We start from the raw sequence: 57,671 nt of genomic DNA on the forward strand, positions 1-57,671 counted from the left end.
TGTTTGGAAACCGATTAGACCACGAGATGGCATTTCGAAGTCCATACGTACACGGCCTTTACCATCTGGAGACATATCTTTCAGCTCACCTTTACGCAGGCCGATGTTCTCCATGATGCCACCTTGGTGCTCTTCCATCACGTCGATCGTTACCGTCTCAAACGGTTCCATTAGCTGACCATCTTCTTCTTTGATGATTACTTCCGGACGAGATACAGCAAGCTCGAAGCCTTCACGGCGCATGTTTTCGATCAGGATAGATAGGTGAAGTTCACCACGGCCTGATACGCGGAATTTATCTGGATCGTCTGTTTGCTCAACGCGTAGTGCAACGTTGTGTACCAGTTCCTTCTCCAGACGCTCAAGGATGTTACGTGAAGTTACGAACTTACCTTCTTTACCCGCGAATGGCGACGTGTTTACCTGGAACGTCATGGTTACGGTTGGTTCATCAACAGACAGTGGTGGTAGCGCTTCTACTGCGTTTTGTGCACAGATAGTGTCAGAGATTTTTAGCTCACCAAGGCCCGTGATTGCGATGATATCACCGGCGTTAGCTTGCTCAACTTCGTGACGCTCCAGACCCAGGTAGCCCATTACTGTGCCCACTTTACCGTTGCGAGTTTTACCGTCAGCACCGATAACGGTGACTTGTTGGTTTGCTTTCACGCTACCACGCGTGACACGAGCAACACCGATAACACCAACGTAAGAGCTGTAGTCTAGCTGAGAAACTTGCATCTGTAGTGGACCATCGAGGTCAACTTCTGGAGCCGCTACTTCTTCAACGATAGTTTCGAATAGTGGTTCCATGTTTTCGCCAGTTTCGCCCTCTTCTAGAGTAGCCCAACCGTTTAGTGCTGAAGCGTAAACCACTTTAAAGTCTAGCTGTTCGTCAGTGGCACCCAGGTTGTCGAATAGGTCGAATACTTGGTCCATAACCCAATCAGGACGAGCGCCTGGGCGGTCAATCTTGTTGATTACCACGATTGGCTTAAGGCCGTGAGCAAATGCTTTTTGGGTTACAAAACGCGTTTGTGGCATCGGGCCGTCAACGGCGTCAACGATAAGTAGTACTGAATCTACCATCGACATGATACGTTCTACTTCACCACCGAAGTCCGCGTGTCCCGGAGTATCTACGATGTTGATGCGGTAATCATTCCAGTTAATTGCTGTGTTTTTAGCAAGAATGGTAATACCACGCTCTTTCTCAATGTCGTTCGAGTCCATGACTCGCTCTTCAGCTTCACCGCGAGACTCTAGCGTGCCTGATTGTTGTAGCAGCTTGTCAACCAGCGTTGTTTTGCCGTGGTCAACGTGCGCGATAATCGCGATATTTCTTAATTTATCAATCTGTGGAGTAGCCATGGATATTGATTCACTTAATAGATGAAATGCCCCCTGACGAGAACGGATGTTCTCTGGCGACATTTGCTGATTAAAAAAACGGCCATAATGTACCAGATTTTAGCAAAAAGCCTAGAAATATGTGATCCAGACGCAACTAATTCTAAGCAAACTTCTCCTTAGCGACTCCGCTTAAGGGGAAAATTGATGCAAAACAACCCAGCCCGCATCGGTTCCGATTACCGATTGACTCCTGGTGAAAAACTAGGCTGAATAGGTAACGCGTATGTTTCACAATGGTGCAAACACACGCCGATGCACAAATATGGTGCATTAAGTGATCATTTTGGTGCAAAGCTTTGCACCAATTTAGGCTCACAAAACATAATTCCTTGAAAATAATGGAATAATTTTTTTGGCACGGTTTTGGCTTTGTATAATTCAGCATAGATTAATACCCATAGTAAGCAAATTAATCGATGCTGGATTTCACCAACTAATCGTAAATCGAGCTGTTACCGCTTTATAAACACCGGAGGTTATCCAAGATGTCAGTAGAAAACGTTCTATCGCTGATCCAAGAAAACGAAGTTAAGTTTGTTGACCTACGCTTCACTGATACAAAAGGTAAAGAGCAGCACATCTCTGTCCCTGCTCACCAAATCGACGCAGACTTCTTCGAAGAAGGTAAAATGTTCGATGGTTCATCAGTTGCTGGCTGGAAAGGCATTAACGAATCAGACATGGTGATGATGCCAGATGCATCTTCAGCTGTACTTGACCCATTCACGGAAGATGCCACGCTGAACATCCGTTGTGACATCCTAGAACCTGCGACAATGCAAGGTTACGACCGCGACCCGCGTTCTATCGCTAAACGTGCAGAAGACTTCATGCGTTCTACTGGCGTTGCAGATACTGTGCTTGTTGGTCCTGAGCCAGAGTTCTTCCTGTTTGACGATGTGAAGTTTGCCACTGACATGTCAGGTTCATTCTTCAAGATCGACGACGTGGAAGCAGCTTGGAATACCGGCTCTGACTACGAAGAAGGTAACAAAGGTCACCGCCCAGGCGTGAAAGGTGGCTACTTCCCGGTTGCACCGGTTGATTCTTCTCAAGACATCCGCTCTGCAATGTGTCTGATCATGGAAGAGATGGGCCTGGTTGTTGAAGCACACCACCACGAAGTAGCGACAGCAGGTCAGAACGAAATCGCAACCCGCTTCAACACGCTAACGACGAAAGCGGACGAAATCCAAATCTATAAGTACGTGGTACACAACGTTGCACACGCATTTGGTAAAACGGCAACCTTTATGCCTAAACCACTGGTTGGTGATAACGGCTCTGGTATGCACGTGCACATGTCTCTGGGCAAAGATGGCCAGAACCTGTTCGCTGGCGACAAGTACGGCGGCCTGTCTGAAATGGCACTTTACTACATCGGCGGTATCATCAAACACGCTCGCGCTATCAACGCGTTTGCTAACCCGTCAACCAACTCGTACAAACGTCTTGTACCTGGCTTCGAAGCACCTGTAATGCTGGCATACTCTGCACGCAACCGCTCTGCTTCTATCCGTATCCCAGTGGTACCAAGCCCGAAAGCGCGTCGTATCGAAGTTCGTTTCGGTGACCCGGCAGCCAACCCATACCTGGCGTTTGCAGCAATGCTGATGGCTGGTCTTGACGGTATCAAGAACAAGATCCACCCAGGCGAAGCGATGGATAAAGACCTGTACGATCTGCCAGCGGAAGAAGCAGCAGAAATCCCAACAGTGGCATACTCACTGAAAGATGCACTAGAAGAACTGGATGCAGACCGTGAGTTCCTGACTGCTGGCGGCGTATTCTCTGACGACTTTATCGATTCATACATCGCTCTTAAGGCTCAGGACGTAGAGAAAGTCAACATGACCACTCACCCAGTTGAGTTTGAGCTTTACTACTCGGTATAAGCACTTCGCATGTACCGCATGTAAACCAAGCGGCAAAATATCAGGCTCGCCTCGCAGGCGGGCCTTTTTTGTATTCGTCTGCCGGGTTAGCCCATTTAACATCAGGGGATAATTAAAAGAATCGTTCGGTGACTCTGACCAACAAGGTTCCGAGACTAAGAATGTGAAACCATTGATCATAAACGAGGTCTGGCCATGCAAGTTCCGCTTTTTCCCTCACTGTGCGCATTCAGCGCACTGCTGGTTGCGTCAACGCCCTGTGCCCAGGTGGCTTACACCTGGGAAGATGAAAAGGGCGTAATTCACTTCAGCGATACGCCAACTCCCGGAGCCAACACCATCACTCTGCCTGATCTGGAAGCCACGCCCCCGGCGCCTAAAGTACAAAGCACAGACACTCCGGCACAACCCGTCGCAAGCACTCAGCCGCCGGCGAAAACGCCACCGCCCGAAAGCGAACAACCCCAACCGCTTTCTCTCACCATGATCACGCCACAACACAACGCCACCCTCCGCAGCAACCTGGGACTGATCACGATTAAGCTCGACGTAAGCAGAAAGTTAGGCGTTGGAGAACAGCTACAACTGTTCCTTGATGGTAAGCCATACGGAGCACCACAACCCCAGCCGGCATGGCACCTGAAAAATATCGACCGTGGTAGCCACACTCTGGCGGCACAGGCTAAGCGAAGCGGCAAGGTTATTGCATCTACTAGCCCTATAACGGTGCATTTACACAGAGCGAAAATTAAAGCTGGGGAAAACCAACCCAAGCAAGATAAATAGCGAAAAGTCAGGCTTTCGGAATACGATTTAACTTTGTCTTATTAAGATTTATTCGCCATACTTACGTTCCACTGCACCATTTTAGTGCACTGCACTATCATTGCTCACACAAGGACGTCATGTGGATACCAGTATTTCTAACGCGATTCTCAACAATATGGTCACCGCAACCCTGATCCTCGATGATGGGTTAGCGATTCGCTACGCCAACCCAGCGGCAGAACAGCTGTTCTCACAAAGTGCCAAACGAATGGTCGAGCAGACGCTGTCGCAACTGATCCAACATGCCTCGCTTGACTTAGCACTGCTGATCCAGCCACTGCAAAGCGGGCAGAGCATAACCGACAGTGACGTGACCTTTGTGATTGATGGCCGCCCGCTGATGCTGGAAGTTACCGTCAGCCCACTCACCTGGCAGAAACAGCTGATGCTGTTGGTGGAGATGCGCAAGATTGACCAGCAGCGCCGCTTGACCCAGGAGCTGAATCAGCACGCACAACAGCAAGCCGCCAAACTGTTGGTCCGCGGCCTGGCCCATGAGATTAAAAACCCACTCGGCGGACTACGCGGAGCCGCACAGCTACTGGAGAAAATGCTGCCGGATCCTGGCCTGACCGAGTATACCCATATCATCATTGAGCAAGCCGATCGCTTACGGCTACTGGTCGATCGCTTGCTTGGCCCACAGAAGCCGGGCAAAAAAGCCCAGCAGAACCTGCACCAGATATTGGAGAAAGTGCGCCAGTTAGTCGAGCTGGAGTCCCAGCACTCCATTGTGATTGAGCGGGATTATGATCCGAGCCTGCCGGAAATCTTGATGGATGCAGACCAAATCGAACAGGCGATGCTCAACATTGTCAGCAACGCGGCGCAAATTCTTACCCATCAGGAACATGGCAAAATTACCATACGCACCAGAACGGTGCATCAGGCCAACATCCATGGCCAGCGTTGCAAACTAGCAGCTCGTATTGAGATCACCGACAACGGCCCTGGGATCCCCCCCGAGCTACAAGACACCTTGTTCTATCCCATGGTCAGTGGCCGGGAAGGGGGAACCGGGCTTGGACTGTCAATTTCACAGAACCTGATCGATCAGCATAACGGGAAAATTGATGTTGAAAGCTGGCCGGGCCATACCACATTTACTATTTATTTGCCGATCTGATCGCACCGGGAACGGAGCCGATCCATTTAACGGCGCTTTGCTGCAAGGACTTACGACATGAGTAAAGGATATGTTTGGGTCGTCGATGACGACAGTTCTATACGCTGGGTGATGGAGAAGACCCTCTCCTCAGCCAACATTAAATGCGAAACCTACGCTGATGGCGAGAGCGTGTTAATGGCACTAGAGCGTGAAGTGCCGGATGTGCTGGTGTCGGACATTCGCATGCCGGGTATTGACGGCCTTGAACTACTCAAACAGGTCCAGCGAGGTTACCCGGATCTGCCGGTGATCATCATGACCGCCCACTCAGATCTCGATGCTGCCGTCAATGCGTATCAGAAAGGCGCATTCGAATACCTGCCAAAACCGTTTGATATTGACGAAACCTTAACCCTGGTTGAACGCGCCATTGCCCACAGCCAGGAAAATAAACGTGAGCAACTGGCTGGCGACGACCTCCCCGCCGAAACCCCGGAAATCATCGGTGAGGCTCCCGCGATGCAGGAAGTCTTTCGCGCCATCGGCCGGCTCTCCCGCTCGTCCATTTCGGTGCTGATCAACGGTGAATCCGGAACCGGTAAAGAACTGGTCGCCCATGCCCTGCACCGTCACAGCCCGCGAGCCAACAAACCCTTTATTGCCCTCAACATGGCGGCGATTCCGAAAGACTTAATTGAATCCGAACTGTTTGGCCATGAGAAAGGCGCCTTCACCGGGGCCAACAGTGTCCGCCAGGGACGGTTTGAGCAGGCCAATGGCGGCACGCTGTTCCTGGATGAAATCGGCGATATGCCACTCGACATCCAAACCCGCCTGTTACGTGTCTTAGCCGACGGCCAGTTCTATCGCGTTGGCGGTCACTCGCCGATCCGCGTCGATGTCCGTATTGTCGCCGCCACTCACCAAAACCTCGAGAAACTGGTGCATGAAGGTGATTTTCGGGAAGATTTATTCCACCGCCTGAACGTCATCCGCATCCAGATCCCGGCCCTGAGGGAACGCAAGCAGGATATTGAAAAACTCACCCAGCATTTCCTGGTCCGCGCCGCCGACGAACTGGGAGTGGAAACCAAAGCGCTGCATCCGTCGACGGTGGATATTCTCAACCGCTTAGACTGGCCGGGTAACGTACGTCAGCTGGAAAACATTTGCCGTTGGCTCACCGTCATGGCCAGCGGCAGTGAAGTACTGCCAAGCGACTTGCCCAGCGAGTTGCTCGAAGAGAAAAAAAGCCGCTCCGAATCGTCGCATGGCAGCTGGCAAGAGCAGCTCGGCGATTGGGCTCGGCGGGCGCTGGCAGCCGGGGATAAAGAACTGCTCTCTTTTGCGCAGCCTGAGTTCGAGCGCATCTTGCTTGAGGCGGCGCTGGAGCACACCAAGGGCCATAAACAGGACGCCGCCAAGGTGCTGGGCTGGGGGCGCAACACCCTGACGCGAAAACTGAAAGAACTCTACTGATGCTGGGTGAGCGGTGCCGGACATCAATCAAGCGCCTGTCACCGGCAATGCGATGGGAGTGAAACAACACCAATAAAACATGGCGTTTGATTGCGGGAAAAAGAGACAAAAAAAGCCAGCAAATGCTGGCATTTTTTATCTCTGACAGTTTGCGCGGGTTAGATAACCCGTGAGAACTGCTGCTGACGCGCCTTGGCCCGCAGGTACTTATCGAAACACATACAGATATTACGAATCAGCAGCCGGCCACGCAGTGTCACGCGGATCTCGCGCTCATCCACTTCCACCAGCTCATCATTGATAAAGGTCTGCAGCAGTTGCAAATCTTCTTTAAAGTACTGGTCGAAGTTTACCTTAAACTCAGACTCAATCGCTTGCTTGTCCAGTTTGAAGTTACAAATCAGCTGCTTAATCACTTCACGGCGCAACAGATCATCCGCATCCAGCGAGACCCCTTTCCACAGCGCATGACGCAGTTCATTGACCTGGGCATAGTACTTCTTCAGCTCTTTCTGGTTTTGCGCATACGCATCACCAATCATCGAAATCGCCGACACCCCAAAACCGACCAGGTCACACTCACCTTGGGTTGTGTATCCTTGGAAATTGCGGTGCAAAATACCTTCACGCTGGGCCACCGCCAGCTCATCATCGGGCTTGGCGAAGTGATCCATACCGATAAACTGGTAACCCGCGCCAGTCAGCGTGGCGATGGTATCCTGCAAAATCGCCATTTTCTCTTCTGCTTTAGGCAAATCTTCATCTTTGATCTTACGCTGCGCGGCAAACAGTTGTGGCATATGGGCATAGTTAAACACCGATAAGCGACCCGGCTGCATCTCCAGCACTTGCTCAAGCGTTTGGGCAAAAGAGGCCTGGGTTTGCTTTGGCAAACCGTAAATCAAATCCAGATTAGTTGAACGGAAGCCCAGCTCTTTCGCCCGCGCCACCATAGCAAAGATGAACTCTTCATCTTGCTCACGGTTAACCAGCTGCTGGACCTCTTTATTGAAGTCCTGAACGCCGATACTCAAACGGTTAAACCCTTCACCACGCAGATGATCCAGGATGCTCAATTCGATTTCACGCGGGTCAACTTCAATGCTGATTTCAGCGTCCGCACTAAAAGAAAATTCCTGGCGCAACAGGCTCATCACCCGCGAGATCTGCTTTTCAGATAAGAAAGTTGGTGTACCACCACCAAAATGCAGCTGAGTAACCGTTCGGCCGCCCAGCAGAGAAGCACGTTGACGAATTTCGTGCTCAAGCACATCCAAGTATTCGTCAGCTTTGTGTGAATGACGCGTAATTACCTTGTTGCAGCCACAGTAGTAACAAAGCTTGTGACAGAACGGGATATGAATGTACAGCGACAAAGGACGATCGGGGTACTGTGTGCATGCCATATCATATTCAGCGATGGTGAATGCCTCATGAAACTCCAACGCGGTAGGGTAAGATGTATAGCGTGGACCGGAATAGTTGTACTTATCCAATACGGCTTGATCCCAGACGATTTGCTGGTTCGATTCACTGTTCTGATTCGACATGGTGGTACTTTCCGTTAAATGCTGTGGCCATCAACTGATGACGGCCCGATATTCAGACGCGCTATTTTGCCACACGCAACCAAAGTGCGTGGCAACACTGCCTGGCTTTTTAAGTATAAAAGCTAAGAAGTGCTAGCGTGATCACGATTGCCCCAGTGGCGAAAACCTCACCACTGGCGTGGACCGCTTAGATCAGCTGAATATTGATTTGGTTATTCAAAGGCTGGACACGTTTTTGCAATAATTTGAGCTCTTCAATGATCGCATCCGTCAGGCGACTTTCCGCTTTTTGACGGGTCAGAGTCTGCTGCATACGCTCACGCTTCGCCAGTTGCTGACGCTCTTCACCCCGCGCCATATCCTTGACGATATGGTACAACTCCGCTGTCGCCGGGTACGTAGTTTCGAACTCAAGCCGGTCTTCACCCTGAACATAGTCCATGATGCAGTAAACCCGGATGCTGATTTCCGACAGATCGCACTGGCCCTGAATACCAGCCTGACATAAGGTGTGCACGTTCTCAAAAATATTGGCGTTACGTTTCTCGATGGCCAGTTTTTGATGCTTCAGCTGCAATTCCTTTTGCTTTTTCAACTGCAACAGAAGGTAACCTGCATAAGACGCAAGTGCAGCAATGATAACCGCCCCGGCAATGATTAATAAGGTTACATTCATCGACGATTATCCTTTGTAGTCGTCTAGGTTGAGGTCTTCAAAATCAGCCAAAAGATCGTCTTCATTACGTGAACCTTTCGCTGGTGTGAAATCCTGATCCTGCTCTTGTTCCGGCTCCAGTAAGCCAAGCTGGTCCATCAGTTGCTCAATACGGTCCAACTTCTCATCGACGTATTGCTGCAGGCCTTTACCCAGGTTCTCCCCGGCTTCAATACGGTCAAGCAACACATTCAACTGCGCGTCATTTTCCAGCATCTCCAGTTCTTGCTCTGCGGTGAGACGACGTTCTTGTTTCGTCATCTTCTTCACCGGCTCGACGATCAGTGGAATTTTCTTCTTACTGCCCAAACGTGGGTCTCGTTGCTGCGCGGCTGCCTGCTTCTTCTGCTCATTGGCTTCAGAGTTACGGTTACCGGTTTTCAGGCCTTTGCGTTTTTTGGCCCGCTTACGCAGACGACCTTCAACATCCGACTCAGTGCGGTTACGGGTGACAACAAATTCCGGTGCGCCTGCTGCACCCGGTTTTCTAGATTTCTTTGTACGGCTCATTACTGGGTCTTCCTCAGTAAAATTACATCATTACCAATAAATTCGAGTTCGAGCTTATCCCGCTCAGCTAAGAACTGAAACGTCTCACGGCTAAAAAAAATCACATGCGTCGGATCATTTTTATAGTGCCACGTTTTAAAGGCTTGCTCGTCAATCACCAATTTGGTCATCAAGCCTATCCAGCCCCCAGGTTTAACTAAATTCAACCATTGCTGCCACACTTCATTCGGTTGATAAAGGTGCTCAATCACCTCGGTGGCAGTCATGAAGTCATACTGCTTTGCTAACACCGACCTGTCGGGGTGGTAGTAGAGATCGTATAACGCCATATTGTGCCCGGCTTCTTCTAACATCAGTGAAAGCGTCGGGCCCGGGCCGCAACCAAAATCCAGTCCTTGCGATTGCGGCGGAATTCTTGCTGTTATCGGGTCAGCCATGCGTGACAGGAAGCGGCGATAGCCCATATCCTGCGGGTTGTTCTCATGCAGATCGTAGTGAGCTTTTTCAGTTTCCGCATCCAAACGTTGTAAAGGGTTAACAAAAACTAAGCAACACTGCGCACATTGAAGATACTCACGGCGCCGGTCTTCAAAATAGTGATGAGAGTGACGACTCTGGCATAAAGGACACGTATGCATACTGACTTCCTCAAACAGGGATGCGCAACATACCAGAAAGTGAACTCAGATTGGAGTGGTACTGAACATTTTTTCAGCACAATTTGTTAAAAAAAACGTTCTTGAATCGAGGGAGATAAAAAAAGCGACAGTCATCCTGTCGCTTTCTGAATGCCATCGGAATGGCGAAACTGTGTTGCACTCATTTGGTGCACCAACATTCCTGTTGTTTTTCAAGCTTTCCCTGCGCCAAAGTGTTGTTAGTCATCATCCTGATGAGTTTTGGCTATCCATTTGCTTCCTGTCTTCCGGGCAACATCCTGTGCCTGATCCCTTCCGTCGTCTTAACCATCAGACGAGTTGACCATCCCTGTCGGGCTGTTTCCTACCATGCCCTGTCATCCCTTGCTACTCTACCCGACCATGCTCACCGCACAAGCCAACGCTGGCAAAAAAAAGGCCAATAATTAGGCTCATTGTTTTTATTCTCTATAAATCATAGTCTTAAAAAAATTTATCAGAAAAGCACATCACCAGGTATGGCAAATATCTTACACCACAACGGGCAAGTTCACCCCCCCTCTCCCGCCCCAGCGCCATCGGCTACAAAAATGCCCCGGAGAATTCACCAGGGCACTGTTGTGTAACTGTGCTCGAACAGAGTCAGGAGATCAGTGCAGGCCACCAACGTATTTCGACAGGATTTCAATATCTTCGTCCGTCATTTTCTTCGCGATATCACGCATCATCGCATTCATATCATTGCCTCGGTCAGCCGCGCGGAATTTCTGCAACTGGGCTTGAATATAATCGGCATGCTGACCGGAAATTTTCGGGAACCCAGACAGCTCGGTACCGTTACCCCGCGGTCCGTGGCAGGCAATACAGGCGGTGAGGCCACGCTCTGCATCACCGGCGGTATACAGTACTTTGCCTTTTGCCACCACATCTTCCGGCGTAGAGTTATCCGAAATAGGCAGCGATGCGTAGTACGCAGCCAGATCAGCCATGTCTTGATCGTTCAACGGCATGGCCATGCCACTCATGACTGGATCATAACGGCCTTGCTTACCGCCACTTTCCATACCAAGTTTCAGATCCTTTAACTGCTTCTCAAGATACTTCGCATGCTGACCCGCAAGCTTGGGGTACGTAGTGATTGCACTGTTGCCGTCTGCACCGTGGCAGGCAACACAGGTTTGGGATTTGGCTTTACCAGCTTCAATACTACCTTGGGCCCATACTGAGCAGCTGGCTAAAAGACTCACAATTAGCGCTAATTTCTTCATGACATTCCATTATAATTATCAAGCTTCCGGTACCACGGAATTGAACATACCGCGTACACTCATGGTACAATAGGCGACCTTATGCCGAGCACGGTTATTTTACACATTTTCACAAAAAAGTAATCAATCGACTACACAAAGTCGAGATGGAGTTAACAGTGAGCGTAAAAATTCATTACCAAAACACGCATTTCATCACCAGTGCACCCGATATTCGTCATTTACCGGAGGACGAAGGTGTCGAAATCGCGTTTGCCGGGCGCTCAAATGCTGGAAAATCGAGTGCACTTAACCGTCTGACCAACCAGAAGAGCCTGGCCAAAACCTCTAAAACACCAGGCCGTACTCAGTTGATCAACCTGTTTAAAGTCGATGAAGGCTGTCATATTGTCGACCTGCCGGGCTACGGTTTTGCCCAAGTTCCGCTTGAAATGAAGAACAAATGGCAAAAGGCGTTGGGTGAGTACCTGCAAAAACGCCAGTGTCTGAAGGGGTTGGTGGTATTGATGGACATCCGTCATCCAATGAAAGACCTCGACCAGCAGATGATTTTCTGGGCGATCGACAGCCGCATTCCGGTGCAGGTGTTACTGACCAAAGCAGACAAGCTGAAAAGTGGTGCACGTAAGCAAGCATTGTTAAAGGTACGTAAACAAGCCGAAACCTTTGGCGGTGATGTGGCGGTGGACGTGTTCTCGTCCTTAAAAGGCTTAGGCGTCGACCAACTGCGCGCCAAACTGGACACTTGGTTTGCCCCGGCCTTTGCTCACCTGCTTGAAGAGGAGGAGCAAGACGCGACGGTGCAGGGCGATATGCCAGCAACCGACGAATAAGTTTCCGTCATCTGACCTTTGAGCCCCGCCACCCCCTGGTGGGGCTTTTGCTATCCGGCAGAAGCTGTTGCCCGGCGCCCATTTCCTTCAGGCAATAAAAATCCCCACCTTCCTGGCAGGGATAACGGGAGAGAAAAATTGGTAATTATTGTTATGGGTCGCAGCATTACTGAACTGCGGGCATATTTCAAGCGTTAAACCGACACCTGAACCCGCGATCTTTTCCGGCCATATTTGGCTACTCAACATATTTTTTCTATAAATCAAGACGTTAATAACCAACTCTCGCTAAAAAAGCGTAACTTAGTTTTCGGGAAGAAGAAATCAGAATGTGACTGGCGTAAATTTACATCCAACAAAATGCAACCTGAACCAGCAGATGGAATCCCAACCGGGTACAAAAAGACAGGAAAAGTACGAAAGTGGCGGCGGTATAGTTTAAGTTTCTGATTGGAATTGATTTTTATAAGGCCCAATAAAAAACGCCCCAGTCAAAAACTGACTGGGGCGGCTGAATCAGCCTAATCCAATAACGTGAAACAAAAGGTCTGAAAGATAGAACATCTTACCTCTGTACCCTACGTCGATTAATGTACAACAATTGGTCAGAATTGCAAAGTACTTTTGTAGTTTTTTTTCATGACATTTTTGTTAAATGACATTAAAGAGCAAATGGCCTGTTCTTTTTTAAAAGCAAAAAAAAGCCAGCGAATGTGCGCTGGCTCATATAAAAATGCCATTTTTGAATTAAAAGTGTCTAGTGGGCCTGATCCCAGTTATCACCATGACCCGCATCGGCGACCAAAGGGACTTTCAGCTCAGCTGCAGACTGCATCAAATCCTGTACTTTACTTTCAATTTCGGACAGAGATGACTCTTCCACTTCCAGGATCAGTTCATCGTGCACTTGCATCAACAGCTTGGCGTGCCCCTGGCCCTGTTGCTCAAGCCATTGATCGACTAACAGCATGGCTTTTTTAATAATATCGGCGGCGGTGCCTTGCATCGGCGCATTGATTGCCGCACGTTCCGCCGCTTTACGCCGCATGCCATTACGCGATTTGATCTCCGGCAAATGTAAACGACGTCCAAACAGGGTTTCGACATAACCCAGCTCAGCGGCCGTGCTGCGCGTGTCTTCCATGTACTGCATCACACCTGGGTAGCGTTCAAAATACCGGTCCATGTACGCCTGGGCTTCACCACGCGGAATGCCCAGCTGTTTTGCCAGACCAAATGCACTCATACCATAGATCAAGCCAAAGTTAACCGCTTTAGCCCGGCGACGCTGTTCGCTGGTTACCTGCTCAATATCTACCCCCATGATTTCCGCCGCGGTCGCAGCATGGATGTCTTTACCGTGCTGGAAGGCATCTACTAAAGCCTTGTCCCCTGACAGGTGCGCCATGATGCGTAACTCAATCTGTGAGTAGTCGACGGCCAGGATTTTATAACCGCTCGGCGCGATGAATGCCTGGCGGATCCGGCGGCCCTCTTCATTACGGACCGGGATGTTCTGCAAGTTAGGATCGGTAGAAGACAAACGCCCGGTTGCTGTCACAGCCTGATGGTAAGAGGTATGCACCCGGCCGGTCGCCGGATTGATCATCTTCGGCAGCTTGTCGGTGTAAGTGGACTTGAGTTTGGCCAGACCACGGTATTCCAGGATCAGCTTAGGTAACGGGTAATCCAGTGCCAGCTCTTGCAGGACCTCTTCGTTGGTCGATGGCGCACCAGACGGGGTCTTTTTGACGACCGGCAGCCCCATTTTGTCAAACAAGATCGCCTGTAACTGCTTCGGTGAGTTCATATTGAACTCCTGCTCTGCCACGGCGTAGGCTTGTTGTTCTAACTCTTCCAGTCTGGCAGCAATTTCCTGCGACTGAGCTGCCAGCTTCATATCATCAATCAGTACCCCGGTACGCTCCATGCGCGACAGCACTGGCACCAGCGGCATTTCAATATCGTGATAGACGGATTTGAGCTTTTCGTCTTGCTCCAGGTTGGCATAGATACGTTGATGCAACCGCAAAGTGACGTCCGCATCTTCGGCAGCATAAGGCGCGGCCTGATCCAGCTCAATCTGGTTAAAGGTTAACTGATTCTTACCTTTGCCCGCGATCTGCTCGAAGGAGATACAACTGTGCTGTAAGAAGCGCAACGCCAGGCTGTCCATATCGTGCTTACCGCCAACGCTGTTGTAGACGTAAGAAGCCAGCATAGTGTCATGCTTGATGCCCTTCATCTCAATACCGTAACGCGCCAGCACTGAGGCATCATATTTAAGGTTCTGACCGACTTTCGCCTGGCTGTCATCCTCAAGCAGCGGTTTTAACTGGGCCAGTACCCAGTCACGATCCAACTGTTGCGGTGCATCCAGGTAGTCGTGGGCAAGCGGAACATAAGCGGCAACGCCTTCCTCAGTGGCAAACGATACGCCCACCAGATTGGCAACCATATAGTTAAGGCTGTCCGTTTCAGTATCAAACGCAAACAACTCCGCCTGTTTGAGTTTTTCAAGCCATTCTTGGAACGTGGCTTCATCGAGAATGGTAACGTACTGGCTGCGGTCGATCGTGACAGCAGCCGTATCCAGCGGAGCCTGCGCCGGCGCAGCAGCACGTACAGCAGCAGACTTTCCATCCGCTTCCACCACACCATTACCACCGGAAAGCAAATCGTTCAGCCAGTTTTTAAACGTCAACTGGCCATACAGTTTGATCAGCTCATCGGTGTCAGGCACCGCTTTGACAAGAGATTCGGGGGTGCAGTCCAGTTCCACATCCAGTTTAATTGTCGCCAGCTGGTAAGACAGAAAAGCGTTTTCCTGGTTATCAACCAACTTCTTGGCCATTGTCTTGGAACCACGGAAGCCGAGGGACGCAATGTCATCCAGGTTATCGTATAACTTGCTCAGGCCACCAATACCCTGTAGCAGGGCTGTCGCCGTTTTATCACCAACGCCAGGCACTCCCGGAATGTTGTCGACTTTATCGCCCATTAATGCCAGATAGTCGATGATCAGTTCCGGTGGAATACCAAACTTCTCCACCACTCCTTCACGATCCATCACCACGTTAGTCATGGTATTGATCAGGGTAATATTATCATCCACCAACTGCGCCATATCTTTATCTCCCGTACTGATCAATACAGGCATGCCTTGTTGCGAGGCTTGATAGGCTAAAGTACCAATCACATCATCCGCTTCCACCCCCGGCACACAGATAAGAGGCAATCCCATTGCCCGGATCACATCGTGTAATGGCTCGATCTGGCAGCGGAGATCATCCGGCATAGGAGGTCGGTGGGCCTTATATTCTGGATACAGTTCATCACGAAATGTTTTGCCTTTGGCATCAAACACCACGGCCATACGCTCAGAGGCAAACTGGCGCATCATGCTGCGCAACATATTCACAACGCCATAGACGGCATTGGTCGGTATTTCACCGTTGCTCATGGTGCCCGGATAGGCATGGAAAGCGCGATAGAGGTAAGAAGAACCGTCGATAAGAATCAACGGGTTTTCAGGAATACTTGCCATAATTGTCTGTATCCAAATCAGTACGTATTAGAAGTTTTTCAGATTGGGATAGGATGCCACGACTGCCCAACTGAATCTATCTCGTTCGTTCGATCCACTTCGCGGAAATGTTGTGATTTATCCGCCACTAGCCCGGCCCACCTGTGGATAAGTCTGTTTATATAAGTTATCCACCGATTGTTCAACAAAATAAAAACGGCAAACAAGTTTAACTAAGCGTTTGTTTTATATATAAAAAATATTATTATTACAAAAAGATCCACGATCCTGAAATGATCATGCCGTGTGGAAAAGTTCTGCCAAATGGCGTCAAATAGAATTTGCAGAAAAGAAAAAAGCGGCCTCATGAGGCCGCTTAGCAGAAGTGGTAAAGCTGAGAGCACTGACATAACAGCTGAACCCAATAGCTATAAATTACACTGGAAGCAATGTGAGCAATGTCGTGTCAAAAAGAATGCTTGCCAGTCCACCGACCGGAATGCTGCACTTATCACCGTAATGTGAGCCGGTTACACATACCAGAGCGAACTGCCTGATTCCCTTAGACGCAATTAATAATAATGATTCTCATTTAATAATCAACCACTAAATGAGAAAAAATATCATTTAAATTTAAAGCGCCTTAATAAAATGAATACGTGACTCTCTTAAATTTGACTTTTCTTCAACTTTTTCAATCAGGTATCCATTTCTCAGTAACAATCTCAACATCGCAGGAAACTGGTTGCGCGATTTCACTTTTAACGTTTTGTAGCCTTGCTCTGTCACCCACTCTTCCTGTACCTCTAACAGCATCTGTGCCACGCCTTCATTTCGTGCTTCTGCTACCACGCCCCCCAGCCAGCTGTAAAAAGTGTCGTCATCCAGCTCGTAGCCGACTTTAAAGCCGAGCATTACGCCTGATTTCTCCGCCACTAAGATTAAGCTGGTTTTATCCCCAAGCCGCTGCAACATCGCATCTGGCGTCTCCCCAAGGGTAAACTCAGGTACACGAGCCATTACCTGGCTTGCCTCTTGCAGCGTGCCTTCACGAATCAGTATCGTCATTGTTTTACTCCCGCAGAAATAAAGATACCCAAGTAAATCCAAGCCGGACGTATTCCACCTTGAGGTTACTTGGGTATAGTAAGACCGACAACACCTGTCGGTCCGGTGTTTCTCAATCAGCGATAATTACTCTTCTATCACTTCTTGAGTTGAACTCAGGTGTTGAGCGGCTTGCGCGTTCTCTTCAGCTAACCACTCCGCAACCTGTTTGGCGAAGTAGGTCAAGATGCCATCCGCACCGGCGCGTTTAAAGCACAACAGCGATTCCATCACCGTTTCCCGCTCTTTCAGCCACCCATTCAGAATCGCCGCTTTATGCATCGCGTACTCCCCTGAGACCTGATAAGCAAAGGTTGGCACCTGCAACTCGCTTTTCACTCGGCGGACGACGTCAAGGTAAGGCATGCCTGGTTTGACCATCACCATGTCCGCACCTTCATTAATGTCTAGTGCCACTTCGTGCAACGCTTCATCAATATTGGCCGGATCCATCTGGTAGTTTTTCTTGTTGCCGCCTTTGAGGTTAGAGGCAGAGCCGACCGCATCACGGAATGGTCCGTAATAGTTTGACGCATATTTGGCCGAGTACGCCATAATTTGGGTATGGATATGGCCCGCAGCTTCCAGCGCCTCACGTATCTTACCGATACGGCCATCCATCATGTCCGACGGAGCCACCACATCGGCACCTGCTTCAGCGTGAGACAGCGCCTGTTTCACCAGCACTTCGGTAGTTTCATCGTTCAACACGTAGCCGTCCTCATCGATGATGCCATCCTGGCCGTGCGTGGTGAACGGATCCAGCGCTACGTCGGTGATCACCCCGATGTGCGGGATGTGCTCTTTCAACGCCCGAACAGCCCGTTGCACCAACCCTTCCGGGTTGTAGGCTTCTTCGGCGCCCAGGCTTTTCGCATCCTGGTTGACGACAGGGAACAGTGCGATGGCCGGCACACCCAGGTTGGCGAGGTACTGGGCTTCTTCCAGCATTAAATCAATCGATAAACGTTCGACACCCGGCATAGACTCAACACTTTCACGGCGATCTTTCCCCATCAAGATAAACATCGGGTAAATCAAATCGTTCACAGAAAGTTGATTTTCTGCCATCAGGCGACGGCTAAAGTCATGCTTGCGCATGCGACGCATGCGGCGCGCCGGAAATGGACCTTGAATTGATACAGACACCATTTTCTCCTTGTCTGGACGGTTGTGATGAGCTTGTCATCGGGTGCCAAAATCATATCACTCTTGATGCACGAAAAGAGCGGCAATTAATAAAAAGCCGTAAAAAATTACCAGAAATGATCCTGCTCTCACACTCAAGTATACTCTGGACAAATCCCCTAAACCGACTGAGAGAAACAATGATCGATACGCATGCTCACATCTACGCCAGCGAATTTGATAACGATCGGGATGCCGTGGTCGAACGCGCCCGGGCACAAGGTATCAGCAAAATCCTGCTGCCTAATATTGATTTGGACTCCATCGCCCCGATGCTGGAAACCGAGGCGGCTTACCCGGGCACCTGCCATTCGATGATGGGGCTGCATCCTTGTTATGTCGATGCCAATGTAGAGCACACGTTAGCAGTGATGCGCGGCTGGTTTGACCGGCACCCGTTCATTGCCGTCGGCGAGATAGGCATCGACCTGTACTGGGACCAAACCTATCGTCAAGAGCAGGAAATGGCCTTTGTCACCCAGCTCAACTGGGCGAAAGAGCTGGATTTGCCTGTAGTGATCCACACCCGTGACTCGATTGAAGAAACTCTGGCTTTACTGCGCCAGGAACAAGACGGTCGCCTGCGCGGGGTCTTTCACTGCTTTGGTGGCAGCGTGGCAGAAGCGCAAGCGATCAATGGGCTCGGTTTTCATCTTGGTTTGGGAGGGGTCTCCACGTTTAAAAACGGCGGCATGGATAAGGTGATCCCTCACCTGGATATGCAATGGGTGATTTTAGAAACCGACTGCCCGTACTTAGCCCCCGTGCCCCACCGCGGCAAACGTAACGAGCCAGCCTACACCCAGCTGGTGGCACAGAAAATCGCCCAGCTGCGCGAGCAGGACGTGAACGCGATCGATCAGCTCACCAGCGACAATGCGTTAAGCCTGTTTCGCCTGAACGGCTGAGAGGCACCGGGCAAACGACCAGCCAAAGCAGAAGACGCGCTAAGCAAATTTACCATCGCCATTGGCCAATAAGCAACATGTTGTCTATGTTAGTTATATGAATAATAAATTTCGGCCAGCGATGATGTGTAACCATGGGATCTATTTACAACGCCAACACCGTAGCTTGGTGGATAAACTACTCGGGATAAAAGAGGTGTACGTCTGTAGCAAATGCGGCTACATCCTGAAAATCCGCTGAAATACCCAAGCCAAATAAACCAAAAAGCGGCCGATTGGCCGCTTTTTGGTTACTCTTCTGTTTCTGTCTCGGTTGCCTGTTCATCTTTGCGGGTATAAAACCGGGCAAAAAATACCCCGACCTCAAACAATAAACACATAGGGATCGCCAGCAGGGTTTGTGAAATCATATCTGGTGGGGTCAATAACATCCCGACCACAAAGGCAGCAACCACAATATAGGGCCGTTTGGCTTTCAGGCTTTCCGGATCCGTCGCGCCAGTCCAACACAACAAAATAATCGCCACCGGGACTTCAAATGCAATCCCAAACGCAAGGAACAGCGCCAGAACGAAATCAAGGTAACTGGCGATATCCGTAGCAAACTCGACCCCTCCCAACGAGATGGCAGTAAAAAAGCCAAACACCAGCGGGAAGACCACAAAGTACGCAAAGGCCACACCACAATAAAACAGCAATGAACTGGAGAACATCAGTGGCATGATCAAACGACGTTCGTGCTTGTACAAACCCGGAGCGACAAAGGCCCAGATTTGATAGAGGATCACCGGTACCGCGATAAATACCGATACGATCAACGTCAGCTTCAGCGGGGTAAAGAACGGCGAAGCCACATCCGTTGCGATCATCGTCGCCCCTTCAGGCAAACGTTCGACTAACGGTGCGGAAACAAACTCATAAATATCATTGGAAAAATAAATTAGCCCGACAAACACCACCAGCACGGCCAACAGGGAGCGCAGCAGGCGGTTGCGAAGTTCGAGTAAATGGCTAATCAAAGGTTGTGTCTGCTCGACAGTAGACATGGCAAACCTCTACAGTAAAACGGATCAAAAAGGAGCCACTGCACATCAGTAGCTCCTCCTAATGAGACTATTCGGCTTTCTTATCTGCCGTTGTCACTTCAGCCTTCGCGGCGTCATCAACCGCCTTCTCAGCCTGGCGTGATACATCACTGGCCGGGTCGGTGTTCGAAGTTGAGTCCGCATAAGGGCGATTGACAGACTGCGCCGCCTGCTTCAGTTCGTCCACTGAAGACTTAAGCTCCGGAGAGAGGTCATTCATCCCCATTTGCTCGGCTTTACGCAAGTTTTCTTGCAGCTCTTGGACTTTTAACTCATGCGACAGTTCGTCTTTGACGCTGTTTGCCATGTTTTTTGCAGAGCGGATAAACCGAGACACACTGCGAATAGCATGCGGCAAACGCTCCGGCCCAAGAACGACCAGACCAACAACAGATATTAATACCAGTTCCCAAAAACCGATATCAAACACGTTTTACGCCTGCTCTTTGTCTTTTTTTGTTTCAGATGCAGCTTCTTTCTGCTGCGGTGTCTCCAGGCTCTTTGGCTCGAAATCGGCGTCTTTCTCTTTGCTAGACGATTCATCCTCACTCATGGCCTTCTTGAAACCTTTTACCGCACCACCCAGATCACCACCGATGCCGCGCAGCTTTTTCGTTCCGAACAGCAATACAACAATTACCGCGATGATTAGAAGTTGCCAAACACTGATACCACCCATTCTCTTTACCTCGGGTCTTTGAACAAAAATTAATTCCAGAGCCTACCGTCTAGCGACGGTAAGCTCGCCAACTGAGCAGCCAAAAGGTGACACCGATAATGCCACTGTATACAGAAAGCTGCTCCAAAGCGTTATTCACCAATATTGCCGAGCATACGACCAATGTCGCACCAACGCCAAATAAAAATTTCCCTGTTGCCTGCTGACGCTTGGTCTGACGATAGCCTTGGTAAAACTGATCCATACGCTGATTCATGGCTTTACCTTGCTTGAGGCTGTCATACAGCAGCTCAGGTAACTCAGGCAGTTTTTCTGCCCAGAATGGCGCCCGATCCTTGACCGCATTCAGCAATGCTTTCGGGCCGACCTGATTCATCATCCACTCTTCCAAAAAAGGCTTCGCGGTCTCCCACAGATCCAATTGCGGATAGAGTTGACGGCCCAAGCCTTCCACATAGAGCAGAGTTTTTTGCAGTAACACCAACTGCGGTTGAACTTCCATATGAAATCGACGTGCCGTGTTGAACAAGTTTAGCAGCACATGACCAAAGGAAATCTCACACAATGGCTTCGCAAAAATAGGTTCACAGACAATCCGGATGGCGAACTCAAACTCATCGATATTGGTATCAGGCGGCACCCAGCCCGAATCAACGTGCAACTCCGCCACCCGGCGGTAGTCTCGATTGAAGAACGCCAGAAAGTTTTCCGCCAGATAACGTTTGTCTTCACTATTGAGTGTACCAACAATACCACAATCCAGCCCAATCCACTGTGGATTATCCGGATGCTTGGGATTGACAAATACATTACCCGGATGCATATCGGCATGAAAAAAGCTGTCGCGGAACACCTGGGTGAAAAAGACACTTACCCCACGCTCGGCCAGCAGTTTCATATTGGTGCCATTGGCGATCAAACCATTAATATCAGAAACCTGAATGCCATATATTCGCTCAGAAACCATGACAGTTTCATTACTGTGGTCGGGAAAAACTTCCGGAACGTAGAGTTCTTCACTGCCTTCAAAGTTGCGCCGCAACTGAATCGCGTTGGCCGCTTCGCGGCGTAAATCCAGTTCATCAAGCAGGGTTTTCTCATATTCACGCACCACTTCGACCGGTTTTAAACGCCGTGCTTCCGGCAGCGCACCTGCCACGATACGGGCCAGGCGGTGCATCAGTTTTAGATCAGAATCAATCACCGGACGAATGTCTGGCCGGATGACCTTTAATACCACCTCTTGCCCGGTGTCTCTCAACCGTGCGGTGTGCACTTGGGCAATCGACGCCGATGCCAGCGGGGTAATGTCGAAATCGCTAAACCAGGTTTCCAGCGGCCCACCCAGCGCCTTTTCCATTTGTGCCTTGGCCAGCTCGCCATCAAACGGTGCGACCTGATCTTGCAACAGCGCTAACGAACCGGCAATGTGTGGCGGAAACAGGTCGCGGCGTGTCGACATCATCTGGCCGAATTTGATCCACACCGGGCCCAGTGACTGTAATGCCAGGCGCAGCCGTTCACCCAGCGGCTTTTCCGGATGTTTATTCTTTATCCAGAACAGGCTTTTGCGCATCAGCAGCGGTGCCTTGGTCAGTTGATGCTCGGGCAACAACTCATCCAGGCCATATTCCAGCTGTACTTTGATGATCTGGTATAAACGCTTTAGCTCGGCAGGCGTCATGTATTCTCCCGTGAGAGCGGCATGCACTGCTCAGACAAGGCATTCAAGCGCGCCTCCACACGAGCGGCCTGACTGCACACTTCATCGACCTGATCACAAAAATACGCCACCTCAAGCGGGGCCGGGGCCAGTTTCCACTCTTCAGTGACCACTTGCGCCAAATGACGCTGGTGCTTGTCGGCCTGCGCGGCCAAAAAGCGGCCGACGTTTTTTGATCCCTGCACCAGGGTATGAGCCACGACATCGCCCGTCACCCGTGACAACCACTCTTCAATATCCGGCTTACAGTCGGTCATTAACTGGGAAAACTTCTGCGCCAACTGGATATCACCATCCAACTGCAACTGATCCTGCTTAATCAAGCGCGTAATGTTGGCCTGATCGCGCAACTCCGGTAACACACTTAAGTGCAGCGAGAGGTAGCAGTCTGGCTGACCTTCATACTGGGCCAGGACATCAATTTGCTGGCTGAAGACAAACGTCAGGGTTTTATCCACTTCTTTAAGATGAATCTGGATCACCTGGCCTTTCAGACGTGCCAAACGACGCCCTAACTCCGGATCGTCTTTGATCAGGGTGTTGAGCGAGGTTTCGAGTACAGCAGTTATCAGAGGTTCAAATGGCATAGCAGTTGATCCTTAAAATTTGAAACCACGGTGCAATGCAACGATCCCGCCGGTCAGGTTGTAGTATTGGGTGTTCTCAAACCCGGCTTCTTTCATCATGCCTTCCAGCGTATCCTGATCCGGGTGCATACGGATCGACTCAGCCAGATAACGGTAACTCTCGCTGTCATTCGCCACCAGCTCACCCATTTTCGGTAGCAGATGGAATGAATAGGCGTCGTAGATTTTTGATAGCGGTGCAAACCGTGGCTTGGAGAATTCCAACACCAGCAAACGTCCGCCGGGTTTCAGCACCCGGAACATGGAACGCAGGGCTTTGTCTTTATCGGTGACATTGCGCAGACAGAAACTGATGGTGATCGCATCGAAGTAGTCATCAGGAAACGGCAACTCTTCCGCGTTAGCTTGCACATAATGCACATTGCCGACAATGCCGTTATCACGCAGTTTGTCGCGCCCGACATTCAGCATAGAGTTGTTGATGTCAGCCAGCACAACGTGCCCCCGCTCACCAACAATTCGTGAGAATTTTGCGGTTAAATCGCCGGTACCGCCGCCAAGATCTAAGATTCGCTGGCCCGGACGTGCACCACTGCAATCGATAGTGAAACGCTTCCAAAGTCGATGAATACCACCGGACATCAGATCATTCATGATGTCGTATTTTGCCGCAACTGAATGGAAAACCTCAGCCACTTTGGTGACTTTCTCTTCTTTTGCCACCGTGGTAAAGCCAAAGTGGGTTGTCTCTTGAGACACTAACGATTTATTTGCTTGCACACTTATGTCCGTCATTCTAATTCCTCTTGGGCAACGCGGTTCAACCGTCGGGTTTCATTCAATCAAAGCACCCGCTACGTTGCGGGCGGTTAGTTTACTTTATCCTCAGCCGGATGTCTTTCTACTAAAGGAGCATTTTCTGAAAATGATTCACTCTGGGCCAGCTGGGCCAGCTGCGGTGATATCGGCCGTTTGATCTCCACCCCCAGCTGTTTAAAACTTTCCGCCTGACGGATCGCATTGCCCCGCCCGCTGGCAAGTTTGTTCATCGCCCCCTGATAGGTCTGGTTGGCTTTATCCAAAGCCCCCCCCAATCCTTCCATGTCATCGACAAACAAACGCAGCTTATCGTAGAGTTTGCCCGCCCGTTCGGCGATCAACTTGGCATTATCATTCTGCCGCTCATTGCGCCATAAATTGTCGATGGTGCGCAGCGCGACCAGCAAAGTGGTCGGGCTGACCAAAATAATGTTCTGCTCCATGGCCTCCTTAACCAGGCTCGGATCGGCTTGGATAGCGACCTGGAAAGCGGGTTCAACCGGAATAAACATCAGCACATAGTCGAGGCTGCGAATGCCTTTGAGCTGATGGTAATCCTTACTGCCCAACCCTTTGATGTGGCCGCGCAGCGCCGCCAGGTGGTCGCTCAGCGCACGCTCCCGCTCGGCATCACTGTCGGCGTTAAAGTAACGTTCATACGCAACTAAAGCCATTTTCGAGTCAATCACCACTTGCTTGTCCTGTGGCAGGTGGACAATCACATCCGGCTGATAGCGCTTACCGGCTTCATTTTGCAGGTTAACCTGGGTTTGATACTCATGCCCTTCACGCAATCCCGATTCCGCCAACACACGTGCCAGCACCACCTCACCCCAGTTGCCCTGCTGCTTGTTATCGCCTTTCAACGCCTGGGTCAGATTGACGGCTTCACGGGTCATCTGCTCATTTAACCGCTGCAGGTTTTTCAGTTCATGCACCAGGGTATGGCGCTCTTTGGCTTCCTGGCTAAAGCTGTCATTGACCTGCTTTTTAAAGCCTTCCAGCTGCTGTCTGAGCGGTGAGAGTATCCCCTCCAGGCTCTGTCGGTTCTGGACATCCACTTTGGCGCTTTTCTCTTCAAACAGCTGATTGGCGAGGTGTTCAAACTGCTGCTTGAGGCGCTCTTCAGCCTGCTCAAGAATTTGCAGCTTCTCAGCGCTGGCCTGGCTGGCTTGCTCGTGGCGCGCCTGCTGCTCGCGCAACTGAGTTTCCAGGCGCGATTTTTGCTCACGCATCTGATTCAGTTCATCAAAATACTGTTGGCGCTCTTGTTTCACCGCATCGAAATAACGCAGTTTTTCCATTGCTGCCATTAACTTGCCGTGTGACTGTTTCACCTCAAACGCGGCTTTATCGCGCTCATCATCCAGTTCATCCAGTTCTTGCTGTGCCTGCACCAAGGTCTGCTGCATCTGCCCAAGCTGTTGTTGATGTAGCTGTTTCTGCGACTGCAACTGCTGCTCCTGCAATTGTATCCGGGTGGCAAAGCGCAGCTTAACCCACCAGCCCACAGACACCCCACTGAGCGCCGCTGAAAACAGAGAAAGAAGAAGCTGAGATTGATAATCAAGAATCCATTGCATATATAGCGAGTTAGCCTGTTTTTTGTGTCTCTGCTAATGGTATTTAGGTACTGGATAAATGTCCAGTTTGTGGATAAATATTCCTCGCATACACTAACGTGCACAACAAAAAACGTCTCCCCATCACTCATCGTCTTGACCCGCAGTCACGGCCAAGAAATTACTAACAGAGGCATCATGAATGAGCGTCGCGCCCTGGGGTTTGGGCTATCAGCAGTATTACTTTGGTCAACCGTCGCCACCGCGTTTAAGTTGACCCTGGCAGAATTTACGCCGATCCAGATGCTGACCATGGCCAGCATGGTTTCGGCACTGGCGTTGATCGGCGTATGCCATGCGCAGGGAAAACTCAACCAGCTCAGAACGGTATTTTGCGCCAATCCGGGCTACTACCTGTTGCTCGGACTGATCAACCCGCTGGCATACTACCTGATCTTATTCAAAGCCTACGATTTACTGCCGGCCTCCCAGGCACAGGCGATCAACTACAGCTGGGCCATCACCCTCACCTTAATGGCAGCCGTTTTTCTCGGCCAGAAAATCCGTGCCCAGGACTGGATAGCTTGCAGCTTCAGCTATTTAGGTGTGATTGTAATCGCTACCCAGGGCAACATACTGAATATGCAATTTGAAAGCCCGACGGGTGTCGGCCTGGCATTGCTGTCAACTTTGCTGTGGGCCAGTTACTGGATTCTCAATACTAAAAACACAGCCGACCCAGTCATCGCTGTACTGTTAGGCTTTCTGATCGCCATCCCGTTTGCGATTGGCCTGAGCCTGTTTGAAGGCGCCGGCTGGGGCCACATCAGCGCCAAAGGCTGGGTGGCCGTGATTTATGTGGGTTTGTTTGAAATGGGCATCACTTTCGTGTTGTGGCTCACCGCGCTCAAGCTGACAGAAAACACTGCCCGTATCAGTAACCTGATTTTTGCCTCCCCGTTTATCTCACTGATGCTACTGGCCACCATTATCGGCGAGGCAATCCACCCTTCAACCTTAATCGGCCTGGTACTGATCATCACGGGCCTGATGATCCAGCAACTCAAACGAAAGACCAAATCCAGTCAGGCAAGACATACGACCTAATTGGCCAACAACGGGCAGGCTATAACTGACAAAAGCAGAAAAAGGAGAGCTTAACAGCATTTTTCTGCTCTAAAGTATCTCTCCCGGCTTGGAATTATTCAAAGTTTGGATACGATATAGCCACAGCCCAGCCACACGAACTCACCATGGTGCATATGGTTGGGCACTATCACCGGGCTGTTCAGGATACTTATAGATTATGTTTCGCTTTGCTATTTCTTCCCGCCTTTTGACCAACTGGCAAGAGGCGCTCGAGCAGTTTTGTACCGCTAACCAGGCGCAAGGGCAGCTTTATGCCATCGGCTATGCCCGCCAGTGGCAATTGACCGAGGTCGCGACCTTAAACGAACAACGTGGTGAGATCCTAGAGCAACTCAGCCTTGCCCGTGAAACCTGGCAAGCGCCTTCATTAACCGTCCGGCAAAGCCCGCTCGAAACACAGACACTCAGCTGTTGCCCGATCTGGCTGCCAGATGGCAGCCTGCTTGCCGCACTGGCGATCCTGCACAGCCACGCAGTAACTGACACTATTTCCGCCTGGCTCAGCGCCCTGGCAGGGCGGTTCAGCTTTGACCTCAGCCAGGACTACACACCAGATCCAGCGGGCCATACCCTCGCCGGATCTGCCGCATCAGTACCGACCCTGCAAGAATTTATCGACTGCCTGGAAGATCATACCTGGATAAAAAGTATGGATGGCCGCTATGCCCTGACCAACCGCAGTGTGGAAAACGCCTGGCAAATGACCAGCCGTGAAATCGTGGGTAAAAATGACTTCCAGCTGTTCAGCCAAGAGCGCGCGGAAAAATTTATCGCCACCGATCAACGGGTGATTGCCACCGGCACGCAGAACACCGTCGAAGAATGCTCGGTGATGGATGACAACAATAACCCAACCTGGCTGGAAACCATCAAGTCACCGATCCGCAATCACTGCGGAGAGCTGATCGGCATTTTAGGTATGACGCGCAACGTCACGCGACGCAAAATGGTCGAAACCCAGTTGTCGCTGGCTTCGACCATCTTTAACAAATCCCAGGAAGGGATGGTGATCACCAATCACCGTGCGAAAATCATTGATGTAAATAGTGCCTTTACCCACATCACCGGCTATACCGCCGCAGAGGTGATCGGCCGGAACCCCAGCATTTTACGCTCCGGGCACCATGATGACGCCTTTTATCAAGAGCTGTGGCATCAGTTGGAAAGCAACGGCCAATGGAAAGGCGAGTTCATCAACCGCAAAAAAGATGGCAGCATTTATCCGCAACTGGCCACCATCAGCGCGGTAATGGACGATAAGAGCCAACTGGTGAACTATATTTGTGTGTTCGAAGACATTACCCTGCGCAAAGCACATGAAGAAAAGCTGCAACGGATGGCGTTTTATGACCCGTTGACCAACTTACCCAACCGCACCCACCTGATCAGCCTGTTGGAGCAGCATATTGAGAGTGGCCACAAGCATCAGAGCACCTTTGCCACCCTGTTTCTCGATATCGACCACTTCAAACACATCAATGACAGCATGGGCCACTTTTGTGGCGATCAGCTACTGTCTGATCTGGCGCAGCGACTGCAACACCAGCTCGACCTGACGGCCCATATCGCGCGTATCGGCGGCGACGAGTTCGTCGTGATCCTGCCGGATATCCGCGATGATGAGCATTTACTCAGCATAGTGAATGACATTCTCTGTGTGTTTCAGCAACCCTTTGAGCTCCACAACCAGGAGTCACTGCGCGTTTCCACCAGCATCGGTATCTCTCTGTACCCACGCGACGGCCTGGACAGCGAAACCCTGCTGAAAAATGCCGACACCGCAATGTACCTGGCGAAGAAAAACGGTCGCAACGGCTATGCCTTTTACTCACCGGATCTGACCGATAAATCGGTGTCGCACGTCCGCCTGCAATCCGCATTGCATGAAGCGATCGACAAACACGAACTGTATCTGGTCTACCAGCCACAATACCATCTGGACGACAATCGTCTGATTGGTTTGGAAGCGTTGCTGCGTTGGGACAACCCGGAACTCGGCTCTGTCTCGCCGGCGGACTTCATCCCACTGGCAGAAAAAACCGGCCTGATCCAGGTGATCGGCCCGTGGGTGATGGAACAGGCCTGCCGCCAGGGCAAGCAATGGCTCGATCAGGGCATCGAGTTTGGCCGGATTGCGATCAACGTTTCTGCCCTGCAACTGCAAAAAGTCGGCTTTATTGACCGCCTGAAACAGATCCTGGACAAGACTCAGTTTCCGGCTAAGCATCTGGATTTGGAGATCACCGAAAGCTTTTTGCTCAATGATCCCCGCCTGGCAATCGAATCGCTCAACCAGCTGCGCGAGTTGGGGGCCGAGATCTCACTGGACGACTTTGGCACCGGCTATTCATCATTGTCGTACTTAAAGGGCCTACCAATCAACAAGCTGAAAGTCGATCGCTCGTTTGTGTCTGATGTGCCGAGCAACAGCGACAGTAATGCCATCGTCAATGCGATCATTGCGATGGGCAAAACCTTGTCGCTAAAAGTGGTGGCGGAAGGGGTCGAAACCGATGAACAGATCGATTACCTGAAAGAAAAAGGCTGCCTCTATGGCCAAGGATATCGCTTCAGCAGGCCGCAGCGAGCAGAAGAGTTAATCGGACACACACTCAAACCGCGCAACTAAACCAGCAGCGCAGGCCAGTAACCATTCTCAGGGTACCTGCCTAATGCGCCGGTGATGAACTATGGGTACGCAACCTGGCAAACAGAATCCGGCTACACCCACTGCCCGGCGACGTACCCGCTCGACCAGCACCACTGGAAGTTGTAGCCCCCCAGCCAGCCGGTTACATCCATCACTTCACCGATAAAATACAAACCCTTGATGTGTTTACATTGCATGGTTTTTGATGACAGCTGATCGGTATCGACACCGCCCAAGGTGACTTCAGCGGTACGATAGCCCTCAGTACCGTTGGGTGCCACCGTCCAGTTTTCCAGATGCTCAACAATCGCCGCCAGCTCTTTGGGGTTAAACTGCTTAAGCGGTTTATCCGCCAGCTCTTTACGTTCAATCAACACTTCGACCAAGCGCTTGGGTAACACTTTGGCCAGGGTGTTTTTCAGTGACTGGTTGGGATGCTTCTCGCGACTGCGCTCAAGTAAAGTATGGATGTCATCATTAGGCACCAGGTTAATCGTCACCTTCTGCCCGGCTTTCCAGAACGAGGAGATCTGCAACACCGCAGGGCCGGACAAACCGCGATGGGTAAACAACAGCGCTTCTTTGAACAGCGTACCATCTTCGGCGCTGATCTCGGCCGGGATCGCAATCCCGGACAGCTCAGCAAAATCTTGTTTATCCTGCTTGTGCAGAGTAAACGGCACCAGTCCGGCGGTGGTTGGGATCACCGGAATACCAAACTGCTCAGCAATCTTATAACCAAATGGCGTTGCCCCCAGCTTTGGCATCGACAGGCCGCCGGTGGCCACCACCAACGATTCACACTCCACCACTTCGGTACCGGCATGCAGGCGGAAGCCCATTTCCAGTTGCTCAATAGAATGCACGTCACACTGGTAACGCTGCTGGATATTTGCCAGATCACATTCACTCAGCAACATCTTGACGATGTCTTTGGCACTAAAGTCATTGACACAGAACAACTGCCCATGGTCGCGCTCTTCAAACTCAATGCCATACTTACTGACCATCGAGATGAAATCCCAGTTGGTATATTGTGACAGCGCAGATTTGACGAAATGGGGGTTCTGGCACAGGTAGTTACCAGCCGAGACATCATAATTGGTAAAGTTACAGCGGCCACCGCCAGAGATGAGAATTTTGCGCCCGGGTTTTTTGGCATGATCCAGCAGCAAAACACGGCGACCACGTTTACCGGCCTCCGCCGCACACATCAAACCAGCAGCGCCTGCGCCGATGACAATAACATCAAATTTCTTACTCATGGGTAGCTCTTTTGCCCGACAATACACACCAACAAAAAAGGATGTGCTGCAGCACATCCTTTCATTACGACAGGCGCCATTTTAACGGCAAAAGCGTCTAACTTCCAAGCACTGCTTTTACGCTCACAGGAGGAACGCCCCCAACAGGGTGACACCGACTAAGGCTGAGCAGAGAATGAAGAGCTCCCGCACCCGTTCACACTTGCCGATGAACAGTTCATCGTGATGGTGGTAGTACTCTTTGCTCTTCAGGTAGTGGTACAAACGCACCTGTTTGGTGACATTACCGTGAGTGGTGAAAAAACCGTTGCCATCGACCTGCTGATAAAGCAGCGGGTGTGCTTCACGCATGATGTAAATAAGAGAACGAAGAGCGGTGAGATAACGGACCATATTGACCCCAGTTACCACCATTAGCGCAAATAAGATTGTATCTCCACTGATCATCTTTCCTCCCTACACCTTCAATGGTACTCAAGAGAAAGGACGATCCGGTTTCGCCTTTACCCGCAGCCCATCACGTAAGGAACGCGTTTACGCTGCTGGAGCACCCATAATTGAAGATGAATCTTCTTTCGCCATTTGTGCCAGATCTTTGTCGATAAAGAACAGTGCCTTGCCGTCTTCACCTACCAGTTCGATCTTATCTAAAATCCCTTTAAACAATTTCTCTTCTTCGTGCTGTTCCGCAACGTACCACTGGAGAAAGTTGAATGTTGAGTAATCTTGGCTGGTGAACGCGCCATGAGCCAGCTTATTGATTTTTTCCGTGATCATCTGCTCGTGTTCATAAGTTTCGCGGAACACCTCACCCAGGCTTGCGAAGTCATGTTTCGGCGCCTCGATGGTACCCAGAATCGGCATCGCACCCGTTTCACTAACGTAAGTGAATAGTCGTTGCATGTGCTCCATTTCTTCTACCGCGTGGGCACGTAAAAACTCAGCAGCGCCTTCAAATCCTTTGTCTTCACACCAAGCACTCATTTGTAAGTATAGATTGGATGAGAAAAATTCTAGATTAATTTGCTCATTCAACTGTTCGACCATAGTTTGAGACAGCATGTTAACTCCTATTTTTGTTGCATGCATTTTACTTCACTATAACATGAAAGCCGGCGTCAGGTGACGCCGAGGCCAGCAGATTTCAGAGCGATATCAAAACGGCTGAGCGGCTGTTTCTCAGAGAAAATTTGTCATGAACTGCGGGTCACCCGATGCGATCTGACTCAACCTCCAGTTATACCCACTGTAAGGTTATGGGATCACTTCAGCAAAAAAATTCCGGCCTAAGTGCTACTCTGAAGATATGACCTTATCAAGGAGATAGCCATATGAGTTACCAACACATACTGGTCGCAGTCGACCTGTCAGACGACAGCAAAATACTGATCAACAAAGCCGTGTCACTGGCAAAACCGCTTAATGCGAAAGTCTCTTTCATTCATATCGATGTCAATTATGCCGAGCTGTACACCGGCCTGATCGATATCAACATGGCAGAAGCCCAGCATCAGGCCATCGAAGCATCGCGTACCCAACTGGCTCACTTTGAAGAGTTCGCCGGTTATCCGATCGCACACACACTGGTCGGCAGTGGTGATTTAAGCAATGAATTGTGTGACACCATCAAAGAATACAGTATTGATTTAGTGGTATGTGGCCACCACCAGGATTTCTGGAGCAAAATACTGTCCTCAACCCGCCAGCTGATTAACTGCTCACCGGTGGACATGCTGGTCGTACCGCTGAAAGACTAAAGGTCATTGGCTCACCGGGCAAACTTGGATAGACTGCGAACAATTTCCTAACATTGATACGAATTATCAACTATGGCGTATTTATCCGCAGTAACCCTACTATGGGCATTTTCTTTTAGCCTGATCGGCGTCTACCTTGCCGGTCAGGTCGATTCCTGGTTCTCCGTTTTGATGCGTGTGGCGCTGGCCAGCGTGGTGTTTCTACCGTTTTTGAAATTCCGAGGTATCAGCAAGTCGCTGATCGCTAAACTGATGATCGTCGGCGGATTTCAGCTCGGGCTGATGTACTGCTTTTATTACCAGTCCTTTCTGCTCCTTTCCGTACCGGAAGTGCTGCTGTTTACCGTGTTTACCCCAATCTACGTCACCTTGATTTATGACTTGCTCAAAGGCCGCTTCTCGCCCTGGTATCTGGTAACCGCACTCATCGCGGTCACTGGTGCGGCATGGATTAAATTTGCCGGTATCAATGACAACTTCCTGCTCGGCTTTCTGGTCGTTCAGGGCGCCAACCTCTGTTTCGCCATCGGTCAGGTGGGCTACAAGTACATCATGGAATCTGAACCGCTGGAGTTACCACAACATACGGTGTTTGGCTATTTCTACCTGGGCGCGTTGTGCGTGGCGACCATTGCGTTTGCGCTGCTGGGCAACCCCGACAAACTGCCGACCACCACCACTCAATGGGGCATTCTGACCTATTTAGGCTTGATCGCGTCTGGCTGCGGTTATTTCGCCTGGAACAAAGGGGCAACCATGGTCAATGCCGGTGCCCTGGCGGTAATGAACAACGCCCTGGTACCAGCAGGCCTGATCGTCAACATTGTGATTTGGAACCGCGAGGCGGATCTGCTTCGTCTGACGGTTGGTGGGGCGATCATTATGCTGTCATTGTGGATTAACGAGACGTGGGTAAAAAAGCGCGTGGCAATCAGTTACGCGAAAAAATAGCCCGCCACGCCAACCCGATATCAAAAAAACGCTCTCCAGCTGGAGAGCGTTTTTCAATCAAGTGAACTAGTGTACTTTGGCTTGCAGACTTTCGCCCGCCGAAACGGTGGGTGGTGTCGGCAGCAGCGCTTCCAAGCTGGCATGACGTGCTTCCAGTTGACGTTGACGCTTCAGCAGCTTGTGTTGCTTCTTAGCCAGTTTCAGCAGTTTTTTCTGTTGCTTGTAGTGCTTCTTGAGCACTTTCTTGGCCTTCTTCAACGCCTTCTTGTCCGCCAGATCAAACATCGCCGGGGTTTCGCTGTTGACCGAAGAAGACACCGAAGCAACGTCCGCAGCCCGTTTCTTCTCTTTTACTCGCGCCACCACGCGCTTCACGACAGCGGCTTTCTCGGCACTTCGCTCTGGCGACACAACTGTCGAACCGGCCGGAATCGCTTCTGCCAACAAAGCACACGCTTGCTGCTCCGCCAACGGCTTGTCCTGGCAGGTTTGTGGGGGGATTGCCGCCGGTTTACACAAACTGCCTTTGGATACTGAGGCTCGCGCACAAGAGCGGCAGACATACCGAGGTGCGACCACCAAGCGGTGAATATCACTCAAACTGCTGGCGATCTGTTTGCGATTCATCTTACATAAACGTTTGGCCATGTTGCGACTCCAGCTTGCCAATTAGCGACGGCATCATAGTAAAGGTAATAATAATAATTCTTAGTTAGATATACCGTCAGTGTGCTAATTTAGCAAGCGAAAACTGTCAGTAAACATGACGAAGGCCAGATACGAACACAGCGCCGAACTTAGGCGCTGTGAACTGAAGCATGGAGGTGTGGCGATGATCAGAATCATCACCCCATCGAGGCTTTGACATAGACATCAAAACGGTTCTTTTTGGTTTCAATCGCCATGCTCGGTTTTTGTTGGTTAAGCCACTCGGCATAATCCGGCCGTTTGACCACCACGCGTTTGGTTGCCAGGGCCAACGCCGGGGCCAGCAGCCCATCGGCGTCCAGATCGGCACCGACCAACGACTGGAACACCCGCATCTCTTTTTTAACCAACGCACTTTTCTTTTTATTCTCCGGGTGCGGGTACATCGGATCGAGATACACCACATCCGGCTGAACAAACTCCGGATCTTGCGCTAACTGTTGCAGCGCGTCATGGCTGGAGGCATGCAGCAGTGACATCCGCTCCGCGACCCAACTGCCGATTTCCGGATCTTGTCTGGCGCGAACCAAGCCGTCATCGAGCAACGCGGCCACCACCGGGTTACGCTCGACCATCTGCACTTTACAGCCCAGCGAAGCCAGGACAAATGCGTCGCGTCCCAGCCCGGCGGTACCGTCCAGTACCGTAGGGGTTACGCCCTTGTTCAGCCCGGCCGCCTTGGCGATCGCCTGGCCTTTGCCGCCGCCGAACTTACGCCGGTGGCCGACGGCACCGCCGACTAAATCAACATAAATCGCCCCCAGTTTTGGCTCATCCACTTTACGCAGCTCCAGGCGCTCGCGGGTTAATACCAGCGCAAACTCACTCTTTTCACAGTGTGACAGCTGCCAGCGGGCAGCCAGTTCATCCAGGCGAGGTTGCAGATCCGGGTCTTCACAAATCAATTGCAGTTGCAAAAAGGGCTCCAATAATAAAATGCCGTCACTGACGCAAAGTGTACCCCAGAGTTGGTCTGGTTGCAGTAACTCTGCATGTTGGCTGAGTTAAGCAGTTGAACCGCAGGGCAATGGGTATAAAATGAACCCTGACCTGTTAGCCAACGGAACTGCGCCCTATGAATTCCAACCTCAGCAAACTTGATGATCTTGATCGTGCGATCTTAAAAACCTTGATGGCCGATGCCCGCACCCCCTATGCCGAAATGGCCAAACAGTTTGATGTCAGCCCGGCCACCATTCACGTCCGGATCGAGAAGATGAAAGCCGCGGACATCATTGAAGGCACCGAGGTGATCGTCAACACCAAAAAGCTTGGCTACGACGTGTGTTGCTTTATCGGTATCAACCTCAACGCGGCGCGCGATTACCATTCTGCACTGGAAAAACTCAACGCCCTGGACGAGGTGGTGGAAGCGTACTACACCACCGGCGCGTACAACATTTTCGTCAAACTGATGTGTAAATCGATTGAAGAGCTGCAATTTGTCCTGATCGACAAACTGCAAGCCATTGATGAGGTACAGTCGACCGAAACGCTGATTTCGCTGCAAAACCCGATCAACCGCAATGTGAATCCCTGATCCAGCCAACAAAAAAGGCCAGCCGTCACGGCTGGCCCTGTTAGCTTGGCTGAGTGATTACACGGCAATCCCCGAATGACGCAGCAAGGCATCAATTTGAGGCTCGCGGCCACGGAAGCGCTTAAACAGCTCCATCGGCTCTTCACTGCCACCCATTTCCAGAATGTGGTTCAGGAAGCTGCGGCCGGTCTCCGGGTTGAAAATCCCCTCTTCCTCAAAACGCGAGAATGCATCCGCTGACAGCACTTCAGCCCACAGGTAGCTGTAGTAACCCGCACAGTAACCACCAGCAAAAATATGCGCAAAGCTGTGCGAGAAACGGGCCCATTCTACCGCCGGCACCACGGCCACTTTCTCTTTCACCGCCGCCAGCGTTTCCAGCACGCGGGCACCCACATCGGGATCGTATTCGGTGTGCAGGGTGAAGTCGAACAAACCAAACTCTAACTGGCGCAGGATCGCCATCGCAGACTGGAAGTTCTTCGCCGCCAGCATGTTATCCAGCATGGCTTTGGGCAGCGTCTCACCGGTTTCATAATGGCCGGAGATAAAGGCCAGCGCCTCCTCTTCCCAGCACCAGTTTTCCAGGAACTGGCTTGGCAACTCCACCGCATCCCATGCCACCCCGTTGATGCCCGATACCGCCCCGGTCTCCACCTGAGTCAGCATATGGTGAATACCATGGCCAAATTCGTGGAACAGGGTGACCACTTCATCGTGGGTAAACAGGGCCGGCTTGTCACCCACCGGACGGTTAAAGTTGCATGTCAGGTACGCCACCGGGGTTTGCAGTTCACCCGCGGCGTTAATGCGGCGTACGCGGCACTCGTCCATCCAGGCGCCGCCGCGCTTATGCTCACGGGCATACAAATCGAGGTAGAAGCTACCGCGCAGCTGACCTTGCGCATCGAAGATATCGAAAAAGCGTACCGAGTCATGCCAGGTATCCACCCCATGGCGCTCTTCAACCGTCATACCAAACACGCGGCGCAGCACTTCAAACAGGCCACTGACCGCTTTCGCTTCCGGGAAGTACGGACGCAGCTCTTCATCCGAGATCTGGAACAGGTGCTGCTTTTGCTTTTCACTGTAATAGGCGATGTCCCACAAGTTCAGTTCGCCAACACCAAATTCACTTTGGGCAAACTGACGTAACTCTTCAATTTCACGCTCACCCTGCGGTTTGGCTTTACTGGCCAGATCATTGAGGAAGCCCAGTACCTGTGACGGCGATTCCGCCATTTTGGTCGCCAGCGATTTTTCACTGAAGGTATTGAATCCGAGCATACGTGCGATTTCATGACGCAGCTTGAGCTGTTCGGTGATGATCTCAGTGTTATCCCATTTGCCGGCATTCGGCCCGCGATCCGACGCCCGGGTCACGTACGCTTCGTAAAGCTCTTTACGCAGCGCCTGATTGTCACAATAGGTCATCACTGGCAGGTAAGATGGGATATCCAGTGTGAGCAGGTAGCCATCGAGCTGTTTGGCCTCGGCGGCAGCTTTGGCAGCGGCCAACGCCGACTCCGGCATCCCGGCCAGCTCCTGCGCATCCGTTACGTGCTTGGTCCAGCCCATGGTGGCATCCAGCACATTGTTAGAAAATTTGGAACTCAGCTCCGACATCCGCTTGCTGATCTCACCATAGCGGTGCTGCTCATCGGCCGGCAGGCCAATACCGGACAGTTCAAAGTCGCGCAGCGCATCGGTAATGGTTTTCTGCTCGGCACGGGTCAGTGTAGCAAACGCCTCGCTGGCTTTAATGGTTTTGTACGCGTCGTACAACCCTTTGTGCTGGCCAACCCAGGTACCGTATTCAGACAAAATCGGCAGGCAGCTTTCATACGCCTCGCGCAGCGCCTCACTGTTGACCACCGCATTCATATGGCCTACCGGTGACCAAATGCGGTTTAAGCGGTCGTTCGCCTCTTCAATCGGTGCAATGATATTGTCCCAGGTCGGGGTGGGGTTACCTTGCAACACCTCATCAATTTTCGCACGGCAATCGTTGATCGCCTGCTCAACCGCCGGTTTAATATGTTCTGGTTTGATTTGCGAGAACGGAGGCAGGTCCGTAAACGTCAGCAGTGGATTAGACATGAAGAATTCCTTTTGTGTAATGACTTTGTTGTTCTGCACTCAATCGACAGGAAAGCCAACAACATCGACGGGGGATTTCCATTCCCTTTCTCTATGTTGTAATGACCGCTTGGGCCAACGAGAACTCACTCTGTCCTTGAATGGTTATACGTTAACTAAGTATGGGTGGCTGATACAAATTTCAATAGCAAATGGCGGGAAACGGCGCAAAATTGCGCACAATACCACCATTACTGATTGTACGACGACGTTCGCCACTTCACCTCACTTGGGTATATAATGGCCCGATACGCACACAGCATTGTATCGCAACCACAGATCACACTCAGACAAAGAGTGTTTCGAGAGTTTAATTTGTTAAGTTACCGTCACAGCTTCCATGCCGGCAACCATGCCGACGTGGTCAAACACATTGTTCAAAGCCTTATTCTTGATGCGCTGAAACAAAAAGATAAACCCTTCGTTTATCACGATACCCACTCGGGTGTGGGCCGTTACGATCTGACTCACGAGTGGTCTGAAAAAACGGGCGAGTACAAGCAAGGCATCGCCCGTATCTGGGACCAGCCAAACATCCCGGAAGAAATCAACAGCTACCTTGAGTCAATCAAAGCGCTGAATAACGGCGATAAGCTGCGTTACTACCCGGGCTCGCCACGGGTCGCGCGCGCACAGATCCGTCAACAGGACCGTATGGTACTGACCGAACTGCACCCTGCCGATCACCCGCTGCTGGAGCAGGAGTTCCATCGTGATCGCCAGGTGAGCATCTACAAAGAAGACGGCTTTAAACGCCTCAAAGCCAGCCTGCCACCCAAAGAGCGACGTGGCCTGGTACTGATCGACCCGCCTTACGAGCTGGCCAAAGAGTACCGCGATGTGGTGCAGGCGATTCACCAGAGCCACAAACGCTGGGCGACCGGCATTTATGCCATCTGGTACCCGGTGGTCAATCGCCATGATATTGACGACATGATTGAAGGCCTGCAAGGGCTCGGCATCCGCAAGATCCTGCAAATTGAGCTGGGCGTGTCACCAGACACCAACGAACGCGGCATGACGGCCTCGGGCATGATCGTGATTAACCCGCCGTGGAAACTGGAAAGCCAGATGAAAGCAATTCTGCCATTCCTGCAGGACGCGATCGCGCCGGCGACCGGCCACTGGAAAGTCGACTGGATCGTCCCCGAGTAACGCCAGCCGGTCGCCATGCACTGACTTTCAAGCGCAACGAGGCTTTCGTTGCGCTTGTTTGTTTTTTACACCACGGCAAACTCAGCCGGCAAACAGCGTCTTATTCCGCTTTCTCTGCCTCTCATCGCTATTTGTCATAATGCACGTCACTTTTTCCCATTTAGCAAATGGCTAAACTCGATTTATGATAGTGGCAGACAATTCTTAACAAAACCTTGCGGCGATATTGAGTTCACCGGACAGCACCCCAATGTACGTTAAGTAACCAAAAAAATTAATCAGCTCCTGGAGAAAGTAATGGCGACTCATTTTGACTATATCTGTATCGGTGGTGGCAGCGGCGGGATCGCTTCAGCCAACCGCGCAGCCATGTACGGTGCAAAAGTTGCGCTTATCGAAGCCAAAGACCTTGGTGGTACGTGTGTCAACGTCGGTTGTGTACCGAAGAAAGTCATGTGGCACGGCGCGCAAATCGCCGAAGCGATGAACCTTTACGCTGAAGATTATGGTTTTGACGTCGACGTGAAAAGCTTCGACTGGAGCAAACTGGTTGCGAGTCGTCAGGCCTACATCGGCCGTATCCACCAGTCTTACGATCGCGTACTCGGCAACAACAAAGTAAACGTGATCAAAGGCTTTGCGCGCTTTGTTTCAGGGGAAGGTGTTGATGAAAAAACCATCGAAGTCAACGGTGAGCACTACACCGCGGATCACATCCTGATCGCCGTTGGTGGCCGTCCGACCATTCCAAACATCCCGGGCGCCGAGTACGGCATCGATTCTAACGGCTTCTTTGATCTGGCGGAGCAGCCAAAGCGGGTCGCCGTGGTGGGTGCCGGCTACATCGCGGTTGAAATCGCCGGCGTGCTGCACGCACTCGGCACAGAAACACACCTGTTTGTGCGTAAAGCCTCACCACTGCGCAGCTTCGACCCGATGATCATCGACACTCTGGTTGAAGTGATGGATACAGAAGGCCCGACCCTACACACCCACTCTGTACCCAAAGAGGTGGTGAAAGAAGCCGACGGCAGCCTGACCCTGCACCTGGAAAATGGTGAGAGCCAAAACGTAGACCAGCTGATCTGGGCCGTCGGCCGTCACCCGGCGACAGATACGATCAACCTGAGCGCTACGGGGGTGGCCACCAACGACAAGGGCTACATCAAAGTCGACCCGTACCAGCAAACCAACGTACCCGGCATCTACTGTGTCGGCGATATCATGGAAGGTGGTATCGAACTGACACCGGTGGCGGTCAAAGCCGGCCGCCAGCTTTCTGAGCGCCTGTTCAACAACAAACCTAACGCAAAGATGGATTACGATTTGGTCCCAACGGTGGTCTTCAGCCACCCGCCAATCGGCACCATCGGCCTGAGCGAACCCGAAGCGATCGCCAAATACGGTCAGGACAATATCAAAGTGTACCAGTCTGGCTTCACCGCGATGTACACCGCCGTCACCCAGCACCGCCAGCCATGTAAGATGAAGCTGGTTTGTGCCGGCGAGGACGAGAAAGTGGTCGGCCTGCACGGCATCGGTTTCACCGTGGACGAAATGATCCAGGGTTTCGCGGTGGCCATGAAGATGGGCGCGACCAAAGCGGACTTTGATTCAGTCGTCGCTATCCACCCGACCGGCAGCGAAGAGTTTGTTACCATGCGCTAAAACGCCGGCGTAGCAAACCAGCCTGGTGGTTTGGCAGCACAGTAAACGGGGCTGGCTATACACAATGAAGTATGGCCAGTCTTTTTTTTGACGGAAACCACCGATTCAACGATACCCCCCGACTGGCTCCAGCCCTGAACGCTCCTCCTTTCTTAGCAGCAACAACTTCATACAACAGCGGAACAAGATTCGTTACGTGCGGTGTTTTTATGACAAGGGTGAAAAAGATGCGAGTAATAAACCAGACAAAGTGAGAAAACTATCAACAAAGACCAGTCTCAGCCAAAGAGAACACCGCTTTATAACGACAGCTCTTTCATAAAAGATGGTGCTATAAGTTATTGTTATATAGAGAGGTTTGTCATATTTATGAAACCAACACTCAGCATTAATGTGATATGGATCACATTAATGAATAAATATACAAATTCATTAGAAGTGCATCTGTATGCATTTTAGCGTTTGGTGATATTATTGGCTACCAATGCATTGTTACGCAATCATTCCTCAGGTGAATGATTCCAAATGTAGATACTTTGTGCGATGGATGACTATCTATTCAGAATATTACAAGCTAGAAGCAAATATATTAGACATTTCGAATTTGATATTACTTCCATCTTTTGTTTTAAATGCAAAATTCATTATTAACAACGGATGGTTTTAATGAGTCTATGCCTTTATTGTCGGCTATTTTCCGCAACCGAGGAAATATATCAGCCGACAACAATCCGAGCGGCCAGGTAAATTCAATCACCTCAGCTGAGCCCGGAGCCTCATAACAAAACCATCACCTGAAAACCGTATAACAACGCTCTAAAGCCGTGGCCAATGCGAGTTGCCCCTACAGACAGATGAAGCCGTCATCGCTGAACGGAACCAGATCAAGCAACAGCATCAACGCAACACACCTCGACTTTTCAGCCGCTAGGCAATGCATAACGATACTCAGGAAGCCGGTTTGCTCAGCATCTCTGAGCGTATGGCCAGGCTTGCTACACACCGTGTTCAAGCTGGCGCGGGTACTTGTATCTTGCCCACGCAAAGATTGCACCCAGACAGGTGTGACAGAGCCATGTGACAAGCAATCAACACGCTCTGGGTTCGTATACCTGATACTCGGCATGTTACACGGAATTTAACCCATTATAAGGGCTTGGCTTACCCTGCGAATTTAAGCAATAAAGCCGAATATATTATTAAGAATAAAAAAAGGATTTAACCAAAAGAATTATCTTCTGGTTGATAGGCTTATTGGATTTATATATCTCTCGGGATGCGGGGATTGCAATTCAATAATCTGTTCGTTTTTAAGTTTATTCTAATAAACTTAATTCTCATGGAAGTTTATAAGCATGCAGCACACAACAAAGTGGATGATGACACCGCTTGCCATATTATTGGGCGCACTGTTTTCCATGCCTTCTCTGGCGGATGAAAATAATGTAGCCGGCAGCAGTGAAACAGAATCTGCACAACATAAAAAAGATGCGTCCTGTTTTGTTTGTAACGTCGGCGGGTCGGTTTACCTGTCTTACGATACCAACATTTACAACAAGAACGACCATCGCTCTGTTCGTAATATCTCCTGGGGTGGGGATTTAACTTACACCCTATCACCTAACACAAAAGCGTACTTTTCCGCTGGAGGTTATCGGGCCCTTGAAGATGAAGTCGGTACTTATGCGACCGACTCGGTTTTGGGGCTGAAATATTCCAACCTCTACCGCTTTGGTGAAAGCGGAAAAATTGGCGCCACTGGGCAATTCACCATACCGACCTCTGAAGCTTCTCGTAACGATGAGTTACAAACCGCGTTTCGTTTCGCTGTACCGGTAACTTTTTCTGCATGGAATGTGGATTTTTCTGTTGCGCCCAGGCTGAGAAAAAACTTTCACAAGTACAAAACCATGGGAGGGCGCTCTTTAACGGAGTGGACCTATTCATTGTTAATGGCAGTGGAAAAGTCGTGGGATTCATTTGCACTGGGGCTATCAGCATTAGGTGGCAACACCATCAGCTACCAGGGGACCCGCAGAAGCAGCTGGAACTACGACGGGACGTTATATGGCACCTACAGCTTGAATGACAACTGGTCCCTGTCGCTGGCAGCGTCGTCATCCGGGTTCTATCAAGACGCTGAGCGAGGCACGTTAGGCGATATTGATTTACTCGACCAGGAAAAAGCGTCGTATAGCGCAACCGTCACCTATTCCTTTTAGGAAAATACAAAAATAACAAGGATATCAAAATAATGTTTAAGAGATTAACGCTGGTCTCTGCGATCACCGCTGCACTGGCAGGCTGTGGCGCGGACGATCAGGCCTATGACTATGTTGAAAGAGATGCAAAAGAAGTTGCCGTAAAAGACCTCAAAGATGGTCGCTGGTTCTACGTACCGACAACGGGGGCTGCGCCGCGCTTTGCACTCAACCAGTATCCTTTCTTGCAGGGCTCACCCCGCTATGTCGAGCTGTGTTTCACCAAACAGGGGCTGGAAGTCCGTAGCTATGACAAAAACTACCCTGATGCGCATCTGACCAAAGACGCGAACAATTATTGTGGTGAGGCGAAGTTCGTCGCCGGTGATGACGAGGTCAACTTTGCCCAGGTACTGACGATTCCCGGTGACTTCGCGGCGTATCGTTGTCAGGAAGATTCCTACGGTGACTGCACCAACAAAGAAGAAATCAACGATGACGCCAGCCTGAGCTACAAGCAGAACACCCACTTTACGCCCCGGCCAGAAGACTTAGAAGTCTCTGAATTTAATATGGAAGATCTGTATGGCGTCACCGATGGTGTTTCTGAGCAAGGTACGCCAAGACTCATTTCATGGGAATTTGACCCAGAGAAAGGCGTGCTTAACTTTGAGCTGGAACGCACTTTCCGTATTGATATGGATAAGATTTCTGACTACATCAACTTTGCCACCAAAGCGAGCCTCGACGAGGCATTGGTGGATGGGGCATTCAAATCTCGCTTTTACTACTCGCTGGTTCATGAAAGCCAGGTCGCAAGCGAAGGTTACCAGCCGGTGCTGTATCCGGTCGGCGATGAAAATGACATCGGCTTTTTCACTACGGCAACCAAACAGCTCAACCCGGTGACCAACAAATATGACCGCGATGTGGTTTACCTCAATCGTTTTAACCCTGACCAGGATTCGATCAAGTACTACTTAACCGATAACTTCTTTGAAGAGAAGAATAAGCTGTTTTTGGATGCCACCCTGCAGTCCATTGAGAAGATGAACCACGCTTTGCATGTGTTTGGTTCAGACGCCGGCAAACCTGAAATTGAGATCGTCAATAAGTCTCAGCCGGCCGGCGTACACCCGGGCGACCTGCGCTACAACGTGATCAATTTGCTCGATGAACCTCTGGCCAATGGCCTGCTGGGTTACGGTCCTGCGGTATCCAACCCGATGACTGGGGAGATCATTAAAGCCCATGTCAACCAATATGCGGGTGTGGCGAGAACCGGGGTGCCGTTCTACTGGGATAATCTGGCACGCTTCTACAACCGCCATCAACTGGACATGGACGGGCTAGACCCATTGCCGGCAGAAAACAAAGCGGCAACCACAGAAGTGCCTTCAAGAATGGCGACCCTGTCGACCATGGCCGCCATGGCGAAGCTTAAGGCCGACGAAAACATCCATGCGCCACTGCTAGCCAAAGATGAACTGGTGTCGGATCACGCGGTGACGAACGGTCCAACGCAATTGCTCGAACACGTCAATGATGACATGGACTTTGAAGATGTGGTCGCAGCGGAAGAAAATCGTCTGTCTTTCTGGGCGGAGAACAACATTTATCCGGTTGAGGCTTCATGGGTATCGTCAACCAGCAAAGCCATGCTGGATAACTTAAAACTGGATGATGAACGTTACTTTGATATCAAGCTGGATGACGCCGGTAAGGAAGTCTCCCGTCAGCTTAAACGCTGGAAGTACCTGCCAAAAGATCTCCAGGTTAAAACGGCAGATGCGATTACGGTGGCCACCTACAGCAATACCTTAGTCCACGAACTTGGGCATAACATGGGTCTGCGCCACAACTTCAAAGGCTCAAACGACAAGGCCAACTACTACAACTTAGAGCAGGCCCACCAGTTAGGCCTGAACAACATCCCGGCTTACAGTTCAACCATGGACTACGCGCCAAGCATGTTTGATGAGACCCCGACCTGGGGCTTGTATGATATTGCGGCGTTCAAGTTTGGTTATGGCCGTAAAGTGGAAACCATTCAGGACTCTTCTGGCGCAGTACCGACAGCGGTTGCCAAACCAGCAGATAACGCCACCGAGGAGCAAAAAGCGGCTTACACCAGCTATCTGGCTGACAAGCAGGCGTATGAACAGAGCTTTGCTTACAAGTTTGGCAGCAATCCAGACAATGAGTCATTAATGGTTTGTTCTGAAGTGAAAAAACTGACCGGCGAGCAAGACGGTAAGTCACTCTACAACTGTGATTTTAGCCGCTTCGATGCTGCAGCGTTGTCAGATGATGCCACGCAGAATGCCAAAACACGCTACGGCGTGCTGTACTATCTGGACAAAGTCAATGAGATAGAGCGTAAAGACTACGACTTCTGTACCGATGGCAATGTGTCACTGAACAGTGACTGTAACCGCTTTGATGAAGGTACCGATCTTGAAGGGATTGTCTCGTTCGAATGGCAAAACTACTTAGACAGCTACGACCGTCGTAACCTGGCGCTCTACGGGACGACGGGACTCTATTCCGCAGATTACCCGAGTTACCTGGTTCGTCGTTATATGGAAATGAGCTCTATCCGTGACAAGATGGAAGACTTGGAACGCATTGACAACCTGTATGCTAACTTAGGTTACACTGCAAGCACCGATAAGCCGGGTGATTTCTTACTGCGCATTGCGTCTAACCCGGATTACTGCAGCATTGGCAAAGCTGATAACTCTTGGTTCTGTGATTACGCCTACGGTGCGCAGAAGGCAGCGGCCTTCTTCCTTGATGTACTGCGTACGCCAGAGCACCAGTGTGTAATTGAAAACGCGTCAGGCGGACAAAAAGTGCTCTCATTTGGTCAGTTACTGGATAACAATTCGCACCTGATCCCAGCAGACTACGACCTGTTGACGGCCAGCTGTTTTGATGACCTGACCGCCGGCTTTATTGAAGATGCGGAGAGCGGCTACAAAGCCGTCGCAGAAACCCAAAATGGCCGCTTCCTCAATTCGATTGGCAGCTTTGACCCTGACTACCCATGGTCAAATGCAGTATCGGTGCTAGGCAACTGGCCAGATAAAGCGCTGGCAAGCTACTTCCTGGCGCGCCGCTTCTCACAACGCTACACCGACGAAGTGAGCTTTGCATCGCTGCTCGATCTTCCTGGCGTTCAGGCCGAGTACGAAGACATCATCAACAACATCGTGGCCAATAAAGCGCTGAATACGCCGGTACCACTGGTGGATAAAGATGGTAAGGCCTACACCAATCTCAATGGTGTCACGGTCAACCTGCATCTTACCGAGCAAATGGAATCGCTGCCGCCGATGCCAAGGGGGATCTCAGGTTTCTTGGGCATTTCTCACCGCAGCCGTGAACGGATTGGTGACGTAATTCTCAACATGGGCATTCGTCAGATGCAGTCTGATGACTACAAAGTGAAATCACGCGGTAAAGCTCAGTTTGATACCTTCACCAAGCAGCAAGATCGCTATGGCATTATTGCCGGTGATAAAGTCGAGTTTGTGATTGACGGTAAGAAGTATGTGGCGACCAAGGCGAACAAACTGGCGTATGACTATGCCAATCAGCTGGTGACCTCAGAAGGTTACGATCTGAAAACGCATCTGGACAACTACGATTCGACCGAACTGAACACCATCGCCTCGAATATCGATACGGCCTGGGGTGCGTTCCGTACCGATATCAAACCAGCCTACCATGATGCGGTCTTGCTGTTTGATGCACCGCTGGTGAATGCGATGAAGGCCACCATTGATGCCGACATTGCCGCGAACGTAGCGGTCATTAGTGAGTCATTCGATAATTTTGTGGCGGCCAACACCGCTTCGGGTGATCTGGTGTTCGACAGCGCGGCATCGACCATGAGCTACAAAGGTGGCAAAGCGCACGATGCTGCAAAAGTGTACGCCGCCTACTCAGATGCGATGGAGCTGATCTTCTACGGTTACGGGGACAGCATGATGTTCTCGGTTGACCACGTATATGCCGGCTACACCGCGGCAACCGCGGCAGACAAAGAGCTGTGGGTGAAAGATCTCAAGCTTATCCAGGCCTACCTGCGTGGTGATATCAGCACCGTAGCCGGTAAATACTACGAGATGCTCGATCACCTGCCATCAGCAAGTGACTTCGAATAAGCTCACTATAAACCGGTAAACCCAAGGCCTGCCTGACAAGCAGGCCTTTTTTATTGCCGTTTGACCCGGCAGGCGCTTGGCTTATCCACAACGGATACACCCCGGCTTGCAGCAACATCAGCCATAATAAAGAAAAGCCACAAACACAAGGTGACCCGTATGACGTCAGATCCTGTCCAGCACGCATTAAAAACCATTTACCAACATAAACCGAACTTCAAGCCTAAGGCGGCATTTATTCTGGGCTCGGGGTTAGGCGTATTAGCTGACGAGCTGCAAGACAAAGTCGTGATCCCCTATCGAGAACTGGAGGGCTTTCCGCTTAGCACCGTTGAAGGCCATTCCGGTGAACTGGTACTCGGCAACATGGGCGGGACGGAAGTGGTGTGCATGAAAGGCCGCGGCCACTACTACGAACGCGGTTCAATGAAGGTCATGACCACCCCGGTCAGAACGTTCAAAAAACTGGGCTGTGAGTTTTTGCTCGTCACCAATGCAGCAGGCTCCCTGCGCCCGGAACGCATTGAGGTGGGCTCACTGGTGGTGTTTCACGATCACATCAACACCATGCCGGAATCACCAATGATTGGCCCCAATGACGAAGAGTACGGCCCGCGCTTCTTCAGCCTGGCCAATGCTTATGATAAAGACTTGCGCGCCGAGGCGCTGGCAGTCGGTAAAGCCAACCATCTCCACCTCAACCAGGGCGTGTTTGTTTCCTATCCGGGGCCGAACTTTGAGACCGCCGCAGAAATTCGCATGATGCAGATCATTGGCGGCGATGTGGTGGGGATGTCTGTGGTACCGGAAGTGATTTCCGCCGCACATTGTGGTTTACCGGTGCTTGCAGTCTGCGCCATCACCAACCTGGCAGAAGGCCTGGGCGAGGTTGAGCTATCACACCAGCAAACGCTCAAGTGTGCCAAACTGGCTGAAGGAGATTTCATGCACTTTATCAGAGCCTTTATCAGCCATCACTTCTAAGTCAGGATTGACTGAGTAGAAACCCAAAGGGTCATCAGTTCACTGATGACCCTTTGGGCTTAATTTTTGCCGTTTCCGGCGGAATTTGACCGTCATTCCCGCAGGTTATCACCCAAGACTTCAGCACACGAACCCGCCCGCTAATGCCTTGCCTGTCGCGGCTGGCCGTTATTTGCGCCTGGCGTAACGTTCACCGCTAGGCGGTCTTCATCACGACAACGGCTGAAATCACCAAAAAAATACCAAACCAACCGATTGGTCGCAATTTTTGCTTGAACAGCAATGCCCCTCCGGTTGCGGTACCTAAAATCCCGATCGCTCCCCAAGAGGCATAAGCGATGGCTAAATCAATCTCTTTCACCGCCTGCGCGAGTAAGGTAAATGCGGTCAACACCAATACTATCGCCACAATACCCCAGCCTTTATGCTTAAACCCTTGCGAACGAGTCAGTGCCATATTGGCCATGATATCAGCCAAAGCCGCCACCACCACAAAACCGAATGACAAGGTAAAAAACTGGCCCATAATTAGCACCTCACCCTCGATGAATCTGATAGCTCTTCCTGTTGGGGCAGAGCATGTGATTCACCTAACGTCACGCATACAATACCCACAACCGCCAGGGTCAAACCCAACAATTGCTGGGTACTCAAATCAGCATCAAACAAAATAATAGAGATAACGGTGATCAGTGCGATACCCAGTCCTTCCCATGTTGCGTAGGCCACCCCAATTGCGATCTTCTTCGCGGCAATCGATAAGCAGTAGTACGAAATCGCGATCAGGACATACATGACCAGGTACCCCCACCAGGCATTACCTTGGCCGAGCAATGACATGGTACTGGTGCCAGCAACTTCGGCAACGATGGCGAGTAATAAAAATAGACGTGCAATTAACATGGTTCATCCTCCACCAGAAATTAAAAAAATGCATAACGGAGAATGGTGAATTTCACCGGGTATAAGCTATGTTCAACAAGACAATAAATTAGAAAGAGCCACTTCTCCTGACTATTCCTGATCAGGATAGCCCTTCGCCAACTAAAGAGACAGGTAATTGAGATATTCATTTTTGAATATCTCAATAAGCAAGTTGTCTAATAGATCACGCTACATCTATTTACCAGAGCAATGCACAAGCGGCGCTGAAGTCAACATCACACCACCCGCGGCCAGTTGGCACCAACGGCTTTAATTTAAAGCGACGGCGGCCATTTACCAGCAATCGTACAACGCTCTGGATTCAGGCAGGGATCAAAGGGGTATTTAAGGTTTTTTGCACCACATGGTGTAAGTGTCGGTGCAAGGGGTGATTACGGTAGGTCTGTAAGTAGCCACCAGAAACCACAAACTGACTGAACTCCCGGTTGACTGGCGGCATCGGATAGGATGCCAGTTCACGCATCAGGTGAGCCGTACTTTGGCTGGCATACATGATCGCATCGGTTTCCAGCAGCATCTGGCACGCCACTCTCAGGTTGTAGGATTTAAGCAGTACGACCGGTTCGTAACCCATGCGCTGGTATTCCGATTCAACGGTACACAGCGGCCGATAAGAGGCGGGGACCGGTAAGGACACTAGCGGCAATTGCGATACCGTATCCCAGTCATTACCCATTGGCGACAAACTCGGGTGGTCTTTGCGGGCCAGGATCACGCGCTTTTCAATAAACAGCGGGCGCATGTAAATGTCTTTCGACAACTCAGTCTCCTGGTCGAGAATGCAGTAGTCATGTTCACCTTCAAGCATCTCATCGTGAGAGTAACTGTTCCAGGTTGAGAAAGAGAATGATGCGTTGGGAAAAGCCTGGTGGCAGCCGCTCAGAAGACGCTGGCCTTGCTCGTCCATCAGGTAGGGGTCGGTCACAATCGCGATTTGGCCTTGATACTCAAGTGGGTCGAACTCTTCAAATTCTTGCACCACTTTCTCAAGCGGCAGCAGCATGTTATCAAACTCAGCCGCCAGGCGCAGCGCCATCGGTGATGGCTCAACCCCATGAGCTTTGCGCACAAACAGTGGATCATCAAAGACGTTTTTAAGCTTCATCACCCCCCGGCTGGCACTCGGCTGGGAAATGCCAAGTTGCAGCGCCGCCAGCTTGATACTGCGGTTTTCTACCACGGCCTTTAATAAGCGCATTAAATTGAGATCCAATGCATCAAGTTGATGGGCCATAAACTTACTTGCCTTATGATGAAAAAGGGTGGATATGCTCTGTAGCGGAATCTGGATGGTGAACTAAACATGATAACATTGCCAGTATGACGCACACGTCCCCGGCAACATTCTCGAATGGATAGGCGGGTTGCTTACTTTGCCATGCCATTATGCTATAAGCATCCGTTTCCTTATGTGGATCATTATGACGGCCTTAGAAAACATTCTCAAGCTGAGTCGTAATGCGCCCACGCGGGCAGGACACGCCCCGGCAAGATCAATATCACTTTTTTTAAATCGTTGTCTCACAATTAGGAAAATCCTAACACTTCTCTGTCATTTCTTTTAAAATGACGCCCTCCGAGGTAACAAGACATAAAACACATTGCATTTCGGTACCAGCAAAACCCAGGTTTACTATCACCTCCTTGATCTGGATGACTCACAAAAACAGCAATGCCTTGAACATTTGCAACAGAGTCAACCTGAACTATATCGCCAAGTCGCCGCTCTGCTGGCTGGTGAAAGTGAAGACGAGCCCTTCAGCCAACTGTTGGGCTTTGGCGCCCATCACGCAATGATTCGCGACATCGATCTTAGTGGTGAGGTCGTCAGCAAATACCACCTCACGCATGAGCTGGGCCGTGGTGGTATGGGAGTCGTCTATGCCGCCAAACGAGCCGATAAAACCTTTGAACAAGATTTAGCGATCAAGTTTATCCAGAGCGATTTAAGTAACGTATTGGGCCAACGGGCGCTGTTTGATGAAGCTCAGTTGCTGGCGCGCCTGAACCACCCATACATCGCCAAAGTGTTTGATGGTGGCCTGCATGGCGATTCGGTTTACATCGTGATGGAAAGGGTATTCGGCCAGACCTTAGGCGACTACCTCACAACCACCGCAGTGAAAGATGATGACAAGCTGCGGTTGTTCAAACAGATTTGCCAGGCGGTGGAACACGCCCACCGCCATCAGGTACTGCACGCGGATCTCAAACCGGAGAATATTCTCATTGACCGCAATCTCCGGCCTAAGCTGCTGGACTTCAACCTCACCCAAAAAGCACAGACTGGCAAAGAAGACTCGCCCGGCACTTTAATTGCCTTCAGCCAACACTACGCCAGCCCAGAGCAACAGGCAGGAAAACACCTCAGTGAACAAAGTGATGTGTACTCCTTGGGTAAGATTCTGGCACTGATGTTTCCACGTCCCCCCGTTTGGTCTGACGTGTACTGGGTGATTCGCCGTGCTACCCGCCCGGCGAGTCAGCAGCGTTATACCAGCGCCCAGGAGTTCGCTAACGACATCCAACGTATGCTTGAGCGCCGGCCTGTCGAGCAAAAAAAACACTGGCCGCTTTACAGCGCGCTGCGTTTAATACAGCGGCGACCTTTACCGGCGCTACTGACCCTGACCCTGCTGGTCTCTGGCCTGCTTTTTGGCCAGACCCTGGTGGTTAAAAATGCCCAACTGCACCAAGAGAAGAAGGTTGCCGAAGACATGATGTATGAGGTGACCCGGCTGATGTTTCATGCCAAAGGCGAGAATGCTGAACACATGTCGGTCAACACCATGCTGGAACTGACCCGGCGAAGGATTTTATCCAATCCCGACATTCCCAAACACATTAAGCAAAAAATGCTTATCGCAATGATGACGCCAGTACCAGAGAGCCCTCCGGGGCAAACCTCCGGTTGTCAGCCTGATTGTGCCCCCTATAACCGTATCAAACCGTAAGGCTTAATAACCAAAATGTATTCCCGTCTCGTTGCCATTGGCCTTGCCGCTTTATTAACCGCCCCAACCTGGGCGGCTGACTCAATATCAGCCCCCATTACCCCGGAGGCCACATCGACCATCAAGCAAGGCTATTTCATTGATTCCCCGGTAACGGGCTTGTATTACCAAACCAGTTCTAACCTATCTGGTTTCACGCAAAAAGGCGCCTTTCAGTATCAGCCTGGCGATGTGATCAGCTTTTTCCTCGGTAACGATGACCAGGGGTATTTGCTCACCACGCTGTCCAGCCAGGAAGTACTGACGCCCACCATGGCCACCACGAAACCCAGCCGCAGCATCAACATGACGCGCCTGTTACTGTCACTCGACAGCACCCCGGAAAACCGTCAGGAAATCATCTTAGCCAACAAAGTCTTATCGGATCCTCGTTTCCAGGCTCAGCTGAAAAGTCTTGATCTGAACTATCTGGATGATGCCAAACACCACCTCAACTTAGACTGGGTATCCGTTGACGAGGCACTGAAGCACCTCAACGAAAGCCAGCAATACATTGAGAAAAACTTTGCCTCTGATGAGGTGATCTTCCAGCCGCGTAATATCCGCTTTAAAAACATCATCATTAAGAAGAAGGACTGGCAAGGCAGGGCGTGTGCCTTTGACATCCGTTATCAGCACCATCCGCGTTACCGTCCGCCGATTGGCGAAATAAACTTCACCATTACCGATGATACCCTGATCGAGCACCCAGGCATCGGGGATTACTTCCAGGGCTGCTTTCTGTCACCCAAACACCGTGTGACCGAAGAGTTCATCGAGCCGATCGAGAAATTCTCTGAATGGAAAAGCCTGATTGGCTGCTCTCTGACCGGGTGCACCCGCAGCGATCTGAACGGCTTCTCGTTAGAGGATTATGACGATGAGGGAGACTGGAAGTACCGCTCAGTCGCACTGAATTTTGACCCGACCACTCAACTGTTAATGGAGAAAGTCCAGGGGCTTGGCCAAAATGAACACATCCGGCACAGCAATCGCACCGAAATGCTGTGGTTTACCTATCCCGATTCCACCAGCACCGATATTGACTATCAGGGCATTTGGCAGCAGACCCGATACCACCAGCAGTCGATGACCCAGACATGCCTGTGGATGGATCACCAGCGGGTACTGCGCCTGCCGGGCCAGACCAGCACCTGCCCAACGGACACCAGCCTGTATACCCAGGACGTCACCACCGACTACGCCGACATGTGGTGGATTAACAATCAGCACCCCAAAGCAGAACTGGCGCAGATGAACGTGATGGTGCGCTGGTCACCGACTCCAGAACAAATCAATTATACTACCTGGGAATACCTTCCGGCTGGCAAAACCTGGGAACAGGGTATTTTGTACCGCTACCAGCAACACATCAGCCGTAACCGGGATGGCTCTGATCGGATTGAGACCCACACCATCTCTGAATTTGTCAAAGTTAACGAGGATGTATGACGATGGCTTCACATTCAACCCTGTCCCATATCATTCAACAATGGCAAGCCGGCAATAAGCTGGCGGAAAGCGAGTTGTACCAGTTCGCTTACCTGCAGTTGCGTAAAATTGCCCAGCAGGAGCGCGAGCGCAACGCCGAGAGATACGGAACCGACAACAAAGTCTTTGCTGACAGTGTCAACAGCACCACAGCGCTAATCCATGATGCCTACCTGAAGATGTCTAACGCTGACATGAATGGCATTGAAACCAAACGGGATTTTTTCCTCATGGCCGCCAAAGTGATGCGCCAGATCCTGATCGACAATGCCCGTGCCCATCAGGCCCAGAAACGTCAGCACATGACGATGCTAAAAGACGAGGATGACCGATTCGAGCAGCTGATCATCATGGATAAAGCCCTGGACAGCTTTAGTCTGCGTTACCCTCGTCAGTCCAACGCACTAAAACTCAAATATCTGATGGGAATGAAAAACCAGGAAATCAGCGAACTGCTCAAGTGCAGTGCCAGTTTGATCGAAAAGGATTTAAAATTCTCCCGCAGTTGGCTGCAATCACGCATGGCGCACGCATAATTTATGAACAAGAGACTCTGGCCCATTGCTATACTCAGTGTTGGTTTGCTGGCCGCCTACTGGCTGTTGGGAGACCGCTCTATGGCGTCCGCGACTGGCTCATCACCAACAGCAAACCGTGCGGCCCCCCCAGCATCTGCACATGGTGAGCCCGGCGCTGTGATCGAGCTAAAACAAACGCTGATGACTGCAGACGAGCTGAAAATAAGCCCCTTCCCTGACGGCACAAACGTCGCAGAGCCAATAGCCAATAAGCTCACCGAACAGGCTCAAGAACCTTTGCTCTCATCGCAGGCCAATCACTCCCACCTTCTGCAAACTGCAGCTGAGACAACGAAACCTCAAGACGATACCACGCTGAACGGTAAGCCAATCATCAACCTGGCTGTTGAGCAGCAATTGCAAACCCTCCTCTACGCCTGGGAGCTGACCCAGAACACGCCGGTTAACTACTCCCTGAATGTTGACCAGCTGTTTGAAGATCCGGATGGTGACCTGCTCACGACCAGGATCTGGCTGGAAAGTGATAACGGTTTGACTGTTCTGAACCAGGGACAAATCGTTGTCCGGGGTGCTCCTGAAAGAATCGACACCACCTCGTATGTGGTGGTCGCGGCTCGTGATGACTACCACGGTGATCAGGAGCAGGCCTGGGTAACCACCCGATTTGAACTGCCAACGATTAATGAAGCACACCACGATACGGAACATGCTCTCATAGGGGGCACCATTTACCGGCTTGAAACCACCACCCTGCTCGGCGGGCAAAAATATGCCTATGAAGTGGTGTATTGCGAAGCATTTCAGTTTAGTAACAACGAGGTGTTTTACGCCGCGGCAAACAACCAGAGAACATGCCCAAATGATACTCAGTTGGAAAAAATCGGTGAGTATCAGATCAGTGATAAGTCAGTGATTATTGCAGCCAACGGAACTCGGCAAATCTGGACCACGAAAAAGGTATACCCGTCACAAGTACAAAAAGACACCGAAAACCTCTTCATTACAGTCTATGCCGGCAAGCGCTTTGAAAGCTATACCATGCAAAAGAGTAAACCAGCGATGGAACAGCGCTTAAATGTCCACACCGGTGAATACGAATATCAAATGACCATGTTTGATTATCTCTTCCCTATGCCAGGAAAAGGCTATGTACTTGGCGTTGCTGGTAATTATATCTTTGACCGTTCAGTACAGGCAGATAACCAGATGGACGTGATGGACTCTGACCTCAATATGAAATCACCAAACCAGGACCTGTACTGCAATGATTTTCAGTCTTTCTGGTACAGCTCTGTCGTTGCCGGACCCGGAGAGTTCACTGATATCATCTCTTCGTCTGTGGATCCATTCGACAGCTCTGTTCCTCTTCACTGTGGTGAGTGGTATGACCCAAACTGGCAACGCACCTACACATTTTATAACCTGGAGTATCCAACACACGAGACTTTTTTAGAGGGTGAAGCATACAGCTACATACTCAGACCTTTGCCTCAATTTGCTGACCGGGTAGAGGAACTAAAACTCAACATGATTTACCACCGCCCAAAGGGAAGTCGAATAAAAAAAATCAAGAAAATTTAGGTTATGAGTAACGTCCGGCCCTCCCGAACGCTACCGCCAAAACCCACACTGAACAAAAATCCAAGAAATTTTACGGTTTTTTTATAGTTTTTCGTGTCTTGCCGCTTGCTTTAATTGAGGTTAAAAAGGCGCTGCTTTTTCTGTTCTCACGAAGTGAGATCAGAAAACAACAATAAGAAGCGACTTTCTCATTCGGAAACGGAACAAGGAAAAGAAACAATGAATAAGCTGAGTTTACTAGCAGCGTCAGTGGCTATTGCGCTAACCGGCTGTGGCGGTTCAGATAGTAGTTCAAACGGTGGCAGCAATGGCATTGTAATTACGGGTTTTGATGGTTACTTCAAAAACGCGGTCGTATTTGAAGATTTGAACAACAACGGTCAATGGGACTCCAGCGATAAATTCCTTGGCCTGACCGATGAGAAAGGTCAGCTTCAACTTGATGTGAAACCGGCAACTACGCTGGCCCTGCAGACGATCACACCAAACGGTGCCAAACAAAAACAACTGATTGCACTTGATCCAAAGCATGCGGGTACTTACACCGTTGATATGGATCACCCAAGCCAAGCCATGGCGCATGAAGTGGTTTTCCGTGCACCAAAGTCATCAGATGTCATTTCACCACTCACGGATCTGGTAGCGATCGAGATGGCCAACGATCCATCTGTCACTGAAGAGCAAGCGGCAGCGAAAGTAAACCTGGCACTCGGTGGTACTGAAGATGCACCAATCGATCTGTACAGCGACTTCGTTTCCGGTGCCGACAAAAGTGCCGAACTCCATAAAACCGCTCAGATTCTAACGGAATCTAAAGCCCAAAACCCGGCAAACTACGAAAAGAAAGCGACAGAGTTTGCCCAGCAGGCCGAGGCGATCGTCGGTGAGATGACACCAGAGCAAGTTGCTGACTTAAATAACAAGCCAGTGATTGAAGACGCGACACCAGACAGCAACGAATTGTCACCAGTCCCAGTATTCAACACCAAACTGGTTGTGAACGAAAGCGTTGAGGATGCGGCGAAAGACAAACTAGAGAATTTGCCAGAAATCGTCAAAGGTGCTGCTTTTGCTGGTGTTGAACTCAACATCGACGGTCTGTTTAAAGACAAAGATCAAAATCTCGTCACGCCAAAGCTAACTCACAACCTAAAAGACACCGGTATCGAAGTGAGCTTGACCGGCAACCAGCTCATCTTGTCGCCTGCCGCAACCGTGGACCAAGCGGGTGAGTTTGAGATTGTCCTGACCGCAGAAGATCAAGACTCTGCCGGCAAAGTGCTCAGCACAGTAAGCGTCGTTTTCAAACTGGAGATCGACAGCGCAAACCAAGCCCCCGTAGTGATTGAGGCTGAGCAGCAGCGTCTGCAAGCGATTATTGACGGCTGGCAGCTGCAGCAGGGTGAAGCATTCGAACAAACGCTCGATATTTCTGGTCTATTTAAAGATGAAGATGGTCAGATAACCGACTACTCTGCAGACTATGTGGAGGTCGAAGGCCTAGCGATCACTGAAAACGACAATGCCATTATCACCATTAAAGGCACCCCAGCTGACGCGCACGAGGCCGGCCAACCCTTCGCCATTAGCGTCAAAGATGACCAAGGCGCAGCTGTTCAGATGGCGTTCAGCCTGCCTGAAATAAAAGCAGGAGCAACCCCACCACCAGCGGCCCATCCACTGGAAGGTAAAACTTGGTACTACCTGGAGAGCGGCTCTTACGATGGTAATAGCAACGATGAACTCAACTACTCCCGCGTCTGGTGTGAATCCATCAAATTTGAAAATGGCATTGTATATGGCAACGAGCGCAACCTGGCTAACCGCACCAACTGCAGCGATGCTGACACGCAAATGGAACAAGCCACTTACGAAATTAACGATGGCCATCTGATTGCCACCTTCCATTTCGAAGAAGATGGCAAGCAGTTTACGGAAACATTTGCAGTAGAAGTGGCGGGTGACGCGGATAAAATTTCTCAAGGTGCCAAAACCATTGTTCATCGTGCCATCGAGGCTGAGGAGCCAGAAACCGAACGCTACACCTACTTTGCTGATAAATCAGATGCCGAAAATCGCGTTCAGGTGAAATCCGATGATGGCTACGACCAGCGCTTTGGCTACATCTACCTACCCGGCGAACAGGAAAATACCTGGGATCTGGGAATGGTCAGCTTTGCTCTGACTGAAAAAGCGCAAGGAGGCTACTCGGCTTACATCAATTTTGATGTGGAAGGCAAAGACTTCACATGTGACACCGTCAATGAATTCTACGAGTGGTTTACTTTCACCGGCGATGACATCACCCCTCAGGGCCAACAAAACTGGTACCCTATCTCGAGCTGCAACACTTACGCAGAAG

General features: G+C 50.7%; 46 protein-coding genes (2 of these 46 running past the window's edge). 21 read left to right on the top strand and 25 right to left on the bottom strand.

Translation table 11 applies throughout. From position 1 onward, the window contains the following. Window positions 1-1,371: the 5' portion of a translational GTPase TypA gene (gene typA, locus P2G85_RS09835; RefSeq protein ID WP_010444969.1), read on the bottom strand. It extends 459 nt beyond the left edge of the window; only the first 1,371 of its 1,830 coding nucleotides appear in the window; its start codon is at window positions 1,369-1,371; its stop codon lies beyond the left edge, outside the window. A 527-nt stretch (window positions 1,372-1,898) separates the two neighbouring features. Between typA and glnA the strand changes: the two genes are divergently transcribed. The 4 genes from glnA (at window position 1,899) to glnG (ending at window position 6,723) form a co-directional block, all read left to right on the top strand. Continuing rightward, window positions 1,899-3,308, top strand: a complete 1,410-nt coding sequence (gene glnA, locus P2G85_RS09840) for a glutamate--ammonia ligase (RefSeq protein ID WP_275863929.1) — start codon at window positions 1,899-1,901, stop codon at window positions 3,306-3,308. Between the two features lie 195 nt (window positions 3,309-3,503). Continuing rightward, on the top strand, window positions 3,504-4,094 hold the full coding sequence (locus P2G85_RS09845; RefSeq protein WP_275863930.1) for a DUF4124 domain-containing protein: 591 nt from the start codon (window positions 3,504-3,506) through the stop codon (window positions 4,092-4,094). A gap of 121 nt (window positions 4,095-4,215) precedes the next feature. Further along, on the top strand, window positions 4,216-5,262 hold the full coding sequence (glnL, locus tag P2G85_RS09850; protein ID WP_275863931.1) for a nitrogen regulation protein NR(II): 1,047 nt from the start codon (window positions 4,216-4,218) through the stop codon (window positions 5,260-5,262). Between the two features lie 57 nt (window positions 5,263-5,319). Beyond that, entirely contained in the window at window positions 5,320-6,723 is a 1,404-nt protein-coding gene (gene glnG, locus P2G85_RS09855) for a nitrogen regulation protein NR(I) (protein WP_275863932.1), read from the top strand. 158 nt (window positions 6,724-6,881) lie between these two features. On the opposite strand, the gene hemN is transcribed toward glnG, so the two are convergent. The 5 genes from hemN to P2G85_RS09880 form a co-directional block, all read right to left on the bottom strand. Beyond that, window positions 6,882-8,273: an oxygen-independent coproporphyrinogen III oxidase gene (gene hemN, locus P2G85_RS09860; protein ID WP_275863933.1), complete on the bottom strand. Its 1,392-nt coding sequence runs from the start codon at window positions 8,271-8,273 to the stop codon at window positions 6,882-6,884. A gap of 187 nt (window positions 8,274-8,460) precedes the next feature. Further along, complete coding sequence (locus P2G85_RS09865; protein ID WP_275863934.1) at window positions 8,461-8,949, bottom strand: DUF2489 domain-containing protein; 489 nt, start codon at window positions 8,947-8,949, stop codon at window positions 8,461-8,463. Window positions 8,950-8,955: 6 nt separating this feature from the next. Beyond that, entirely contained in the window at window positions 8,956-9,498 is a 543-nt protein-coding gene (gene yihI / locus P2G85_RS09870) for a Der GTPase-activating protein YihI (RefSeq protein ID WP_275863935.1), read from the bottom strand. Next, entirely contained in the window at window positions 9,498-10,136 is a 639-nt protein-coding gene (locus P2G85_RS09875; protein ID WP_275863936.1) for a class I SAM-dependent methyltransferase, read from the bottom strand. The genes yihI and P2G85_RS09875 overlap by 1 nt, the downstream gene beginning before the upstream one ends. A 650-nt stretch (window positions 10,137-10,786) precedes the next feature. Continuing rightward, entirely contained in the window at window positions 10,787-11,404 is a 618-nt protein-coding gene (locus P2G85_RS09880; RefSeq protein ID WP_275863937.1) for a c-type cytochrome, read from the bottom strand. A gap of 158 nt (window positions 11,405-11,562) precedes the next feature. Here P2G85_RS09880 and yihA point away from each other — a divergent pair, with 158 nt between their 5' ends. Then, window positions 11,563-12,237, top strand: coding sequence for a ribosome biogenesis GTP-binding protein YihA/YsxC (gene yihA, locus P2G85_RS09885; RefSeq protein WP_275863938.1), 675 nt, complete (start codon window positions 11,563-11,565; stop codon window positions 12,235-12,237). 757 nt (window positions 12,238-12,994) lie between these two features. Here the strand turns inward: yihA and polA are convergent. From polA to hemB, 3 genes are all read right to left on the bottom strand, one after another. After that, complete coding sequence (polA, locus tag P2G85_RS09890) at window positions 12,995-15,784, bottom strand: DNA polymerase I (RefSeq protein WP_275863939.1); 2,790 nt, start codon at window positions 15,782-15,784, stop codon at window positions 12,995-12,997. Window positions 15,785-16,396: 612 nt separating this feature from the next. Next, complete coding sequence (locus P2G85_RS09895; protein WP_275863940.1) at window positions 16,397-16,831, bottom strand: GNAT family N-acetyltransferase; 435 nt, start codon at window positions 16,829-16,831, stop codon at window positions 16,397-16,399. 126 nt (window positions 16,832-16,957) lie between these two features. Next, window positions 16,958-18,019 carry a porphobilinogen synthase gene (hemB, locus tag P2G85_RS09900; RefSeq protein WP_275863941.1) on the bottom strand — a complete coding sequence of 354 codons (1,062 nt, stop codon included), beginning with the start codon at window positions 18,017-18,019 and terminating at the stop codon, window positions 16,958-16,960. A 179-nt stretch (window positions 18,020-18,198) separates the two neighbouring features. Here hemB and P2G85_RS09905 point away from each other — a divergent pair, with 179 nt between their 5' ends. After that, a complete protein-coding gene (locus tag P2G85_RS09905) occupies window positions 18,199-18,966 on the top strand; it encodes a TatD family hydrolase (protein WP_275863942.1) in 768 nt (255 codons plus the stop codon). Between the two features lie 290 nt (window positions 18,967-19,256). On the opposite strand, the gene tatC is transcribed toward P2G85_RS09905, so the two are convergent. The 7 genes from tatC to rmuC form a co-directional block, all read right to left on the bottom strand. Continuing rightward, window positions 19,257-20,012: a twin-arginine translocase subunit TatC gene (gene tatC / locus P2G85_RS09910; protein ID WP_275863943.1), complete on the bottom strand. Its 756-nt coding sequence runs from the start codon at window positions 20,010-20,012 to the stop codon at window positions 19,257-19,259. A gap of 67 nt (window positions 20,013-20,079) precedes the next feature. Next, entirely contained in the window at window positions 20,080-20,481 is a 402-nt protein-coding gene (gene tatB, locus P2G85_RS09915; RefSeq protein WP_275863944.1) for a Sec-independent protein translocase protein TatB, read from the bottom strand. A 3-nt stretch (window positions 20,482-20,484) separates the two neighbouring features. Then, a complete protein-coding gene (tatA, locus tag P2G85_RS09920; protein WP_275863945.1) occupies window positions 20,485-20,730 on the bottom strand; it encodes a Sec-independent protein translocase subunit TatA in 246 nt (81 codons plus the stop codon). Window positions 20,731-20,779: 49 nt separating this feature from the next. Continuing rightward, window positions 20,780-22,414 carry a ubiquinone biosynthesis regulatory protein kinase UbiB gene (ubiB, locus tag P2G85_RS09925; RefSeq protein WP_275863946.1) on the bottom strand — a complete coding sequence of 545 codons (1,635 nt, stop codon included), beginning with the start codon at window positions 22,412-22,414 and terminating at the stop codon, window positions 20,780-20,782. Beyond that, the gene (locus tag P2G85_RS09930; protein ID WP_275863947.1) at window positions 22,411-23,040 is read right to left on the bottom strand and encodes an SCP2 domain-containing protein; all 630 of its coding nucleotides are present in this window, start codon (window positions 23,038-23,040) and stop codon (window positions 22,411-22,413) included. Before P2G85_RS09930 ends, ubiB begins: the two co-directional genes overlap by 4 nt. 12 nt (window positions 23,041-23,052) lie before the next feature. Then, complete coding sequence (gene ubiE / locus P2G85_RS09935) at window positions 23,053-23,835, bottom strand: bifunctional demethylmenaquinone methyltransferase/2-methoxy-6-polyprenyl-1,4-benzoquinol methylase UbiE (protein WP_275863948.1); 783 nt, start codon at window positions 23,833-23,835, stop codon at window positions 23,053-23,055. 74 nt (window positions 23,836-23,909) lie between these two features. Next, window positions 23,910-25,442, bottom strand: a complete 1,533-nt coding sequence (gene rmuC, locus P2G85_RS09940) for a DNA recombination protein RmuC (protein ID WP_275863949.1) — start codon at window positions 25,440-25,442, stop codon at window positions 23,910-23,912. Window positions 25,443-25,619: 177 nt separating this feature from the next. Between rmuC and P2G85_RS09945 the strand changes: the two genes are divergently transcribed. Beyond that, window positions 25,620-26,528, top strand: a complete 909-nt coding sequence (locus P2G85_RS09945; RefSeq protein WP_275863950.1) for a DMT family transporter — start codon at window positions 25,620-25,622, stop codon at window positions 26,526-26,528. Between the two features lie 199 nt (window positions 26,529-26,727). Beyond that, the gene (locus P2G85_RS09950; RefSeq protein ID WP_275863951.1) at window positions 26,728-29,199 is read left to right on the top strand and encodes an EAL domain-containing protein; all 2,472 of its coding nucleotides are present in this window, start codon (window positions 26,728-26,730) and stop codon (window positions 29,197-29,199) included. A 92-nt stretch (window positions 29,200-29,291) separates the two neighbouring features. On the opposite strand, the gene P2G85_RS09955 is transcribed toward P2G85_RS09950, so the two are convergent. The 3 genes from P2G85_RS09955 to ftnA form a co-directional block, all read right to left on the bottom strand. Beyond that, window positions 29,292-30,485 carry an NAD(P)/FAD-dependent oxidoreductase gene (locus P2G85_RS09955; RefSeq protein WP_275863952.1) on the bottom strand — a complete coding sequence of 398 codons (1,194 nt, stop codon included), beginning with the start codon at window positions 30,483-30,485 and terminating at the stop codon, window positions 29,292-29,294. 123 nt (window positions 30,486-30,608) lie between these two features. Continuing rightward, entirely contained in the window at window positions 30,609-30,932 is a 324-nt protein-coding gene (gene uspB / locus P2G85_RS09960; protein WP_275863953.1) for a universal stress protein UspB, read from the bottom strand. A gap of 87 nt (window positions 30,933-31,019) precedes the next feature. Further along, window positions 31,020-31,547, bottom strand: a complete 528-nt coding sequence (gene ftnA / locus P2G85_RS09965) for a non-heme ferritin (RefSeq protein ID WP_275863954.1) — start codon at window positions 31,545-31,547, stop codon at window positions 31,020-31,022. Window positions 31,548-31,816: 269 nt separating this feature from the next. On the opposite strand from ftnA, the gene uspA reads away from it, so the two are divergent. Together uspA and P2G85_RS09975 are read left to right on the top strand one after the other, a co-directional pair. Next, on the top strand, window positions 31,817-32,242 hold the full coding sequence (gene uspA / locus P2G85_RS09970; protein ID WP_275863955.1) for a universal stress protein UspA: 426 nt from the start codon (window positions 31,817-31,819) through the stop codon (window positions 32,240-32,242). A gap of 72 nt (window positions 32,243-32,314) precedes the next feature. Further along, window positions 32,315-33,193 (top strand): carboxylate/amino acid/amine transporter, encoded by an 879-nt coding sequence (locus P2G85_RS09975; protein WP_275863956.1) that lies wholly within the window; start codon window positions 32,315-32,317, stop codon window positions 33,191-33,193. Window positions 33,194-33,259: 66 nt separating this feature from the next. Here the strand turns inward: P2G85_RS09975 and P2G85_RS09980 are convergent, their stop codons facing one another. Both P2G85_RS09980 and P2G85_RS09985 read right to left on the bottom strand, forming a co-directional pair. Then, window positions 33,260-33,841, bottom strand: coding sequence for a hypothetical protein (locus P2G85_RS09980; protein WP_275863957.1), 582 nt, complete (start codon window positions 33,839-33,841; stop codon window positions 33,260-33,262). A 197-nt stretch (window positions 33,842-34,038) separates the two neighbouring features. Further along, on the bottom strand, window positions 34,039-34,818 hold the full coding sequence (locus P2G85_RS09985; RefSeq protein WP_275863958.1) for a class I SAM-dependent methyltransferase: 780 nt from the start codon (window positions 34,816-34,818) through the stop codon (window positions 34,039-34,041). 158 nt (window positions 34,819-34,976) lie between these two features. Between P2G85_RS09985 and asnC the strand changes: the two genes are divergently transcribed. Further along, window positions 34,977-35,441, top strand: a complete 465-nt coding sequence (gene asnC, locus P2G85_RS09990; protein WP_275863959.1) for a transcriptional regulator AsnC — start codon at window positions 34,977-34,979, stop codon at window positions 35,439-35,441. A 57-nt stretch (window positions 35,442-35,498) separates the two neighbouring features. Here asnC and prlC read toward each other — a convergent pair whose 3' ends face one another. After that, window positions 35,499-37,541: an oligopeptidase A gene (gene prlC, locus P2G85_RS09995; RefSeq protein WP_275863960.1), complete on the bottom strand. Its 2,043-nt coding sequence runs from the start codon at window positions 37,539-37,541 to the stop codon at window positions 35,499-35,501. Between the two features lie 354 nt (window positions 37,542-37,895). On the opposite strand from prlC, the gene P2G85_RS10000 reads away from it, so the two are divergent. The 5 genes from P2G85_RS10000 to xapA all read left to right on the top strand — a co-directional run bounded on the left by P2G85_RS10000 (window position 37,896) and on the right by xapA (window position 47,760). Further along, complete coding sequence (locus P2G85_RS10000; protein WP_275863961.1) at window positions 37,896-38,735, top strand: 23S rRNA (adenine(2030)-N(6))-methyltransferase RlmJ; 840 nt, start codon at window positions 37,896-37,898, stop codon at window positions 38,733-38,735. A gap of 297 nt (window positions 38,736-39,032) precedes the next feature. Further along, window positions 39,033-40,403 (top strand): glutathione-disulfide reductase, encoded by a 1,371-nt coding sequence (gene gorA, locus P2G85_RS10005; protein WP_275863962.1) that lies wholly within the window; start codon window positions 39,033-39,035, stop codon window positions 40,401-40,403. A 1,355-nt stretch (window positions 40,404-41,758) separates the two neighbouring features. After that, window positions 41,759-42,625, top strand: a complete 867-nt coding sequence (locus P2G85_RS10010; protein ID WP_275863963.1) for a hypothetical protein — start codon at window positions 41,759-41,761, stop codon at window positions 42,623-42,625. A gap of 32 nt (window positions 42,626-42,657) precedes the next feature. Beyond that, window positions 42,658-46,776: a M66 family metalloprotease gene (locus P2G85_RS10015; RefSeq protein WP_275863964.1), complete on the top strand. Its 4,119-nt coding sequence runs from the start codon at window positions 42,658-42,660 to the stop codon at window positions 46,774-46,776. Between the two features lie 159 nt (window positions 46,777-46,935). After that, on the top strand, window positions 46,936-47,760 hold the full coding sequence (gene xapA / locus P2G85_RS10020; RefSeq protein WP_275863965.1) for a xanthosine phosphorylase: 825 nt from the start codon (window positions 46,936-46,938) through the stop codon (window positions 47,758-47,760). A 196-nt stretch (window positions 47,761-47,956) separates the two neighbouring features. Here xapA and P2G85_RS10025 read toward each other — a convergent pair whose 3' ends face one another. From P2G85_RS10025 to P2G85_RS10035, 3 genes are all read right to left on the bottom strand, one after another. Further along, entirely contained in the window at window positions 47,957-48,286 is a 330-nt protein-coding gene (locus P2G85_RS10025) for an SMR family transporter (RefSeq protein ID WP_275863966.1), read from the bottom strand. Window positions 48,287-48,288: 2 nt separating this feature from the next. Further along, the gene (locus tag P2G85_RS10030) at window positions 48,289-48,663 is read right to left on the bottom strand and encodes an SMR family transporter (RefSeq protein WP_275863967.1); all 375 of its coding nucleotides are present in this window, start codon (window positions 48,661-48,663) and stop codon (window positions 48,289-48,291) included. Window positions 48,664-49,006: 343 nt separating this feature from the next. Then, entirely contained in the window at window positions 49,007-49,939 is a 933-nt protein-coding gene (locus P2G85_RS10035) for a LysR family transcriptional regulator (RefSeq protein ID WP_275863968.1), read from the bottom strand. 367 nt (window positions 49,940-50,306) lie between these two features. On the opposite strand from P2G85_RS10035, the gene P2G85_RS10040 reads away from it, so the two are divergent. From P2G85_RS10040 to P2G85_RS10060, 5 genes are all read left to right on the top strand, one after another. Next, window positions 50,307-51,659, top strand: coding sequence for a serine/threonine-protein kinase (locus tag P2G85_RS10040; protein WP_275863969.1), 1,353 nt, complete (start codon window positions 50,307-50,309; stop codon window positions 51,657-51,659). A gap of 15 nt (window positions 51,660-51,674) precedes the next feature. Continuing rightward, entirely contained in the window at window positions 51,675-53,150 is a 1,476-nt protein-coding gene (locus P2G85_RS10045; protein ID WP_275863970.1) for a chromosome partitioning protein ParA, read from the top strand. Window positions 53,151-53,152: 2 nt separating this feature from the next. Further along, complete coding sequence (locus tag P2G85_RS10050) at window positions 53,153-53,725, top strand: ECF-type sigma factor (RefSeq protein WP_275863971.1); 573 nt, start codon at window positions 53,153-53,155, stop codon at window positions 53,723-53,725. A gap of 3 nt (window positions 53,726-53,728) precedes the next feature. Next, window positions 53,729-55,309, top strand: a complete 1,581-nt coding sequence (locus P2G85_RS10055) for a hypothetical protein (RefSeq protein ID WP_275863972.1) — start codon at window positions 53,729-53,731, stop codon at window positions 55,307-55,309. 219 nt (window positions 55,310-55,528) lie between these two features. Next, window positions 55,529-57,671 carry the 5' portion of a hypothetical protein gene (locus P2G85_RS10060; protein WP_275863973.1) on the top strand. Its footprint extends 164 nt past the window's final position, so only the first 2,143 of its 2,307 coding nucleotides appear in the window; the start codon lies at window positions 55,529-55,531; its stop codon lies beyond the right edge, outside the window.

This window comes from Vibrio sp. CAU 1672 (assembly GCF_029223195.1).
GTDB lineage: Bacteria > Pseudomonadota > Gammaproteobacteria > Enterobacterales > Vibrionaceae > Vibrio.

Excerpts from the sequence above, each read along its gene's own strand:
- glnA (WP_275863929.1), top strand. The coding sequence starts at position 1,899 with ATGTCAGTAGAAAACGTTCTATCGCTGATCCAAGAAAACGAAGTTAAG.
- P2G85_RS09845 (WP_275863930.1), top strand. The coding sequence starts at position 3,504 with ATGCAAGTTCCGCTTTTTCCCTCACTGTGCGCATTCAGCGCACTGCTG.
- glnG (WP_275863932.1), top strand. The coding sequence starts at position 5,320 with ATGAGTAAAGGATATGTTTGGGTCGTCGATGACGACAGTTCTATACGC.
- hemN (WP_275863933.1), bottom strand. The coding sequence starts at position 8,273 with ATGTCGAATCAGAACAGTGAATCGAACCAGCAAATCGTCTGGGATCAA.
- P2G85_RS09865 (WP_275863934.1), bottom strand. The coding sequence starts at position 8,949 with ATGAATGTAACCTTATTAATCATTGCCGGGGCGGTTATCATTGCTGCA.
- yihI (WP_275863935.1), bottom strand. The coding sequence starts at position 9,498 with ATGAGCCGTACAAAGAAATCTAGAAAACCGGGTGCAGCAGGCGCACCG.
- P2G85_RS09875 (WP_275863936.1), bottom strand. The coding sequence starts at position 10,136 with ATGCATACGTGTCCTTTATGCCAGAGTCGTCACTCTCATCACTATTTT.
- P2G85_RS09880 (WP_275863937.1), bottom strand. The coding sequence starts at position 11,404 with ATGAAGAAATTAGCGCTAATTGTGAGTCTTTTAGCCAGCTGCTCAGTA.
- polA (WP_275863939.1), bottom strand. The coding sequence starts at position 15,784 with ATGGCAAGTATTCCTGAAAACCCGTTGATTCTTATCGACGGTTCTTCT.
- P2G85_RS09895 (WP_275863940.1), bottom strand. The coding sequence starts at position 16,831 with ATGACGATACTGATTCGTGAAGGCACGCTGCAAGAGGCAAGCCAGGTA.
- P2G85_RS09905 (WP_275863942.1), top strand. The coding sequence starts at position 18,199 with ATGATCGATACGCATGCTCACATCTACGCCAGCGAATTTGATAACGAT.
- tatC (WP_275863943.1), bottom strand. The coding sequence starts at position 20,012 with ATGTCTACTGTCGAGCAGACACAACCTTTGATTAGCCATTTACTCGAA.
- tatA (WP_275863945.1), bottom strand. The coding sequence starts at position 20,730 with ATGGGTGGTATCAGTGTTTGGCAACTTCTAATCATCGCGGTAATTGTT.
- ubiB (WP_275863946.1), bottom strand. The coding sequence starts at position 22,414 with ATGACGCCTGCCGAGCTAAAGCGTTTATACCAGATCATCAAAGTACAG.
- P2G85_RS09930 (WP_275863947.1), bottom strand. The coding sequence starts at position 23,040 with ATGCCATTTGAACCTCTGATAACTGCTGTACTCGAAACCTCGCTCAAC.
- ubiE (WP_275863948.1), bottom strand. The coding sequence starts at position 23,835 with ATGACGGACATAAGTGTGCAAGCAAATAAATCGTTAGTGTCTCAAGAG.
- rmuC (WP_275863949.1), bottom strand. The coding sequence starts at position 25,442 with ATGCAATGGATTCTTGATTATCAATCTCAGCTTCTTCTTTCTCTGTTT.
- P2G85_RS09945 (WP_275863950.1), top strand. The coding sequence starts at position 25,620 with ATGAATGAGCGTCGCGCCCTGGGGTTTGGGCTATCAGCAGTATTACTT.
- P2G85_RS09950 (WP_275863951.1), top strand. The coding sequence starts at position 26,728 with ATGTTTCGCTTTGCTATTTCTTCCCGCCTTTTGACCAACTGGCAAGAG.
- P2G85_RS09955 (WP_275863952.1), bottom strand. The coding sequence starts at position 30,485 with ATGAGTAAGAAATTTGATGTTATTGTCATCGGCGCAGGCGCTGCTGGT.
- uspB (WP_275863953.1), bottom strand. The coding sequence starts at position 30,932 with ATGATCAGTGGAGATACAATCTTATTTGCGCTAATGGTGGTAACTGGG.
- ftnA (WP_275863954.1), bottom strand. The coding sequence starts at position 31,547 with ATGCTGTCTCAAACTATGGTCGAACAGTTGAATGAGCAAATTAATCTA.
- uspA (WP_275863955.1), top strand. The coding sequence starts at position 31,817 with ATGAGTTACCAACACATACTGGTCGCAGTCGACCTGTCAGACGACAGC.
- P2G85_RS09975 (WP_275863956.1), top strand. The coding sequence starts at position 32,315 with ATGGCGTATTTATCCGCAGTAACCCTACTATGGGCATTTTCTTTTAGC.
- P2G85_RS09980 (WP_275863957.1), bottom strand. The coding sequence starts at position 33,841 with ATGGCCAAACGTTTATGTAAGATGAATCGCAAACAGATCGCCAGCAGT.
- asnC (WP_275863959.1), top strand. The coding sequence starts at position 34,977 with ATGAATTCCAACCTCAGCAAACTTGATGATCTTGATCGTGCGATCTTA.
- prlC (WP_275863960.1), bottom strand. The coding sequence starts at position 37,541 with ATGTCTAATCCACTGCTGACGTTTACGGACCTGCCTCCGTTCTCGCAA.
- gorA (WP_275863962.1), top strand. The coding sequence starts at position 39,033 with ATGGCGACTCATTTTGACTATATCTGTATCGGTGGTGGCAGCGGCGGG.
- P2G85_RS10010 (WP_275863963.1), top strand. The coding sequence starts at position 41,759 with ATGCAGCACACAACAAAGTGGATGATGACACCGCTTGCCATATTATTG.
- P2G85_RS10015 (WP_275863964.1), top strand. The coding sequence starts at position 42,658 with ATGTTTAAGAGATTAACGCTGGTCTCTGCGATCACCGCTGCACTGGCA.
- xapA (WP_275863965.1), top strand. The coding sequence starts at position 46,936 with ATGACGTCAGATCCTGTCCAGCACGCATTAAAAACCATTTACCAACAT.
- P2G85_RS10025 (WP_275863966.1), bottom strand. The coding sequence starts at position 48,286 with ATGGGCCAGTTTTTTACCTTGTCATTCGGTTTTGTGGTGGTGGCGGCT.
- P2G85_RS10030 (WP_275863967.1), bottom strand. The coding sequence starts at position 48,663 with ATGTTAATTGCACGTCTATTTTTATTACTCGCCATCGTTGCCGAAGTT.
- P2G85_RS10035 (WP_275863968.1), bottom strand. The coding sequence starts at position 49,939 with ATGGCCCATCAACTTGATGCATTGGATCTCAATTTAATGCGCTTATTA.
- P2G85_RS10045 (WP_275863970.1), top strand. The coding sequence starts at position 51,675 with ATGTATTCCCGTCTCGTTGCCATTGGCCTTGCCGCTTTATTAACCGCC.
- P2G85_RS10050 (WP_275863971.1), top strand. The coding sequence starts at position 53,153 with ATGGCTTCACATTCAACCCTGTCCCATATCATTCAACAATGGCAAGCC.
- P2G85_RS10055 (WP_275863972.1), top strand. The coding sequence starts at position 53,729 with ATGAACAAGAGACTCTGGCCCATTGCTATACTCAGTGTTGGTTTGCTG.